Origin of the sequence: Pseudomonas sp. AP19, assembly GCF_001728855.1 — a bacterium.
Classification (GTDB): Bacteria; Pseudomonadota; Gammaproteobacteria; order Pseudomonadales; family Pseudomonadaceae; genus Aquipseudomonas; species Aquipseudomonas fluorescens.
The window spans coordinates 1-54,739 of sequence record NZ_LXJP01000006.1; the positions used below are offsets into that span (position 1 = coordinate 1).

The 54,739-nt window shown below is 54.5% G+C and carries 58 protein-coding genes, 1 tRNA gene and 2 pseudogenes (1 of these 61 cut by a window edge); 30 read left to right on the forward strand and 31 right to left on the reverse strand.

Annotated elements, in window-relative coordinates; translation table 11 throughout:
• Nucleotides 1-994: 994 nt before the first annotated feature.
• From A7D21_RS06860 to A7D21_RS06905, 10 genes are all read right to left on the reverse strand, one after another.
• A complete protein-coding gene (locus A7D21_RS06860; RefSeq protein ID WP_069551316.1) occupies nucleotides 995-1,681 on the reverse strand; it encodes a hypothetical protein in 687 nt (228 codons plus the stop codon).
• A 15-nt stretch (nucleotides 1,682-1,696) separates the two neighbouring features.
• Nucleotides 1,697-2,353, reverse strand: coding sequence for an NUMOD4 domain-containing protein (locus A7D21_RS06865; protein WP_069551317.1), 657 nt, complete (start codon nucleotides 2,351-2,353; stop codon nucleotides 1,697-1,699).
• A gap of 147 nt (nucleotides 2,354-2,500) precedes the next feature.
• The gene (locus A7D21_RS06870; RefSeq protein ID WP_069551318.1) at nucleotides 2,501-2,752 is read right to left on the reverse strand and encodes a hypothetical protein; all 252 of its coding nucleotides are present in this window, start codon (nucleotides 2,750-2,752) and stop codon (nucleotides 2,501-2,503) included.
• A gap of 28 nt (nucleotides 2,753-2,780) precedes the next feature.
• Entirely contained in the window at nucleotides 2,781-3,134 is a 354-nt protein-coding gene (locus tag A7D21_RS06875) for a hypothetical protein (protein WP_069551319.1), read from the reverse strand.
• A gap of 48 nt (nucleotides 3,135-3,182) precedes the next feature.
• Nucleotides 3,183-5,456, reverse strand: a complete 2,274-nt coding sequence (locus A7D21_RS06880) for a hypothetical protein (protein WP_069551320.1) — start codon at nucleotides 5,454-5,456, stop codon at nucleotides 3,183-3,185.
• Between the two features lie 6 nt (nucleotides 5,457-5,462).
• Nucleotides 5,463-5,909 carry a hypothetical protein gene (locus A7D21_RS06885; RefSeq protein ID WP_069551321.1) on the reverse strand — a complete coding sequence of 149 codons (447 nt, stop codon included), beginning with the start codon at nucleotides 5,907-5,909 and terminating at the stop codon, nucleotides 5,463-5,465.
• Nucleotides 5,909-6,118, reverse strand: a complete 210-nt coding sequence (locus A7D21_RS06890) for a hypothetical protein (RefSeq protein ID WP_069551322.1) — start codon at nucleotides 6,116-6,118, stop codon at nucleotides 5,909-5,911. The genes A7D21_RS06885 and A7D21_RS06890 overlap by 1 nt, the downstream gene beginning before the upstream one ends.
• 78 nt (nucleotides 6,119-6,196) lie before the next feature.
• On the reverse strand, nucleotides 6,197-6,703 hold the full coding sequence (locus tag A7D21_RS06895) for a hypothetical protein (RefSeq protein ID WP_069551323.1): 507 nt from the start codon (nucleotides 6,701-6,703) through the stop codon (nucleotides 6,197-6,199).
• Nucleotides 6,704-6,829: 126 nt separating this feature from the next.
• Complete coding sequence (locus A7D21_RS06900) at nucleotides 6,830-7,060, reverse strand: hypothetical protein (protein WP_069551324.1); 231 nt, start codon at nucleotides 7,058-7,060, stop codon at nucleotides 6,830-6,832.
• A 913-nt stretch (nucleotides 7,061-7,973) separates the two neighbouring features.
• A complete protein-coding gene (locus tag A7D21_RS06905; RefSeq protein ID WP_069551325.1) occupies nucleotides 7,974-8,930 on the reverse strand; it encodes a site-specific integrase in 957 nt (318 codons plus the stop codon).
• Nucleotides 8,931-9,358: 428 nt separating this feature from the next.
• On the opposite strand from A7D21_RS06905, the pseudogene A7D21_RS06910 reads away from it, so the two are divergent.
• The 5 genes and pseudogenes from A7D21_RS06910 (at nucleotide 9,359) to pcp (ending at nucleotide 13,797) form a co-directional block, all read left to right on the forward strand.
• A pseudogene (locus A7D21_RS06910) lies at nucleotides 9,359-10,384 on the forward strand (acyltransferase).
• Nucleotides 10,385-10,817: 433 nt separating this feature from the next.
• On the forward strand, nucleotides 10,818-11,243 hold the full coding sequence (locus A7D21_RS06915) for a GNAT family N-acetyltransferase (RefSeq protein WP_069551327.1): 426 nt from the start codon (nucleotides 10,818-10,820) through the stop codon (nucleotides 11,241-11,243).
• Between the two features lie 241 nt (nucleotides 11,244-11,484).
• A complete protein-coding gene (locus A7D21_RS06920; RefSeq protein WP_069551390.1) occupies nucleotides 11,485-12,201 on the forward strand; it encodes a DUF969 domain-containing protein in 717 nt (238 codons plus the stop codon).
• Complete coding sequence (locus A7D21_RS06925) at nucleotides 12,198-13,148, forward strand: DUF979 domain-containing protein (protein ID WP_053257076.1); 951 nt, start codon at nucleotides 12,198-12,200, stop codon at nucleotides 13,146-13,148. The genes A7D21_RS06920 and A7D21_RS06925 overlap by 4 nt, the downstream gene beginning before the upstream one ends.
• Before the next feature lie 7 nt (nucleotides 13,149-13,155).
• Nucleotides 13,156-13,797: a pyroglutamyl-peptidase I gene (gene pcp, locus A7D21_RS06930; RefSeq protein WP_069551328.1), complete on the forward strand. Its 642-nt coding sequence runs from the start codon at nucleotides 13,156-13,158 to the stop codon at nucleotides 13,795-13,797.
• Between the two features lie 6 nt (nucleotides 13,798-13,803).
• Here the strand turns inward: pcp and A7D21_RS06935 are convergent, their stop codons facing one another.
• The 5 genes and pseudogenes from A7D21_RS06935 to A7D21_RS06955 form a co-directional block, all read right to left on the reverse strand.
• Nucleotides 13,804-14,028 carry a hypothetical protein gene (locus A7D21_RS06935; protein ID WP_053257074.1) on the reverse strand — a complete coding sequence of 75 codons (225 nt, stop codon included), beginning with the start codon at nucleotides 14,026-14,028 and terminating at the stop codon, nucleotides 13,804-13,806.
• 213 nt (nucleotides 14,029-14,241) lie between these two features.
• Complete coding sequence (locus tag A7D21_RS06940) at nucleotides 14,242-15,642, reverse strand: heavy metal sensor histidine kinase (RefSeq protein ID WP_053257073.1); 1,401 nt, start codon at nucleotides 15,640-15,642, stop codon at nucleotides 14,242-14,244.
• The gene (locus tag A7D21_RS06945; RefSeq protein ID WP_053257072.1) at nucleotides 15,639-16,310 is read right to left on the reverse strand and encodes a heavy metal response regulator transcription factor; all 672 of its coding nucleotides are present in this window, start codon (nucleotides 16,308-16,310) and stop codon (nucleotides 15,639-15,641) included. Before A7D21_RS06945 ends, A7D21_RS06940 begins: the two co-directional genes overlap by 4 nt.
• A 42-nt stretch (nucleotides 16,311-16,352) precedes the next feature.
• Complete coding sequence (locus A7D21_RS06950) at nucleotides 16,353-16,613, reverse strand: DUF2790 domain-containing protein (RefSeq protein WP_053257071.1); 261 nt, start codon at nucleotides 16,611-16,613, stop codon at nucleotides 16,353-16,355.
• A 112-nt stretch (nucleotides 16,614-16,725) separates the two neighbouring features.
• A pseudogene (locus A7D21_RS06955) lies at nucleotides 16,726-17,496 on the reverse strand (alpha/beta fold hydrolase).
• A 220-nt stretch (nucleotides 17,497-17,716) separates the two neighbouring features.
• On the opposite strand from A7D21_RS06955, the gene A7D21_RS06960 reads away from it, so the two are divergent.
• A complete protein-coding gene (locus tag A7D21_RS06960) occupies nucleotides 17,717-18,394 on the forward strand; it encodes an HAD-IA family hydrolase (RefSeq protein ID WP_069551329.1) in 678 nt (225 codons plus the stop codon).
• A 34-nt stretch (nucleotides 18,395-18,428) separates the two neighbouring features.
• On the opposite strand, the gene A7D21_RS06965 is transcribed toward A7D21_RS06960, so the two are convergent.
• From A7D21_RS06965 to csrA, 3 genes are all read right to left on the reverse strand, one after another.
• Entirely contained in the window at nucleotides 18,429-18,710 is a 282-nt protein-coding gene (locus A7D21_RS06965; RefSeq protein WP_069551330.1) for a hypothetical protein, read from the reverse strand.
• A 94-nt stretch (nucleotides 18,711-18,804) separates the two neighbouring features.
• Nucleotides 18,805-19,068: a hypothetical protein gene (locus tag A7D21_RS06970; protein ID WP_053257068.1), complete on the reverse strand. Its 264-nt coding sequence runs from the start codon at nucleotides 19,066-19,068 to the stop codon at nucleotides 18,805-18,807.
• Nucleotides 19,069-19,278: 210 nt separating this feature from the next.
• A complete protein-coding gene (gene csrA, locus A7D21_RS06975; RefSeq protein WP_003192511.1) occupies nucleotides 19,279-19,473 on the reverse strand; it encodes a carbon storage regulator CsrA in 195 nt (64 codons plus the stop codon).
• A 262-nt stretch (nucleotides 19,474-19,735) separates the two neighbouring features.
• On the opposite strand from csrA, the gene A7D21_RS06980 reads away from it, so the two are divergent.
• Nucleotides 19,736-20,101 carry an SPOR domain-containing protein gene (locus A7D21_RS06980; RefSeq protein WP_069551331.1) on the forward strand — a complete coding sequence of 122 codons (366 nt, stop codon included), beginning with the start codon at nucleotides 19,736-19,738 and terminating at the stop codon, nucleotides 20,099-20,101.
• Between the two features lie 31 nt (nucleotides 20,102-20,132).
• Here A7D21_RS06980 and A7D21_RS06985 read toward each other — a convergent pair whose 3' ends face one another.
• The 3 genes from A7D21_RS06985 to A7D21_RS06995 all read right to left on the reverse strand — a co-directional run bounded on the left by A7D21_RS06985 (nucleotide 20,133) and on the right by A7D21_RS06995 (nucleotide 22,355).
• A complete protein-coding gene (locus tag A7D21_RS06985) occupies nucleotides 20,133-20,822 on the reverse strand; it encodes an endonuclease (protein ID WP_053257066.1) in 690 nt (229 codons plus the stop codon).
• Nucleotides 20,823-20,826: 4 nt separating this feature from the next.
• A complete protein-coding gene (locus A7D21_RS06990) occupies nucleotides 20,827-21,078 on the reverse strand; it encodes a DUF1654 domain-containing protein (RefSeq protein WP_169875153.1) in 252 nt (83 codons plus the stop codon).
• 188 nt (nucleotides 21,079-21,266) lie between these two features.
• Entirely contained in the window at nucleotides 21,267-22,355 is a 1,089-nt protein-coding gene (locus A7D21_RS06995) for an asparaginase (protein ID WP_069551333.1), read from the reverse strand.
• Between the two features lie 555 nt (nucleotides 22,356-22,910).
• Between A7D21_RS06995 and A7D21_RS07000 the strand changes: the two genes are divergently transcribed.
• The 7 genes from A7D21_RS07000 to A7D21_RS07030 are packed head-to-tail and all read left to right on the forward strand — an operon-like array spanning nucleotide 22,911 to nucleotide 29,879.
• Nucleotides 22,911-23,870 (forward strand): sugar ABC transporter substrate-binding protein, encoded by a 960-nt coding sequence (locus tag A7D21_RS07000; RefSeq protein WP_069551334.1) that lies wholly within the window; start codon nucleotides 22,911-22,913, stop codon nucleotides 23,868-23,870.
• A 58-nt stretch (nucleotides 23,871-23,928) separates the two neighbouring features.
• Complete coding sequence (locus tag A7D21_RS07005; protein ID WP_053257062.1) at nucleotides 23,929-25,482, forward strand: sugar ABC transporter ATP-binding protein; 1,554 nt, start codon at nucleotides 23,929-23,931, stop codon at nucleotides 25,480-25,482.
• Entirely contained in the window at nucleotides 25,479-26,456 is a 978-nt protein-coding gene (locus tag A7D21_RS07010) for an ABC transporter permease (RefSeq protein WP_053257061.1), read from the forward strand. The genes A7D21_RS07005 and A7D21_RS07010 overlap by 4 nt, the downstream gene beginning before the upstream one ends.
• A 3-nt stretch (nucleotides 26,457-26,459) precedes the next feature.
• A complete protein-coding gene (locus A7D21_RS07015; RefSeq protein WP_053257060.1) occupies nucleotides 26,460-27,482 on the forward strand; it encodes a LacI family DNA-binding transcriptional regulator in 1,023 nt (340 codons plus the stop codon).
• 23 nt (nucleotides 27,483-27,505) lie between these two features.
• Nucleotides 27,506-28,423: a ribokinase gene (gene rbsK / locus A7D21_RS07020; protein WP_069551335.1), complete on the forward strand. Its 918-nt coding sequence runs from the start codon at nucleotides 27,506-27,508 to the stop codon at nucleotides 28,421-28,423.
• On the forward strand, nucleotides 28,420-28,824 hold the full coding sequence (gene rbsD, locus A7D21_RS07025; RefSeq protein WP_053257058.1) for a D-ribose pyranase: 405 nt from the start codon (nucleotides 28,420-28,422) through the stop codon (nucleotides 28,822-28,824). The genes rbsK and rbsD overlap by 4 nt, the downstream gene beginning before the upstream one ends.
• Nucleotides 28,825-28,850: 26 nt before the next feature.
• A complete protein-coding gene (locus A7D21_RS07030; RefSeq protein WP_053257057.1) occupies nucleotides 28,851-29,879 on the forward strand; it encodes a nucleoside hydrolase in 1,029 nt (342 codons plus the stop codon).
• Nucleotides 29,880-29,912: 33 nt separating this feature from the next.
• Here the strand turns inward: A7D21_RS07030 and A7D21_RS07035 are convergent, their stop codons facing one another.
• Nucleotides 29,913-30,125, reverse strand: a complete 213-nt coding sequence (locus A7D21_RS07035; RefSeq protein ID WP_053257056.1) for a hypothetical protein — start codon at nucleotides 30,123-30,125, stop codon at nucleotides 29,913-29,915.
• Nucleotides 30,126-30,297: 172 nt separating this feature from the next.
• Here A7D21_RS07035 and A7D21_RS07040 point away from each other — a divergent pair, with 172 nt between their 5' ends.
• Both A7D21_RS07040 and A7D21_RS07045 read left to right on the forward strand, forming a co-directional pair.
• Nucleotides 30,298-30,606 (forward strand): hypothetical protein, encoded by a 309-nt coding sequence (locus tag A7D21_RS07040; RefSeq protein ID WP_053258007.1) that lies wholly within the window; start codon nucleotides 30,298-30,300, stop codon nucleotides 30,604-30,606.
• Between the two features lie 143 nt (nucleotides 30,607-30,749).
• Complete coding sequence (locus A7D21_RS07045) at nucleotides 30,750-31,070, forward strand: I78 family peptidase inhibitor (RefSeq protein ID WP_053257055.1); 321 nt, start codon at nucleotides 30,750-30,752, stop codon at nucleotides 31,068-31,070.
• A 73-nt stretch (nucleotides 31,071-31,143) separates the two neighbouring features.
• Here the strand turns inward: A7D21_RS07045 and A7D21_RS07050 are convergent, their stop codons facing one another.
• Both A7D21_RS07050 and A7D21_RS07055 read right to left on the reverse strand, forming a co-directional pair.
• The gene (locus A7D21_RS07050; RefSeq protein ID WP_032631434.1) at nucleotides 31,144-31,356 is read right to left on the reverse strand and encodes a cold-shock protein; all 213 of its coding nucleotides are present in this window, start codon (nucleotides 31,354-31,356) and stop codon (nucleotides 31,144-31,146) included.
• 289 nt (nucleotides 31,357-31,645) lie between these two features.
• On the reverse strand, nucleotides 31,646-31,960 hold the full coding sequence (locus A7D21_RS07055) for a hypothetical protein (protein WP_053257054.1): 315 nt from the start codon (nucleotides 31,958-31,960) through the stop codon (nucleotides 31,646-31,648).
• A 371-nt stretch (nucleotides 31,961-32,331) separates the two neighbouring features.
• On the opposite strand from A7D21_RS07055, the gene thrS reads away from it, so the two are divergent.
• The 9 genes from thrS to A7D21_RS07100 all read left to right on the forward strand — a co-directional run bounded on the left by thrS (nucleotide 32,332) and on the right by A7D21_RS07100 (nucleotide 39,788).
• Nucleotides 32,332-34,254: a threonine--tRNA ligase gene (thrS, locus tag A7D21_RS07060; RefSeq protein ID WP_053257053.1), complete on the forward strand. Its 1,923-nt coding sequence runs from the start codon at nucleotides 32,332-32,334 to the stop codon at nucleotides 34,252-34,254.
• On the forward strand, nucleotides 34,254-34,805 hold the full coding sequence (gene infC, locus A7D21_RS07065; RefSeq protein ID WP_169875357.1) for a translation initiation factor IF-3: 552 nt from the start codon (nucleotides 34,254-34,256) through the stop codon (nucleotides 34,803-34,805). The genes thrS and infC overlap by 1 nt, the downstream gene beginning before the upstream one ends.
• 60 nt (nucleotides 34,806-34,865) lie before the next feature.
• Nucleotides 34,866-35,060, forward strand: a complete 195-nt coding sequence (rpmI, locus tag A7D21_RS07070; protein WP_002553160.1) for a 50S ribosomal protein L35 — start codon at nucleotides 34,866-34,868, stop codon at nucleotides 35,058-35,060.
• Between the two features lie 30 nt (nucleotides 35,061-35,090).
• Entirely contained in the window at nucleotides 35,091-35,447 is a 357-nt protein-coding gene (gene rplT, locus A7D21_RS07075; RefSeq protein WP_053257052.1) for a 50S ribosomal protein L20, read from the forward strand.
• A 109-nt stretch (nucleotides 35,448-35,556) separates the two neighbouring features.
• Complete coding sequence (gene pheS, locus A7D21_RS07080; RefSeq protein WP_034099107.1) at nucleotides 35,557-36,573, forward strand: phenylalanine--tRNA ligase subunit alpha; 1,017 nt, start codon at nucleotides 35,557-35,559, stop codon at nucleotides 36,571-36,573.
• Between the two features lie 26 nt (nucleotides 36,574-36,599).
• The gene (pheT, locus tag A7D21_RS07085; RefSeq protein ID WP_069551336.1) at nucleotides 36,600-38,978 is read left to right on the forward strand and encodes a phenylalanine--tRNA ligase subunit beta; all 2,379 of its coding nucleotides are present in this window, start codon (nucleotides 36,600-36,602) and stop codon (nucleotides 38,976-38,978) included.
• Nucleotides 38,979-38,981: 3 nt separating this feature from the next.
• Nucleotides 38,982-39,284, forward strand: coding sequence for an integration host factor subunit alpha (gene ihfA / locus A7D21_RS07090; protein WP_002553164.1), 303 nt, complete (start codon nucleotides 38,982-38,984; stop codon nucleotides 39,282-39,284).
• Nucleotides 39,265-39,621, forward strand: a complete 357-nt coding sequence (locus A7D21_RS07095; RefSeq protein WP_069551337.1) for a MerR family transcriptional regulator — start codon at nucleotides 39,265-39,267, stop codon at nucleotides 39,619-39,621. The genes ihfA and A7D21_RS07095 overlap by 20 nt, the downstream gene beginning before the upstream one ends.
• 90 nt (nucleotides 39,622-39,711) lie before the next feature.
• Nucleotides 39,712-39,788: transfer RNA gene (locus A7D21_RS07100), tRNA-Pro, on the forward strand.
• A gap of 131 nt (nucleotides 39,789-39,919) precedes the next feature.
• Here the strand turns inward: A7D21_RS07100 and A7D21_RS07105 are convergent.
• Complete coding sequence (locus tag A7D21_RS07105) at nucleotides 39,920-40,471, reverse strand: restriction endonuclease (protein WP_047531118.1); 552 nt, start codon at nucleotides 40,469-40,471, stop codon at nucleotides 39,920-39,922.
• 251 nt (nucleotides 40,472-40,722) lie between these two features.
• On the opposite strand from A7D21_RS07105, the gene A7D21_RS07110 reads away from it, so the two are divergent.
• Nucleotides 40,723-43,035, forward strand: a complete 2,313-nt coding sequence (locus A7D21_RS07110; protein WP_047531116.1) for an AAA family ATPase — start codon at nucleotides 40,723-40,725, stop codon at nucleotides 43,033-43,035.
• Between the two features lie 124 nt (nucleotides 43,036-43,159).
• Nucleotides 43,160-44,074, forward strand: a complete 915-nt coding sequence (locus A7D21_RS07115) for a hypothetical protein (protein WP_047531114.1) — start codon at nucleotides 43,160-43,162, stop codon at nucleotides 44,072-44,074.
• A 345-nt stretch (nucleotides 44,075-44,419) separates the two neighbouring features.
• On the opposite strand, the gene A7D21_RS07120 is transcribed toward A7D21_RS07115, so the two are convergent.
• From A7D21_RS07120 to A7D21_RS07130, 3 genes are all read right to left on the reverse strand, one after another.
• Nucleotides 44,420-45,388 carry a hypothetical protein gene (locus A7D21_RS07120; protein ID WP_047531112.1) on the reverse strand — a complete coding sequence of 323 codons (969 nt, stop codon included), beginning with the start codon at nucleotides 45,386-45,388 and terminating at the stop codon, nucleotides 44,420-44,422.
• Between the two features lie 67 nt (nucleotides 45,389-45,455).
• On the reverse strand, nucleotides 45,456-46,526 hold the full coding sequence (locus tag A7D21_RS07125; protein WP_047531110.1) for a hypothetical protein: 1,071 nt from the start codon (nucleotides 46,524-46,526) through the stop codon (nucleotides 45,456-45,458).
• A gap of 197 nt (nucleotides 46,527-46,723) precedes the next feature.
• Nucleotides 46,724-49,690: a TrlF family AAA-like ATPase gene (locus A7D21_RS07130; protein ID WP_069551338.1), complete on the reverse strand. Its 2,967-nt coding sequence runs from the start codon at nucleotides 49,688-49,690 to the stop codon at nucleotides 46,724-46,726.
• A gap of 331 nt (nucleotides 49,691-50,021) precedes the next feature.
• Between A7D21_RS07130 and A7D21_RS07135 the strand changes: the two genes are divergently transcribed.
• Entirely contained in the window at nucleotides 50,022-50,267 is a 246-nt protein-coding gene (locus A7D21_RS07135) for a hypothetical protein (RefSeq protein WP_069551339.1), read from the forward strand.
• A 111-nt stretch (nucleotides 50,268-50,378) separates the two neighbouring features.
• On the opposite strand, the gene mobH is transcribed toward A7D21_RS07135, so the two are convergent.
• Nucleotides 50,379-52,100, reverse strand: a complete 1,722-nt coding sequence (gene mobH / locus A7D21_RS07140; protein ID WP_069551340.1) for a MobH family relaxase — start codon at nucleotides 52,098-52,100, stop codon at nucleotides 50,379-50,381.
• A 225-nt stretch (nucleotides 52,101-52,325) separates the two neighbouring features.
• Here mobH and A7D21_RS07145 point away from each other — a divergent pair, with 225 nt between their 5' ends.
• On the forward strand, nucleotides 52,326-52,520 hold the full coding sequence (locus A7D21_RS07145) for a hypothetical protein (protein ID WP_020300924.1): 195 nt from the start codon (nucleotides 52,326-52,328) through the stop codon (nucleotides 52,518-52,520).
• Nucleotides 52,521-52,659: 139 nt separating this feature from the next.
• Here A7D21_RS07145 and A7D21_RS07150 read toward each other — a convergent pair whose 3' ends face one another.
• Complete coding sequence (locus tag A7D21_RS07150; RefSeq protein ID WP_069551341.1) at nucleotides 52,660-53,622, reverse strand: ArdC family protein; 963 nt, start codon at nucleotides 53,620-53,622, stop codon at nucleotides 52,660-52,662.
• Between the two features lie 130 nt (nucleotides 53,623-53,752).
• Nucleotides 53,753-54,082, reverse strand: coding sequence for a hypothetical protein (locus tag A7D21_RS07155; protein ID WP_069551342.1), 330 nt, complete (start codon nucleotides 54,080-54,082; stop codon nucleotides 53,753-53,755).
• Nucleotides 54,083-54,538: 456 nt separating this feature from the next.
• Here A7D21_RS07155 and A7D21_RS07160 point away from each other — a divergent pair, with 456 nt between their 5' ends.
• A protein-coding gene (locus tag A7D21_RS07160; RefSeq protein WP_069551343.1) for a DUF3742 family protein crosses the window boundary here: on the forward strand, nucleotides 54,539-54,739 show its 5' portion. Its footprint extends 183 nt past the window's final position; the window shows 201 of its 384 coding nt (coding positions 1-201); its start codon is at nucleotides 54,539-54,541; its stop codon lies off the right edge, out of view.

Sequence of the window (54,739 nt, forward strand, 5' to 3'; positions counted from 1 at the left end):
ATGTGGGCAACTCAAGTTTGACGGTTTTGCACAAAAACGATTATTGGCGTGGGCGGAACGCCCCGGCTTAGCACAAAGGCATTCAGCCCCAACGAACGCTGGGTTTCACTTCACAGATGGCACATAGTCGCAGCGGTAAACCATGGCGGAGGAGGGAGACGTCTTGGGCGGGATCAGGTTGTAATCAGGTTATTAGCGTCCGGGTGGATCACCTTGGATAGCTCCAAATCAACACGGTCGCATAATCTATAAGGGGCCATCCGCGGGATGTTCACGCAGTGAAACGCCCCAGTGAAGCGACAGCGGAACGGTTGTAGATTATCGCCCTTGGCTCTGGCTCCTGCTGGAAAGCGTGAGCTTTCGTCTGGAGTCCGCATTCATGGGCGCCTACCTTGAAAATCAACGCGGTCGCATAATAGATAGAGGATCGAGCGAAGCCCGAAACCCTGCCTATTGTCGCTTGAACGTAAAGCGAAGCTTTGAACGTGGGACGCTGCAATGTCGCACATTGCTATCTGATACCACTGACGTAGGTGAGGGCTCATTGATGAACGAAGTGAAGAGCCCTAGAAAGAAGGTGTTGCTAATCTCAAGCTGGCTTGAGAGAGATAGAATTGAAAGCTACCGCTTTCCGTAGGATTGAAATCGAGGATGGGCATAATCTGATGCTCGGCATCAATGTGCTAAACCTTGAACGGACGTTCAAAGCAGAATACTCGTTTTGGGCTGATGGATGGATTAATAAATCCATCAGCAAACCACCCTAGATAGATCAGCTGAAGGCTTACGCCTTGTTTCGTGCTAACACTGAGACGTTGCCGTCTCTATATAGTCCCGGAATATCTTTTTTGTCCGTGTTACCTTCCAAGGCTGTCGCCTTTATAGTCCCGGAATATCTCTGAGATTCGAATGCAGCGGTATTGTGGGTTCGAATGTCCGTAAGGGCTTTCGACCTTAATAGGGTTCCCTTGCTAACTACAGGGATCTTGCAGGCTCATGCGGCGATGGCCTGCCCCTGCTCGTAGTACGCCGTGATGAAGTCCACTTCGGTCTGTAAGGCGTCGTACAGGGTGGGGTTCCGATCAAGGTGCATCTGCATCCCAGTCAGGGCGAACCTTGCACACTGAGCGATCAGGGACACTTGAGTTTTCCCGAGTGGTTCGCCTTTGGAGTTCCTGAATGTAGCGCGTACAGACTCCGTACTGATCACATCCATCTTGACCGCTGTGAAGATGTGAGCAGGGTTCACGTTGAGCTTGCCCTTGTTGGCACCGGCAACGGTATAGCAAGCTCCCATGACGTAATCTTCAACCCAGTTTTGATGGGGGCTACCATTGCTCGACTCTTCCTGTACGTCTGCCAACATGACGTGCTTGGCGATGTCGTTGATGGTGATCTTCTTAGGGCGGGTGACGCGCTTCACCGGAAGAGCCACTACATCACTTCCTGACAGTTCCTGGGCTTTGATATGAGCGTCGTTGGTGGCAACCTTGAGTCGCAGGGCGTCTTGCGTATGCTCTAGGCTCAATGGCGTTTGTACAGGCTTCTGTGTTGTTGTCAGTTGCTCGTACTTGTCTGCTGAAATTGTGAGCGGAGTAATTGTGTAAGTGCGAGCCACTTCAAGAAGTTCTCCGGTAGTAAGGTCTGCTTCGATTTTGATAGTTTGGTATGTAGCGTTCATGTGCGGGCCGTCCTGTTAGGCTGCGAGTTGGAGCGGAAAAGATTCAATGAGAAAGCTGGGGTGTGTGAACTGAGGGAGTCCGTACTTTGCCTCTGTACTTAGTAGCGCATAATCGAGGGTGTGATCCTCTTTCAAGAGACGGCTAACACGAATGTAAGCGGGGAGGTTTTTTCCGTTGCGGGTGATACGGACGCCATAACGTTGAGCGAAAATCAGAGCCAAGGGCAGTAGTTGTTCTTCGTATTCGTATCTGTCTTGGTTACGTTTGTTGCTCGCGTTGGCTGCGGAGGATATTGCACGCAGGTTGCAAGGTCTGTTGTCTTCACCGTTATGATTTATGTGATCAATAACCCAGCCATCGCCCTTACTTAGCGAGCATCTAGAAAAGGCTTTGGCTACCATTCTGTGAACAAACTGGTTTCCACGTTTGCCATCATCGCCTGTAAGAGTTACGCGATAGTACTGCTGTGTGGGATTGAAGTTTTGTTGGACGATTTCACTGGTGTACATATCTCGGATACGACCAGATGTTGAAGCTTCGTATCTGGTGAAGTCTGGAATGGTTCTCCAGCGTTCATTCCCAGTAATGCACTTTATATGCTCAAGTGTGAAGTAAAGGTCAGAGGGGTGGAGAGAGTTGCTGTCAGTTGCCGGATTGTTAAAGCGTTGCATTATTTGCTTCCTTCTATGCGGTTTAGAAGGCAATACGAGGACGTGCCACGGGCTTTGTGTGATGTGGGAAAGGTCGAGGGGTATTGCCAATAGGATAGTCACGGGGCGTGACTTTAGTTGATGTGCGATTGGTTCCGGGGAGTGCTGCTAGTTGTAATTGTCAAGATAGGCGTGCTTATCCCGCTTCCTATCTTTGCGTTGCTTGTCGCTGCGTCGCTGCTTTCTATTCGCGCTAAAACTAATATGGCTATCATCATAGGGCCCTGTGTCCGCCAAAGCGGATACAGGGGTTTCATAGTCAGTAGTTTCGAGTGGAGTGGTTTCTATCGCTGTCGTGGTTTCGGTGGGGGCAGCTTTCATTTTTAGTTTTAATATTGGCTTGGCCTTACGTTCCGTCATCTGTTGAGTTAATTCCTTTTGTTGTGGGTTATTCGTTATGTAGTTGCAGGTTGTCGTGTTGGAGTTGGTCGAGTTCTTCTTGTTCTTGCTTGCATTCGCTCATGGTCTTCCTGGCTGTGCAAGTTAAGAGGATCAGGTAGCGATTGGAGGTTGCTTGCTGTCGAGCGATGCCTAGGTATTCTTCGCGGAGGTCAAGTGTGCGTTTGTCAACATACACTTTTTGCTCAAGCATCCTCCGGTCCGTGTAGCTTGTGGATTCGTTTAGAGTCTTGGCGTCACCGTTGAATATCAGTGAAGTATTGAAAAGGGTGAATCCGAAGGTTAAGGCGATTAAGAAAAAGATGGTTCCGAGCCAACCCATGCCGATCTTCATGTCAGCCATACGGTTGTCTCCTTTGGGGTAGGAAGGGACTATGATAAGTCCCTATACTTACTTGCGGACTTCAGATTGCATTGTGCGTGCGTTCATAATGATTTCGCTCAAAGCGCGGTTAATCTGCTCTGGGAGCTTTTCATCACGTTTGTCTAAGACTTGTTGTAGTTCTGTCATCGCTTTTGCACGATCTTCTTCTGAAGCTCCGTGAAGTTCGATATTGATATTGTCGCCTTCAATATTTACTACCGGTGCAATGTTGTTTGTAACTGGCTCGTTCCAAGAGCCTGATGCTCCAGCCCCACCCCACGAACCCGTAGCCCCTCGCTCCGCTGCTGCTTGTTGGCGTTCAAGTGATCCAAAGCGTTCCGTAAGTGCATCTACGTTGAATTCAAACTGTGGTAAGAAGCCTGGCATGGTTGATTGGTCCATTCCAAGAGTGTCGTCCCAGATATCCCCAGTGCTACTGGCATTGGCATTTTTCCAGCGGGCACGGTTCTCGTCGGCAGCAAGTTTTGCGTCTTTGCCAACGCCTAGCCAGTTCCAAAGTTTATTAATTGGATCGTTTGCTTGGGCGTCAAGAGTTTGCTGGGTGGTCCGTGGCTGAGCGTTCGTGTTGGGTAGAGTAATGATTCCGTCCGCACCACCAGCCGTACCCAATTGCTGGGCTCGTTCTTCGGGCGTTTTATCTGTGCCATCTGCATTCTTGCCGAGTATCTCGCGGATGCTGCCAGCCATCAATTTAGTCAATGCTGTATCTAGGTCACGCATCCCAGCTTTAACAGGTTGCATTGCTTCTGCAAGTTCTTGGTGAGCTTTGATGTTGCTGTTGACTGAGTCTATAAGTTCTGCTTGGCTGTTAAGGCGGTTCATGGCTAAGTAAGCTTGGCTATCATTCCTAGCCTGATTTGCTTGGATGGACTTTTGCTGTAGTTCAAGTGTTGGTTTGTTGTCTTCAACTAAGAGTTGTTGCCCTCGATCCAGGATGTCCCTTGTAAGTCCGCGCTTGGGTAGTGCCGCCATAAAAGCTGATTCCAGCTTCTTAGGGTTGGTTGCATCTTTGAACTTTGTCGCCTCGGCCCATGCTTTCATCAGATACGGCCGAAGTAAGGGATTTGCCTCGGTCATGGTGTTAAGGTCTTCTGTATCTCCATAACCCTTGCCGCGAATTTGTTGCTGTTGGATGTTACTTCGCTTGATTTCTTCTGGGGTTAGCCCTGCAATACGGTATGCCTGCTGCTGAATTTCAAACTTCTTCAAAATTTCTTCAACGCTTGTGCCGCGTTGCTTCTCAGAGATGGCGAAAGTACGAAACATCTTTGCACTGTCTAAATCAACGAGCGTACCGTTTGCCATCGAGCTTTTTTCATATCCAGATCGAAACTTATCTACAGTTTGCTGATTGCCGCCACCGATTTGTTTGAATAAGTTTGTATATTGCTCTGCTTCGCTAGCGCCTTCTTGTCTAGCCTGGACTCGATCTCCGATCATGCCTACAGCGCGGGTTAGACCAGCGATAGCGGCGCCAATACCACCTAACGCTAGCAGACCACCCATTCCTCCAAAACCACCGGAGCGAGTGGGGGCGTCTCTGTTGGCTTGCCAAACCTGCTGGCGTTGCTGTGCCCACTGATAACGCTGGTCGCGTTGTGCTTCCCCTGTTGTTTTCCGAGCTTCTGCTCTCTTGAGTGATTCCATTTGAGCGGTGTGCTTGATTACTTGTCGATTTGCCGCGTCTGCCGCTCGGCTAATTTGCTCTTGGATACGCTGCGTCTTATTCATCGTCATCAGATGATTGTCATCGGCCTTACGGGCGACAGCACGAGCCTTAGCTACGATTGCTTCAAGCCGTGCTTGCTTGGTCAAGGATGCTGTTAAAGCGTCCTGAGATGCGAGCTGTTGCCTTGTAACTCCAGCAGCCTTCATCTGTGCTGCATGAGCTTTAGCAGCAACTACGGCGCCTTCCTGTTGGCCCTTAACAAGGCTAGATACAAGACTCTGCTGTTCCTTGGTTCCAGAGTAAGTAAGCTTTTGTTGGGAAAGCTCGTGCGTGAAGCTTAATCTCTTCTGGTTTGCCAGTGCCACTTCGCCACGCAGTTCTCGATTTCTTACGGCATCTAGTCTTGCCTTGGCTTTGTCAATAGCCGATGTATCAATGTTCATCTTGAGTGGCTTGCTGATAGAGGCGGCTAGCCTGCTATATTCCACTCCCAGTTTTGACATTTGTTGCGTAGTGCGATTCATCAAGGCTTGGAAGCGTTGTAGCGGGGCGGTGTTAACATCGAATACTAGCTTGCCTGTTAGACGTGCGATTTCTTCTTGAATACTCATTTAGGGCTACCTTGCTGCAAGCATACGTGCTGCTGCCTGATCTGCTGAAGGGCTTATAACGCTTCCGCCTAGTGTTCGAATACCTTTCTGCGATTGATATTGGAGTAAGAACGCTCCAAGCGTAGTAGTTAGTTTGGTTTTATTGCCGCCCAGGTACATTTGATGTGCGCCTTCGACGTAACGAAGTTTTACCGCTTCTTTGAAGAAGTCGTCAATTATGCGACGTACTGCCATGTTGGAACTAATGGCAACGCACAGACCTGCTGTAGTTGCGAACCAAAAGAGATGGTACTTAGGGCGCATCTCCATTCGTTGTTTCAGGAAGCGCGGCAGGAATCGAGTGAACTTCAACACGTTGACTCTTGGGCCGACGATATAGATACTGTACTGAGTCCCAGTTTCAAAGAGTGCTGCCAAATGACGTGGTGCTTGTCTTCGGTGGATGGTTGACATTAATGAACTCCTTGTGTGTAAGAATTGGTTTTGTTTTTTAGGACTGAATAGAACTCAGTGGCAAGATTCAGCGTGCTATCCTCTAGTTCTCGCATAAGTTCAAAGGCTCCTAGTTCTGCAATTAACCGCTCGTCTGGGTTGTCAGAGCAAAGTGCGAAAATATAAGACAGCAGTTCGGCTTGTTGTTGCTTTAGATAAATCTCTTGCACGGGAATGGCTCCTGTAAAAATAGGTGTAGTGTGGTGAGGTGCGGTAAGTTATTGGGGGGCTTAGCGCCCCGAGGGTTGTTACTTAGTGACTCGCTTTGTCGCTGGTTTGGCTGGAGTCCTTTCAAGGATTCGAGCCATTCGCTCGGCTGCTGCTGCTTCAATACGGACCTGGCGCTCTTTTTCGATCTCAGCGTCAACAGTTGCAGTAACTTCAGCAAGGGTGCGGGCTTCCTCCGCTTCAATTGCTGCTTTGTCAGCGGCTTCACAATTGGCTTTGTATTCGGACTCTAGTTTCTCCATAATAACTCTCAGTTCAGCAGCTTGTTGCTCATCTGGTTTCGTCATATGAAAGATGAACCCTACGCCGTTCGGATACATGGTGGGTTCGTGGTTAACGTTTTTTCGCCAGCCTGAAAGTACCATTCCCTGGAAGCGATCTAGGGCAGATCCAACAGCGCCCGCTACGAAACTGATAGTTGCAACGTTATCTTCTCCTAATGTGGATTCCATTACAGCGCCTACCTTGTAAGCGTATTCAGCATTACTCTTCAGATTGTTCAGATGGTCTTGCTTGAAACTTGTCATATGTTATCTCCTATTGGTTTGTAGTGTGGTGTGGTTTGAAAACTGCGATCAGGGCGGTAAATCCGTACCCGATAAATCCTGATGCGATGCACAGGACAAGGGTTGCACAGGCTGGAATCATCAACATTAATAGCCACCGCCTAGAATGGTGTTAGCAACGTCATCACCAAAGCGACTACGTGCCCAGTCAGCGAGGCGCTGCCTGTAAATCACTCGGCTGATGATATTGGCTTTCATATCATCTTCGACTTGAATTCGTTTCCTGTACTCATCTGACTGTTGTTCGCTGGTCTTACCTAAGATGGATATAGGGGCTTCAATGTTGATATTTAGAACTAGATTTTTGATGTGGATCATGAGAGGTTCCTTGCTGGTAGTGTTGTGATGGTTGATTAGCGGGGTTGTCTTGTTGTCGTTGTCGAAGTCGTGCTGCTGCTTTTCGACAGCCTTCAGAACAATATTTCGAACGGCACGTATAACCTGTATAGCTTCTTAGGCAGTAGTTACAGATTTCAGTCTTCATTGGCATGGCTTGCTTTCTCCTTGTTTTTTCTTCGATTGGCTTTGACTCGGCAACTGCCGCAGCAGTATCGAGCGGTGCAAAGCGTAGTAATGAACGGAGTTCCACACTCTACACAAGGTCTGGTAATTTTCATGTGAGGTCTGGCCTCCTTTGTGAAGTTGGTTAGATTGTTGTTACGCGGGCATGGCAAAGATCAAGAAAAGGGCCACCGCTGGCCCGTAGTCTTGTTGTCATTCTCATGACGGTTTCACCACACAAATAGTTGCCTATTGCGATAATCAAGTCAGAAGCATAACTGGCTCGATTAAGCGCCTGTAGGCGGCAGTCTTAGAATAAGTTTGTTGGTAGTGCCGTTCACCAACGAGAACTTTGAAACTCCCAATCTAAAGAGAGTTGGCAATTGCGTCGGTAGACGCTGAGGAATCCATCTTGGAATGGAATTCTTATAAGAAGTGCCCATGAAGGAATTACATGGGCGGCTTAACCACTGGACGTAGTTAAGACAGAAATAGACAGAAAACTTTCATGTCCTCTATATGATTAGTATATAGGAAGATTTGAGTTTGTCAAGCATTATTCGTGCCAAGTGTTGACTTTGTCCTCTTTTGCCGGTTTCAGATTGTCCAGGCAGGTTTGGATATGGTGCCCCTGCCGGGTGGGATGTAGGCACCGTTAGGCATTCTTATAGAGGAAGGAGAGTGGAGGTCGGTGGTACCGCTTCACCGCCTCCAGCTGGTCATTGGTGCATCAGTCGATGAGGTGCAGTACGTCTCGGACGTTGAGGTGTGAGTAACGTGCGACGGATCGAGTATCCCTGTGCCCTGAAACGATCATGATCTGAGCATTGTTGAATCCTTTCTTCGCTACGTTGGTGATGCGCGTGTGCCTGAGTTGGTGCAGCCTGACGCTGCTATCAAGTCCGGCCTTTACACGTGCCAGACGCACAGCCTGTGATACTGCGTGTGGAGTGACATTGAAGAGTATGCCGTGTGAGTAGCGTTCAACCGTGGCACACAGCTGGGCTAGTTCCAGAATCTCAACGGCTCGGTGGGTGAGGGGAACTGATCGTGTACCGTTCTTCCCGTCGATCACATCGGCAATGCGATCCTTGAGGTGCAGGCAGTCTTTGGTCAGTCTCAGGATTTCGGATCGCCGCATCGCAGTTTCGTATGCCAGTTCCACAATGAGCTTCATGGTTGGAGAGAGCTTCGCCAGCAGCCGCTCAAGCTCACTTGCACGGATTACCTTGTCAGAGGACCGGTCAGGCTTTGGAAGTGCGATATCACTGACAGGGTTATGAATGTCGATCAACAACCCACGTTTGGCGAATCGGTAAAAGCGTGACATGAATGCAAGCTGCGTTCTGCACGTGGACGGCTTGACCTTCTTCAATCGCATGATCTTGAAGTCATTGATCATCTGCGGCGTGATTTCATGAATAGGCTGGGTGAAATGCCTGCCCAGATGCTCCACGATCTTCAGTGCGTGGTCGTAGCTGCCTTTCCCCTTGAGCATCGTTTCGCAATACGTCATGCCCAACGTATAAATGGTGTGGTGCTTGCGATCCAATGTCACGGCTTCGATTTGTTTCGCCCATGACTCTGCGTCGGCCTTGGTGCTGAAGGTTTTCGACTGGGGAGATTTGCCTTTAACCCGTACCTGAGCATTCCAGTTGCCGGACGGAAGTAAGCGGAAATTTGCCATTGTTGACGCCTCATAGATGTGAATGGGCGTTCTGTGAAGTCCAAGAGCAGCAGGGGTAGGAGCCTGCTCCTAGCAGACCTTGACATGGTGGGGGTCGTTGGTTCGAGTCCAATCGCGCCTACCAAACAAAATCCGCTCTGCTGGGCGGTCTAGAAGGGCTCACCGAAAGGTGGGCCCTTTTTTGTTGCCTGCGATTTGAGTCGGCCTCCCGTTTGGGCTCTGGCGTGCAGTGTTGAACAGCATTGCTTCAAGCTGGCGTGAGGGCAATCAACGCAGAGTTGAAAGGGGTCGACACACTATAGCCTATACCCGTACGGGCGCTTTTCACGCTACTGTTATAACGAATGTTTTGGTGATGTCAGCCTTAAGGATAAGGCTGCGAGATAAAATAAAATCAAATGTCGCGTGATAGGCGCTCGAAGGGAGCAATGAGAAAAGACCTAAGTGTTGGATTGGATTTCACGCGAATCGTCGCGTGCTTAATGGTCTTTGTTCTTCATGTGTCCGCCACGGGCGTTGCCGAATTCAGTCATGACTGGGTTTATTTTAATGCGTACGACTCACTGGTTCGGGCGTGTGTCCCACTTTTTTTGATGTTGTCAGGTGCACTGTTGCTGGGCAGCTAAGAAGGCGTAAGGCAGTTTTACACCAAACGATTTTTACGCATCTTCCCTCCGTTGATATTTTGGTCGGTGTTCTACGTGCTGTGGAAGGCCAGGTTGAGTGGCGATTACAGTGGGTTAAGTGCCTCACTGTTTTCCGTGGTCAAGGGGCCGGCCTATTTTCACCTGTGGTACCTGTATGCCTTGGTAGGGATTTATCTGTTTATTCCATTTATGTCGAAGATTTATCGACATTCTACAGAGGCGGAAAAGATTACCTATCTCGCTCTCTGGTTCGTTGTAGCCTGCATTATTCCATTAGTGTCTTATTTTTATCCGGCTGGGGGTGACCTTGCCACGGTGTACGGGCTTTCATCGTTTGTCGGTTTAAGTGGGTTTGTGTTTCTTGGGGCTTACGTGTTTGACCGGATCAAAACGCAGGCGAAGCCATCGCTTGTGGCGGATGCTGCAGGTTTTATCACGAGCGCGGCGTGCACCGCGCTGGCGACCTATTGGTTATCGCTGCGAGACGGCACGCCCAATCAGCTGTTTTTTTCTTATCTTTCGCCATTTGTTGTGGCCGGCGCGGTTTTCGGGTTTCGGCTGTTTATTAGTCTGGGGTCGCGGCTGTCCAGATACGCTAAAATATTAAATGTGCTGGCAGGCTGTACCCTGGGTGTGTACTGCTTGCATATTTTTATAATGAACAGGCTGAGTATTATTTACGGCCCCTTCATTGAAGGCCATTCCATGCTCTGGGTTATTCCTGCGCTGGTGTTCGCTGTCTTCAGCATTACGCTGGCGCCTATAGTTATTGCCCGCCAGTTCAAGCCCTTCAGGCATGTTATTTAAGTGTCGAGCGCTAAGGGGCGGGCCGCATGGGGGGCAGCGACAGATGTTGAAGGCCGGTGTGACTGATTGATCAGCAGAACAGCGTAGCAACCGATAACAGGCAGATGATTTGAACCACCAACTGGCAGCGTATTTCACCATTCGTTGTTGGCATACCCATTTGTCCTGCGTACATAGTGGCTACCCTCTTTGGTGGCAACAGTATCGTGTGCGGTGCGCAATACGCTCCACCGCATTATTGAGTATAGGCCTGTAACAGGATTTCGCTGTGGGGCTGATCTGGGTGGATCAATACCGCGCTTTCAAATGGGCGGGCGCAGGGCTGGGCGTGTTGGTTTGGGGCCTCAGACATCTGCCCCGGTTATGAGGCGCTGCGTAAGCCGCAGTGACCCGGCATACTGGCGGATGATTGATTCAGCCCTGGGAGCAAACGATGAAATTGGCAATGGAAGTGTCGTTCGATGTAACAGCGCAGGAGCGTGAGGCCATCCTCAAACCGCTGAGGGCCTATAACCTCAGCCATACCGGCGAAATGGCATTTGAAACCGTCGGCATATTGCTACGTGATCCCACTTCTCAGGAGGTGGTGGGCGGCCTATATGGGAAGATTTCCTACGGATGGTTGTTCGTTGAACTCTTGAGTGTTCCGCACTCGATGCGTACTCAGGGAACCGGCACGCGTTTGATGGGCGCCGCTGAAGAGTTGGCGCGTGAACGCGGCTGCGCCGGGATCTGGCTGGACACCTTCAGCTTCCAGGCGCCGGATTTTTATCGCAAGCTGGGCTTCAGTGAGTTTGGCCATATCGCTGATTATCCGCCGGGCCATCAACGGCACTTTTTTCAAAAACGCCTGGGCTGAATCCTTGCACGGCGCCGGATCATCTGGCGCCAATCACCCACAAAATTTATTGGTTTGCAGCAACAATTTTTCTTGTTGGACACCCCCCGCCCCCAAGCAGCACAGTTGCCGCCACTGACGCTCGACCTTCCAGGTCAACAATAAAAACCGCGCCGGGCTGCACGCTACTTTCATGCTGTGAACCCTTTGTTCACATCCTGCTGTAATGGCGCCGCAGCGCGCATTCAAGGACCTCATCGTCATGCAAACTGTTGTGAACCTATGGCCGTTGATCGGCGTACTTGTCATCGTGGTTGGCTTCGTCTTGCGTTTCAATCCGCTGTTGGTGGTCACCGCCGCCTCCATCGCGACCGGGCTTGCCGCCCACTTTCCGTTGGAAAGAATTCTCGCCAGCATGGGCGAAGGATTCCTTCAAACCCGCGCCCTGCAACTGATCTTGTTATTGCCCCTGGCCGTTATTGGTCTATTGGAGCGCCATGGTTTACGCCTGCACGCGCAGAACTGGATCGCTCGTTTTGAGCGCGCCACCGTCGGGCGCTTGTTGATCATCTATCTGTTTGTGCGCGAGTCAACGGCAGCGATGGGGCTTACCAGCTTGGGTGGGCATCCGCAAATGGTGCGACCGCTGCTGGCGCCGATGGCCGAGGGCGCCGCCGAAAAACGTTATGGCAAGCTGCCGGACAAGCTGCGCCACAAGGTGCTGGCCATGTGTGCGGCAACCGATAACGTCGGGCTGTTTTTCGGTGAAGACATCTTTGTCGCCTTTGGTGCGATTGCGCTGATGCATACCTTTCTGCTCGGTTCGGGCATCGATGTGGAGCCGCTGCACATTGCCGTGTGGGGCATCCCGACAGCGATTTGTGCCTTTATCATTCATGCGATTCGCCTGCACCGGTTTGACCGCAGACTCACCCGCGAGATGACGCCCGTCGCCACACCTGTGGAGGCTGCGCAATGATCATCTCGATTGAATACCTGTACTGGCTTGCCGGCATTTTGTTGCTGATTACCGCAGGCATGATCCTGTTGGATCGAAGCCATCCCAAGCGCTGGTCCAGCGCCGTATTCTGGTTGCTGTTCGCCATGCCGTTCCTGGTCGGGGAGCGCTTGCCGCCGGTGCTCATTGGCGTTGGCGTGGTAGTGATGGCGTTGATCGCAGGTTTCGGTGGCGTCGGTCGAGGCACACATACCGAGTTGCATGACAAGTCTGCCCGTGCCAGTGCCGGTCGACTGGGCCACAAGCTGTTTATCCCGGCGTTGGCCATTCCCCTGACGACCGTGATTGGTTCGGTATTGCTCAAGCACACCGAAATCGGTGGCGTGCCACTGCTGGACCCGAAAAACACCACCTTTGTATCCCTCGGTGTCGGTTGCCTGATCGCCCTCGGTCTGGCCTGTTGGTTGACTCGCGATACGCCGGTGCAAGCCTTGCGTGAATCCCGGCGCCTGACCGAAGCCTTGGGCTGGGCCATGGTGCTCCCGCAGATGCTGGCGATGCTTGGGCTCTTATTCAATGAAGCCGGGGTCGGCACGGCGGTTGCGCATGTGACTACCACCTACATCAACCTGGATTTCAAGCTGGTGGCGGTGATGGTGTATGTACTGGGCATGGCCCTGTTCACCGTTATCATGGGCAATGGCTTTGCGGCTTTCCCGGTCATGACCGGCGGTGTTGGCGTGCCGGTACTGGTGGGTATTTATGGCGGTAACCCGGCGGTGATGGCGGCGATCGGTATGTTCTCCGGCTATTGCGGTACGCTGATGACCCCCATGGCGGCCAACTTCAATATTGTGCCGGCAGCGTTGCTGGAGTTGCCGGACAAGAACGCGGTGATCAAGGCGCAACTGCCGACCGCGTTAATGATGCTGGTCGTCAATATTGTCCTGCTCTACCTGTTGATGTGAGGCCAAGATGCAAACTGTACTGCTGATGGGCTTCGAGCCCTTTGATCAAGACCCGGTCAACCCGTCCTGGGAGGCCGTGCGACAGTTGGATGGCGTGCAATTGGCCGAGGGTGTGCAGATTGCTGCGCGCCGCCTGCCCTGTGCGTTTTCCACGGTAGGGAAGTGCCTGACGGGGCTGATCGCCGAGCTGCGCCCGGCGATGGTGATTGCCACGGGTCTTGGGCCTGGGCGTAGTGATATCTCCATCGAGCGGGTGGCGATCAACGTCAACGATGCACGCATCCCCGATAATCTGGGCGAGCAACCTATCGATACGGCGGTGGTGGTTGGCGGGCCGGCCGCCTACTTCAGCACGCTGCCGATCAAGGCTATGGTCAAGGCATTGCGCGACGCTGGGGTTGCGGCGTCGGTTTCGCAGACCGCTGGCACGTTTGTGTGTAATCAGGTGTTTTACCTGTTGCAGCACGCGCTGGTCGGTACGGACGTTCGCAGCGGATTTATCCATGTGCCCAACCTGCCGGAGCAGGTCGCTGATACTGGGCAGGCGTCAATGCCGCTGGTGACAACAGTCGAGGGGCTGCGCGAAGCGGTGCGTGTGGCGTGGAGCACTGAGGTTGATACGGTACAAAGCGGTGGGCAGATCAGTTGATCTGTCTTAGCCGTTCAACAGTCGGGTCAGGCCGAAGGTAATGGCGCACGCGAGCCCGGTCATTGCGAACGCGGTGGCGACGTACCATTTGATGAGATTCAGCTCCGTGGTCGCCAGGTCCGCCTTGGTGGCGAAGTGCTTTTCCATGGAGTCTGCCCTGCTCGAAACGGCGAATAGCTTCTCTTTCATTTCAGCCAGCCCTTTTTCCAGTAAACCCAAGCGTTTTTCCATACCCGAACCTCCGTCATTACCCCCACCGGCTCGACCTTGAACCGGGATGTTCAGCGTGTTCGCCCAACCAAGCCGATACTGTTTTTTCTCCAACGTGTGACCCCTTTTTTAGTTGAAATGAGAGAGCGCCTGGGAACGAAGATTAGTGCGAGTTTGGGCCGGCCGTGAGCGACAAATTTTTGCAAAATACCACCAGGGTTCTGGCCTGGGGTATCAGGCTTCCCGCTTTGGAAAGAACAGCTCAAAACACGTCAGCCCTGCATCACTGGTAACGCTGTAGCGACCGTTATGCAGGAGCATGATCGTCGCCACAATCGATAGCCCCAACCCATTGGACTGGGCCGAGCGCTCCCGCGACTCATCCACTCGGTAAAACCGTTCGAACAGGCGCGGCAAATGCTCGGCAGGGATGGTTTCACCCCGGTTGCTGACCCGCAGGTTGATGCCATCGGTATTCGGAACCGCCTGAATCAGCAGGTCCGAACGCGGGGCGCCGTACTTGATAGCGTTTGCACACAGATTGGCCAGTGCACGACGCAGTAGCATCGGTTCAGCCCAGATCACACCGTCACCCTCGGCGAGAATGCTGATACCCACGTCGCTCGCCAACCCTTCGAAGTAGTCAGCCATACGCTCCACTTCATCCGCTGCACTCAGCGCCTGGCGCTGGCGCAGGGCGCTGGCCGGGTCGGTGCGGGCGAGGAACAGCATGTTGTCGAGCATCCGCGCCAGGCGTTCGAGTTCTTCGACATTGGAGGCCAGCAGTTGCTGGTAGCTTTCGATGCTGCGGCTCTGTTGCAGCGCGACTTGCGTTTCGCCCAGCAGGTTGTTGATCGGCGTACGCAGTTCGTGGGCCATGTCGGTGGACACCTGGCCCAGTTGCACGAAGCCTTTGGCCAGTCGCTCCAGCATGGTGTTGAAGGCGTCGATCATCGGCAGCAGCTCTTTCGGTGCGCCGTGGCTGTCGAGTCGCTCGGCCAGGTTGCCCACGCCGATGCCTTGGGTGTGCGTGGCCAGACGCCGCAACGGCAAAAGCCCGCGGTACACCAGCAGGTAACCCACCAAGGCGAGGATGATCGCTGCAATGGTTGCCAGGACAAACACACTCAGGCGATAGCTGGCGAGCATGGCGGTGCGTTCAGTCATCAGGCGCCCGGTGGTGACTTGCAGGCTGCCGAGGTCTCCGGAGTCGATGGATGCAGCTACGGTGGCGAAAGGCACGCCATTCACACCGGGCAAATGGTGCACGTCGGAAAAGCCCAGCTCGTGGTCTTTGGGGACGGGAACTACGGACGGCATTTCAATGTTGCCCGGGTTAACCAACAGCAACGGCTTTTGCCCCGGCGCCGCGATGCTCAGCACCGACTCGCTGTTGCCCAGCATGTTCTTGAACAGCTCTGGCTTGGTCTTGATCAGGTCCAGGGTATTGCTGTCGTTGAGCAGGTTGCGTAACTGGTCGGCGCGATAGATCAGGGCGGCATCGTCGCGCTTGACCAGTTCACGCTCAAGTTCGCGATACAGCGCAACGCCCAGGGTGGCCAGCAGGGCGAAGGCGAGCAAAGCGAAGATCAGCGCCAGGCGCAGAGTCAGCGAGTAGTGGCGGCGGTGGTTCATGGCTGTATGTCGAAGCGGTAGCCAATGCCCCGCACGCTGTGAATTAACTTGAGCTGGAACGGGTCATCGATTTTCAGGCGCAAGCGTCGTACGGCGACATCGACCACATTGGTGTCGCTGTCGAAGTTCATGTCCCAGACCCGCGAGGCGATCATCGAACGTGACAGCACCTGATCCTGGTGGGTGGCGAACAGGTGCAGCAGGGCGAACTCCTTATTGGTCAGGGTAATGCGTGTACCGGCACGCGTGACCCGGCGTTTCAGTACATCGATTTGCAGGTCGGCAATGTGCAGGTGCTCTTCTTCGCGACTGGGGCCGCGGCGGGTCAGGGTGCGTAACCGGGCGACCAGCTCGGCGAAGGAAAAGGGCTTGATCAGGTAATCATCAGCACCCAGTTCCAGGCCTTTGATACGGTCGGCAATGTCATCGCGGGCGGTCAGGAACAGGACCGGAGTGTCAGCCTCCTTGCGCAGGCGGCGCAGCACTTCCCAGCCGTCCATTTTTGGCATCATCACATCCAGCACGATTACGTCGAACGGCGTTTCCAGCGCCTGGTGCAAGCCGTCCACGCCGTCCCGGGCGAGGCTTACCGAGTAACCCAGTTCCTGCAGGCCGTTGAGCAGGTAATTGCCGGCCTTGGGTTCGTCTTCGACTACGAGGATGTTCATGGGAAGTGCCCTGGTTCTAAGCGTTGCGCAAGTGTAGCCCGATCAATTATCACTGGCGCAGCCAATGCCTTGAACCTGATAGTCCAGCACGTGTTCGCGACCCTGATGGTCCAGGTAATCGAGGCGGGCGGGGACGATACCGCACTGGCCGTAGGTGTCGGTGCTCGACAGCACTTTGTCGACATCCAGGTGCACGAAGAAGCCGGTCTTGTCGTGGATCACGTTGGTGGCGGGGGTTGTGTCGGCCGCGAACACTGAGCCGGTGGCAAGTAGGGCGCTGAAGCCGAGGATAAACAGTTTCATGGTGGTCTCTCTCTTTAAAGGGTTGGCTGCCCGCTGCTGGCAGTGAGTTCACAGTAACCAGGCAGCTCAAACAGCCAACCAACAGGATCATGACAAGTTCGTAATGAACGGTTTAAGGCTGGCGGCCGGACGCTTCGAGGATCAGGTCAGTGATTTCCTTGGCGTGGGACACCAGCGACAAGTGGCTCGACGGCAGCTCGATGGTGGTGGCGTTCATGCGCTTGGCGAGGAATCGCTCCAGGTCCGGGTTGATGGTCTGGTCATTGCTCGACACGGCGTACTAGGACGGCTTGGTGTGCCAGGCCGCATTGACGGTGCGGCCGCTGAACAGGCTCTTGGCAATCGGTTGTTGTACGGCGTACAGCTCAAGCGCTTTGGCGCGTGGCACATCGGCGGCGAAGTATTTCAGGAAGGCATCCTGGTTCAGGGTCAGGTAGCCGTCGTGCTCAACCACACCGGCGCGGACGGGCATGCTCGGGTAGTTGGCGGAAAGGGCGACGAAGTCTTCGTTGGCGTCCGGTGCACGGGCTGCCACATACACCAGGGCGCTGACGTGCGGGTTCGCACCGGCGTCGCTGATCACACTACCGGCGTAAGAATGGCCGACCAGCACGGTAGGGCCGTTCTGTTGGTCGAGTACGCGATTGGTCGCGGCGACGTCATCGGCAACCGATGTCAGCGGGTTCTGTACGGCGGTCACGTGCAGGCCGGCGGCCTGGAGGCGGGTAATGACGTCTGACCAGCTCGAGCCGTCAGCCCAGGAACCGTGCACCAGCACCACGTTGTCGGCTTTGACCGGTGCGACGGTGCCGGCCATGGCGGTGCCGGTACCCAGTATCAACAGGCTGGCGGCAATCAGGCAGAGTTTGCGTGCAGGTTTCATTGTGCGGCCCTTCATCTTCAGTGGGAAGTTGTGCCACCCGATGTGGGTGACTGACGACGCCACTGTATGAAGTGAGGGTGCTGACAAGACTTACGGGTTGATGACAAACCTGTCATGCAATCGCTTGGTTAGCGGCGCGGCGCTGGCGTTTACAAGCGAGGAGGTGACCCGTAGATTGCATCGGGTCGATTATTTGTTAAATCCAAGAGGAATCCGCGTCGTGTCCATCCGAGGTTCTGCCGTATTTGCCCAACGTTACCGCGCGTTCCTGTTCGATATGGACGGCACGCTGCTCAACTCTATCGCGGCCGCCGAGCGTGTATGGAGCACTTGGGCTGAGCGCCACGGGCTGGATGTGGCGGCCTTCCTGACCACCATCCATGGCGCACGTGCCATCGACACCATCACCCGTCAAGCATTGCCAGGTGTGGACCCCAAAGTTGAAGCGCAGTGGATCACTGAGGCGGAAATCAACGATGTCGAGGGGGTCGTGGCGATTGGCGGCGCGGTCGATTTTTTGAACGGCCTGCCTGGCGATCAATGGGCGCTGGTCACCTCTGCACCCAGGGAACTGGCGTTACGCCGCTTGGCTGCTGCGGGTATTGAACCGCCGGCAGTCTTGGTAACGGCTGAGGACGTTGCCAGCGGTAAGCCTGACCCCGCCTGTTATGTACTGGGGGCGCAGCGTTTGGGCGTACCGGTGCGCGAGTGCCTGGTGTTCGAGGATGCAACCGTGGGTATTCGAGCCGGGGTGGCGGCCGGCGCGGATGTCATGGTGGTTACCGCGACGCACCTGAAGCCCATGGCCACTGCGCATGCCACCATCCAGGACTATGAGCAGTTGCGGGTCCAGCGCGACACTGACGGCCTGCTGAGCTTGCAGGGCCTGGCGGACTGAAATGAAAAAAGCCGAGCCGTTTCCGGTCTCGGCCTTATTTGCGAGAGGTTTGATCAGGGGGGGCCTGTAGTCGGCTGTTTCTCATTCCCTGGCGTGAGATCACCATCTCTCTGAGGATCTCATTGGCGAGCTGAGCAATCGCTTCGGCACCGCGATAATTCGCGCGCACGATTCCGGTAATTGCGAAATGGTCGGTTTCCGGGCCACTGAGGATGGCAGACAGGGTGCCGTCAGTGTGCAAGGTACAGGTAATCTTGTAGCTGGGCAGGCGCGCCGCCAGTGCCGACTCGATTTGGTATTTGTTGAGGCTGTCCATCTGCTTTAACGCCTTTGACTGACCGTGCAAGACCAAGCATAGATCCTGCTGCAAGGCTGTAAATACCAGCGATCAGATAGCGGACAAGCGAGCCTCAGCGGGCGGTTTTCTGCGTGGGACGTTGCGCGGCTCGTTGGCACAATTTGCGCAGAACAGCTTTTTGGATGGGCTGGAGGCAGAACGCAAACAGGTAGCCAGACAAGAAGAGCGCCAGGTCCAGCCACGAACGCTTGCTGGGGTCGCTGATCGCTTCAATTTCAAACCTCACGCCATATCCCAGCGCCACGAAGACCAACCCTATCAGCAGGGCTATTCCCCAGGACTTGGAAACCAGTGGCTGCTTTGCGTTTGGCCTCATCGACGTGCTCCTGAACGCACTCGGATGGCAGGATAATAATCAGGAGATTCGGCTGCGAATTACGCAACAAGTTCCAGGCGCCAAGACAGTTTCATCTTGCAGCGAAGCTGAACGCGTCTAGCGCGCGGATCGCGCAAGAAAGCGCGAACAGGCTGGAGGGATTTCGCCAGCCGTTACAGTGAACGAAAAGGCTGGCTACTGAGCAGGGCGTCAAGGAGTCTGGTTTTTGTCCGGAGCCGTGAGGCCGGCCTGGATGCGCTGGTAAATCTCCTCGCGATGCACGGCAACGTCCTTGGGGGCGTTGATGCCGATTCGTACTTGCTGGCCGCTGACGCCCAGAATGGTGATCGTAATGTCATCACCGATGTTTATGCTTTCACCAACTTTGCGGGTGAGTATCAGCATGGACTTCTCCTTGATTACTTTTAAGGGCACATGTTTCAGACAGGGCACGTGTCGGATGTGTGTAGCTTACTGCTAAGCGCTTCCCTGTGACTGCCTCTTTTAGGACGCATAGAGGCGACATTAATTCCCATGGCGGCATCATACAGGTCTGCGGTACATCATTCGCATTGTTTAAGCCAACGTTTATGACGGCCAGAATAGACAGTGAATGATAAAGTTGCCTCTTTATCCTTAAAGGAGCAGGGCAGTGCGTAAAGTAGCGATGGCAATTGCGGTGTTGGCATTGGCCGGTTGCGGTGAAGGTAAACCGGTCGATGCCCCCAAGGCCAAGCCTGCCGTGACCGAGAACCAGCCTCAAACCGGGGTGATTGCCGCTCAGGAGTGGGACGTGTGGGTGGGCCCGCCAGACCACAAACTGCAGGCGATCACCGACTTGACCGCCTGGCTGCTGGAACATGGTTTCAATTTTTATATCGTGAAGACCGACGGCAAGGACGAGGTGTTGCTGGGCCCGTTCGCGAGCAAGGCCGAAGCTGAAGCCAAGCAGGCCCTGTTGACCGAAAAACTGGCACGCGCCAAGAAAAATGATACCGAGTCGCAGGTTATCGAGCACAAGACTGCGCAGTAACTGGCAGGTTGGGCGGCAGTCCCGCCCATTTTCAGCCGCAGGCTTTCAGGTTCACCGGGCCGACAAACTCGTTACCGCGGCCCATCACACACGCCACGGTCTGGTTGCGCTGACGCTCCCAAGGTTGCACGGGGTAGGTCTTGTTCCAGGCTTCATACAGTTGGCGGTCCTGTTTGGAGAGGCGCAAGCCGTATTGTTTGCTCATATAGAAATAGGTCCGGGCGATCATCCCGCGAATGGATGGGCGGGGCATGACCTTCTTGGCCTTGAAGTCCACCTGGGTCAGGCATGACCCGTACTGCCCACGTTGCACCGGCAGCCATCCAAAACTGAAGTTGTTACGGTCGCCATTGACCTCACCGATGCTCGGCACCAGGTTGTGCAGGTCCGCCTCGGCGCGCTTGAACACGTCGTCGTAGCGCGTACAGTTTTTGCGCCCACCGGCTTGCCAGCACTGGCGCTGATGCCCGATCTGCCAGGCCGGGACGATGTGTTCCCATTCGATGCGTGCAGCGCGGTTGGCATTTTTGCGTGGGACGTAACCGCAGGCTTTCAAATCCACACGGTTGCCATTGTATTTGCAGCCGCAGTAGAACTCCGTGGACTGTGGTGCGTAGAGCTTCCAGGCGACTTTCTTGGCTTCACTGAAGGTTCGGGGCGCCTGAGCATGAGCGGTAACGGTAAAAAACAAGCAAAAAACAGCAATAAAACGGGCACTCATTGAATCAATCTTCCTTCGGCACAACCCAGAATATCTGCACGCCGCCATCATCCCGATAGGCGAGGGTGACGTTGTCGTTCTCGGCTATTTCTTCCAGCAAGCGCCCCCATTCCTCCTCTGGCTCGTCCGGCAAACGGAAGATCAGGGCGGCCTTGGCTTTCTGGGCGTTGGTCGAATTGATGATTTTTTGCACACGAACGGCGAGTCGCGTATAGGCGTCAGGCGAGGTTTGCGCTGCGGAAGAAGACGTTGCCACGGAATATTCCTTACTTTGCTGTACGTACATACAGTATTTAACTGTTGCGAATTTCGCAACTTATTAAAATCAAGCCAGTTGGTTTTGACGGTCCATTCAGACAGCGGGTGTCGCGCGGGGAATGTGTAGCGAGGGGCGAGCGGGGAAGTAGAGGCAGGCAAGCCCGCCTCTACCGGTGTCACCAACAATCAATATTCCCAGAACATCCGTTGCAATTCTTTGCTGTCCTGGGTCTTGGTCAGGGCAACCATTGCCAGAATGCGGGCTTTCTGTGGGTTAAGGTCGTGTGCGACAACCCAGTCGTATTTGTCGTCAGGCTGTTCAGCATTACGCAGAACGAAACCGCCGGCATTCACGTGGGAAGAGCGAATGATTTGCACGCCTTGCTTGCGCAGTTCCTGCAGGGCAGGGACGACTTTGGAAGACACCGAACCATTGCCGGTGCCGGCATGGATGATGGCTTTGGCACCGGCCCGGGCCAGGGCCTTGACGGCGGTGTCGCTCACGTTGCCGTAGCCGTAGGCGATTTCCACGTCTGGCAGGCTTTTGATGGTCTTGATGTCGAACTCGGAATCCATGGTGTGACGCTTGGCAGGCAAGCGGAACCAATAGGATTTGCCTTCAACGACCATGCCCAATGGGCCCCACGGGCTTTTGAATGCTTCGGTCTTGATGTTAATCATTTTGCTGACGTCGCGACCCGATTGGATCTCATCGTTCATGGTGACCAGTACACCCTTGCCGCGAGCGTCTTTGCTGCCGGCGACAGCCACGGCGTTGTACAGGTTGAGCATGCCGTCAGCCGACATGGCGGTACCAGGACGCATTGAACCGACGACGATGATTGGCTTGTCGGTCTTTTCCACCAGGTTCAGGAAGTAAGCGGTTTCTTCGAGGGTGTCGGTACCGTGGGTGATAACGATGCCGTCCACGTCCTTGCTGTCAGCCAGTTCGGCTACTCGGCGACCCAACTGCAGAAGGTTTTCGTTGTTGATGCTTTCGGACGCAATTTGCATCACTTGCTCGCCGCGGACATTGGCGATCTGGCTAAGCTCAGGAACACCGGCGATCAATTGCTCGATACCGACCTTGGCCGCCTGGTAGGTGGCGCTGTTGGCGGCGCTGGCGCCGGCACCGGCAATGGTCCCGCCGGTGGCGAGAATCACCACGTTGGCCAGCTTGGTCTTGGTTTCGACTTCCTTTGCCTGGGCAGCAACGGGGAACAGCAGCAGTAGGGCTAGGGCGCCCGGAACGAAGGTTTTCAGTGCAGATTTCATTATTTTTCTCTCTGGTTTTTGATGAGTGCGGTAGCAGGTTCATCTAGAACACCCGGGCGATTCTGAATGCCGCGAGGTGCTGAGAAAGAGCAGGATTTGTACCAGGCTGATGGTGGCCGAACATATAAATTAACGTGTTGATTTAAAACAACTTATATTGGTTTTGCAGGTGGGGCTGATGGGCGTTTGTCCGGCTTTCCGAACAGTGAGGGGCTATTGCGTTCGGTTGTCCGAAAACCATGATGGAATATTCATGCAGGCGTGTATGACGGTGGGGCACCTGCCTGTCGTTTCAGCGAGCGGTCGGGCGAAGGCCATGTTTAGTCACATCAGCTGTGCGGTGAAAGGCCTGGGTCAGATGAAAGGCAGATTTCCGTCGTTGACAAATCTCGACAAGGTTCTCATAGTTTGACTAACGCAAACGTTTGCGAGATGTTTCACGCAGCGCTCCCTGAGTATCGTGAAAACTCGTATCAGCCACCCGGGTGGGAGGGCTGCCGGAGCATTCTTCGGTGCAAGCGTTGCTTACAATAATCATAAGATCGGAGTGAACCCATGAAGCTGCCATTTGCTGGACGTCTTCTTGCTGTCGCTGTGCTTGCTGCCGCATCCGCTGCTCTACCTCTCTCCTCTGCATTCGCTGAAGACGCCGCCGCCAAACCCAAGGTCGGCCTGGTGATGAAGTCCCTTGCCAACGAATTTTTCGTGACCATGCAGGACGGCGCCAAGGACTATCAGAAAACCCACGCCGCTGATTTCGACATGATCACCAACGGTATCAAGAACGAAACCGATACCAGTGCGCAGATCGATATCGTCAACCAGATGATCCTCGCCAAAGTTAACGCCATCGTGATCGCCCCGGCCGACTCCAAGGCATTGGTCACCGTGCTGAAGAAAGCCTCGGATGCCGGCATCAAGGTCGTCAACATCGACAACCGCCTTGATCCGGACGTACTGAAAAGCAAAAACCTCAACATCCCGTTTGTGGGCCCGGACAACCGCAAAGGCTCCAAGCTGGTCGGTGACTACCTGGCCAAGCACCTGACCTCGGGTGACAAGGTCGGCATCATCGAAGGCGTGCCGACCACCACCAACGCCCAGCAGCGCACCGCAGGCTACAAGGATGCGATGGACGCTGCCGGCATGAAGATCGTTTCTACCCAATCGGGTAACTGGGAAATTGACCAGGGCCAGAAAGTCGCTTCCGCCATGCTGAGCGAATACCCGGACCTCAAGGCGTTGCTGGCGGGTAACGACAACATGGCACTGGGCGCAGTCTCCGCAGTACGTGCCGCAGGCAAGGCCGGCAAAGTGCTGGTGGTGGGCTACGACAATATCGAAGCCATCAAACCGATGCTGCAGGACGGCCGCGTCCTGGCGACTGCCGACCAAGCCGCTGCTCAGCAAGCTGTGTTCGGTATCCAGAATGCGCTCAAGCTGGTCAAGGGTGAACAAGTCGATGCCAAGGATGGCGTGATCGAAACCCCGGTCGAACTCGTCCTCAAGAAGTAATCCTGGCAGCACCCAACAGCGCCCGCTCGTCCTGAGCGGGCGCCTGGAGATTTTTCTTATGTCATCTTCCGCCCCGAACGCTGTCCTCTCGGTCAGCGGTATCGGCAAGACCTATGCCCAACCGGTTCTGTCCGACATCACCCTGACGCTCAATCGCGGGGAAGTGCTGGCGCTGACCGGTGAGAACGGCGCTGGTAAAAGCACGTTGTCGAAAATCATCGGCGGGCTGGTCACGCCGACCACCGGGCACATGCAGTTCAATGGCCAGGATTACCGCCCCGGTAGCCGCACCCAGGCTGAAGAGCTGGGCGTGCGCATGGTTATGCAGGAACTCAACCTGTTGCCAACGCTGACCGTGGCCGAAAACCTGTTCCTGGACAACCTGCCCAGAAACTGTGGCTGGATCAACCGCACCCAACTGCGCAAGGCCGCGATCGAGGCGATGGCCCACGTCGGGCTGGACGCGATCGACCCGGACACCCTGGTCGGGAGCCTGGGCATCGGCCATCAACAAATGGTCGAAATCGCCCGTAACCTGATCGGCGACTGCCATGTACTGATCCTCGACGAACCCACGGCCATGCTCACTGCCCGTGAAGTCGAGATGCTGTTCGAGCAAATCACCCGCCTGCAGGCCCGGGGCGTGGCGATCATTTATATTTCACACCGGCTCGAAGAACTGGCCCGTGTCGCGCAGCGTATTGCGGTGTTGCGCGACGGCAAGCTGGTCTGCGTCGAGCCGATGGCCAATTACAACAGTGAGCAGCTGGTCACCTTGATGGTCGGTCGCGAACTGGGTGAGCAGATCGACCTGGGGCCACGCACCATTGGTGGCCCCGCCCTGACAGTGAAAGGGCTGACCCGCTCGGACAAGGTCCGCGATGTGTCGTTTGAAGTGCGTGCCGGGGAAATCTATGGCATCTCCGGCCTGATCGGTGCGGGCCGGACCGAATTGCTACGCCTGATTTTCGGTGCTGACCTGGCCGACAGTGGCACGGTGGCCTTGGGGTCGCCAGCGCAGGTGGTGAGTATCCGTTCGCCGGTGGACGCGGTGGCTCATGGCATTGCTCTGATTACCGAAGACCGCAAGGGTGAAGGCCTGCTGCTGAGCCAATCCATCAGCGCCAATATCGCGCTGGGCAACATGCCGGAAATTTCCGGCGGCGGCGTGGTTAACCGCCGCGACGAAACGGCCCTGGCCAAGCGCCAGATTGATGCCATGCGCATCCGCAGCTCTAGCCCTGCACAGCTGGTGTCCGAGCTGTCGGGCGGCAACCAGCAGAAGGTCGTGATCGGCCGTTGGCTGGAGCGCGATTGCGCGGTGATGCTCTTTGACGAGCCAACCCGCGGTATCGATGTCGGCGCCAAGTTCGACATTTATGCGTTACTCGGCGAATTGACGCGCCAGGGCAAAGCGCTGGTCGTGGTGTCCAGCGACCTGCGGGAGCTGATGCTGATCTGCGATCGCATCGGCGTGCTGTCCGCCGGACGCCTGATCGAGACCTTCGAACGCGACAGTTGGACCCAGGACGAATTGCTCGCCGCCGCCTTTGCCGGCTATCAAAAACGTGACGCGCTGCTGAACGACGCAGTGCTTAGGGATACCCCATGAAAACAACAAACTCCCCGGGTAAAACCGGCGGCAACTTCTACGGCCTGGGTACTTATCTGGGGCTGGCCGGTGCCTTGCTCGCCATGATTGCGCTGTTCTCGGTACTCAGCGATCACTTCCTGTCCTATGACACCTTCAGCACCCTGGCCAACCAGATTCCGGACCTGATGGTGCTGGCGGTGGGCATGACGTTCATCCTGATCATCGGCGGTATCGACCTGTCGGTGGGCTCGGTGCTGGCCTTGGCGGCATCGGCGGTCAGCGTGGCAATTCTCAGCTGGGGTTGGGGCGTATTGCCAGCGGCTGTGCTGGGCATGGGCTGCGCGGCGTTGGCGGGTACCATCACCGGTTCGATTACTGTGGCCTGGCGCATTCCGTCATTTATCGTGTCCCTCGGCGTTCTGGAAATGGCGCGTGGCGTGGCTTACCAGATGACCGGTTCGCGCACCGCTTATATTGGTGATTCGTTTGCCTGGTTGTCCAACCCGGTTGCGTTCGGAATTTCGCCATCGTTTATCATTGCTTTGCTGGTCATCGTCGCCGCTCAGTTGGTGTTGACCCGTACTGTGTTCGGCCGTTACCTGATCGGTATCGGCACCAACGAAGAGGCGGTGCGTCTGGCCGGGATCAATCCCAAGCCCTACAAGATCCTGGTATTCAGCCTGATGGGGCTGTTGGCCGGTGTGGCGGCACTGTTCCAGATTTCACGCCTGGAAGCGGCGGACCCGAATGCCGGCTCCGGCCTTGAGTTGCAAGTGATCGCGGCAGTGGTGATCGGCGGCACCAGCCTGATGGGCGGGCGCGGCTCGGTTATCAGTACGTTCTTCGGTGTGTTGATTATTTCGGTGCTGGCGGCCGGCCTTGCGCAGATCGGTGCCACGGAGCCCACCAAACGCATCATCACCGGTGCCGTGATCGTGATTGCCGTGGTCCTCGACACCTACCGCAGCCAGCGCGCCAGTCGGCGGGGCTGAACCATGGCAACGATCAAGGATGTGGCAGCGCTCGCAGGTATTTCCTACACCACCGTTTCCCATGTGGTGAACAAGACGCGGCCGGTCAGCGAGCCTGTGCGGATCAAGGTTGAAGCGGCGATCAAGCAGTTGGACTATGTGCCGAGTGCCGTCGCCCGCTCACTCAAAGCCAAGACCACCGCCACCATCGGCCTGCTGGTGCCCAATAGCCTTAACCCGTATTTTGCCGAACTGGCGCGGGGCATCGAGGATTACTGTGAGCGTAATGGGTATTGCGTGATCCTCTGCAACTCCGACGATAACGCCGAGAAGCAGCGCAGCTACCTGCGCGTATTGCTGGAGAAGCGCATTGACGGCTTGATCGTGACCTCGGTAGGTGGCGATGACAGCGGCCTTGCTGCGGGATTGAGCGCGGTGCGCACGCCCATGGTGATTGTCGACCGGGCATTGGACGGCATTGATGTCGACCTGGTGCGTATCGACCACGAGGAAGGCGCTTACCTGGCGACCCGGCACTTGCTTGAACTGGGGCACCGGGACATCGCCTGCATTGGTGGCCCCGGCCACACCCGTGTGGCGCAAATGCGGCTTGCGGGCTACCACCGTGCGTTGCATGAGGCGGGCGTGGAAGTAATGGCCAGTCGCACCCTGGAAAGCGACTTCACCAGCACCGGAGGGTATGCCGCTGCGGTACAGTTGCTGTCGGAAAACCCGCCGAGTGCGATTTTCGCCAGTAACGACATGATCGGTTTCGGTGTATTACGTGCGGCAGCCGAGCGCAATATTCGTGTGCCTGGCGAGCTGTCGGTGATCGGTTTTGACGATATTCAAATGGGCCGCTACGTGTACCCGGCGCTGACCACGGTCGGACAGTCAATCCTGCAATTGGGCGAGACGGCCGCCGAACTCTTATTGCGACGAATTGCGACACCCCAACTGCCGATCGATCAGCGCATCGTGACGCCAAGCATTGTGTTGCGTGAGTCAACGGCGCCGTTTGCCGGTGTGTTCGCCCAATACCGCTGAACCGAATTGATGAGTACTGATGTATGCCAGCAAAAGTAGTGGTAATAGGCAGCTTGAACATGGATTTGGTCACCCGCGCCAGTCGCTTGCCGCGCGCCGGTGAAACCCTGATTGGCCAAACGTTTTCCACCGTGCCGGGCGGCAAGGGCGCCAATCAGGCAGTGGCTTCGGCGCGCCTGGGCGCTGATGTGGCGATGATTGGCTGCGTCGGCACGGACGCCTACGGCACTCAATTGCGCGACGCGTTGCTGGTGGAGGGCATTGATTGCCAGGCCGTCAGCTCGGTAGACGGCTCGAGCGGCGTGGCATTGATTGTGGTGGATGACAGCAGCCAGAACGCGATTGTGATCGTTGCGGGAAGCAACGGTGAGCTGACGCCGGCTTCGTTGCAGTTGGCCGATGCGGTGTTGCAGGCGGCCGATGTGATCGTCTGCCAATTGGAAGTCCCTATGGACACCGTGGGCCATGCGCTTAAGCGCGGTCGTGAACTGGGCAAGACGGTGATCCTCAATCCGGCACCGGCCAGCGGCCCGTTGCCGAAGGAATGGTACGCCTCGATCGACTATCTGATTCCGAACGAAAGCGAAGCCGGTGAATTAACTGGCGTGACCGTCGACTCCCTCGACAGCGCCAAGGTCGCCGCGACGCAGTTGATCAAAGCGGGCGCCGGAAAAGTGATCATCACTCTGGGTGCACAGGGCGTGCTGTTTGCCGATGGCAACGGCTTTGAGCACCTGGTGGCGCCCAAAGTAAAGGCGGTGGACACCACTGCGGCCGGTGACACCTTCGTGGGTGGTTTTGCCGCCGCGCTTGCCAACGGTAAAAGCGAAGCCGAGGCCATTCGCTTTGGTCAAGTCGCCGCTGCGCTGTCGGTCACCCGCGCCGGTGCACAACCCTCTATCCCTGCATTGCAGGACGTTCAAGGTTTTATACCCTCATGAAAAAGACACCTCTGCTCAATATCGCCCTGTCGCGCGTGATCGCGTCTCTCGGTCATGGTGACATCCTGGTGATTGGCGACGCCGGCCTGCCAGTGCCACCGGGCGTCGAGTTGATCGACCTGGCGCTGACTCAGGGCATTCCTGATTTCATCAGCACCCTGCGCATTGTGTTGAGTGAGATGCAGGTCGAAAGCCATGTATTGGCGGAAGAAATCCTGCTCAAGCAGCCTCCTGCGCTCACCTCGCTCAACTCCCTGACAGAACAGGCTGCCCTCGGCGAGCGTCGCCTGGTCAGCCACGAAGAATTCAAGCAGCTCAGCCGCAAGGCCCGCGCCGTGGTGCGCACTGGCGAGTGCCAGCCTTATTGCAATATCGCGCTGGTGTCCGGCGTAACCTTCTAGAGTTTTCTTACGACAAGGAGTGTGTCATGCAACGTGGTCTTCCAACCCTGAAAAACCTGTTTCGGAGTGTCCTGCTTTTGTCCGCGCTCACAGCCGCCAGCGCCCAAGCGGCGGAAAAAATCGACCTGATCATCGATACCGACCCAGGTGCCGATGACGTAGTGGCCTTGCTGTTTGCCATGGCCTCTCCGGAGGAACTGAGCATTCGTGCGCTGACCACCGTCGCCGGTAACGTGCGCCTGGACAAGACTTCCCGCAACGCTCGCCTGGCTCGTGAGTGGGCAGGGCGTGAGGAAATTCCTGTGTACGCAGGCGCGCCAAAACCGATGCTGCGCACGCCGATTTACGCTGAGAATATTCACGGCAAGGAAGGTATCTCCGGTGTCACCGTGCATGAGCCCAAAAAAGGCCTGGCTGACGGCAACGCGGTCGACTACCTGATCAAAACGCTCAGCACTGCCAAGCCGCACAGCATCACCATCGCCATGCTCGGCCCACAGACCAACCTGGCGCTGGCGTTGACCCAGGCTCCGGAAATCACCCAAGGCATCAAGGAAGTGGTGGTGATGGGCGGTGCGCACTTCAATGGTGGCAATATCACTCCGGTGGCTGAGTTCAACTTGTTCGCGGACCCTATCGCCGCTGAAATCGTGCTCAAAAGTGGCGTCAAGCTGACCTATCTGCCGTTGGACGTGACCCACAAGGTGCTGACCAGCGAAGCGCGCCTGAAGAAAATCGCAGCGATTAACAACAATGCGAGCAAAGTGGTTGGCGACATTCTCAATGAATACGTCAAAGGCGACATGGAGCACTACGGCATCCCGGGCGGCCCGGTACACGACGCTACCGTCATTGCTTATCTGCTCAAGCCGGCACTGTTCAGTGGGCGTGAGGTTAACGTGGTGGTGGACAGTCGCGAGGGTCCGACCTTCGGCCAGACCATCGTCGATTGGTATGACGGCTTGAAACAGCCGAAGAACGCGTTCTGGGTTGAAAACGGCGACGCCCAAGGCTTCTTCGATCTGCTGACCGAGCGCTTGGCGCGCCTGAAGTAATCTGTGTAGCGGTCGGCGCTCGCCGGCCGGTTCTTATTCGCGCTCGGGCTTGTGTGCGCCCATGTGATCGGCCGGGTACTTCTCGAATACCTGGCCGATGAAGGCCTGCGCGGCCTGAGTGCCGAGTTCCTTGACCAACAGGTCGATTCCGATGATTGCCAACTCCTCCGGGCTTCCGGGGCTGTAGGAGCTCTGTCCTTGAGGCCACTTGGCTTTGATGTCGGCTTGGAGGGTTACAGTGGTCATGGGGGGCTCGCGGGGTTGGAAGTGCTGGGTAGTGCGCTGGTACGCGGTTTTAATCGCGGCAGTTAACCATTTTTGCGTGGTCTTTGGCACTGCTACTTAGGCATGAGGTACTTCGGGTTGAGGCCGGCGCTGTGCGACACTGTTGTTCAATTCAATTGCCGGGGAACCCCAGGTGCAGATCGATTTGAACAACCCCGATAACCTCACGTTGGAGGCGGTTCGTCAACTGCTCGCCAGTGCCAGTGACGACGAGCATACCCAGTTACGAGTGACCAAGGCCGGTATCGCGTATATCTCCTCCGGGAAGGCCGTAGGCGGTGTCGAGATTGACGGCCTGCTGTTTCGCCTGGAAACCTGGGCGAAGGGTTCGGGTTATGTCGGTAAAGTCGCGGCCAGCGATGAGGTCTGGGTCATGCAGATTTTCAATGCGCTCGCGCAGAATTGGCCAACCCCACCGTTTGACTACATCGACATCTACTGAGTGCGTTCATATCTGGTGACGATTGACCGGGCGAATGCTCGCCCTGAGTCAGGCAGACTTGCCGTCAGCCGATTTACGTCTTGAAACCAAACGGCCAGATCGCGGTCGCACGATCTCTGTCCATTTTTATCATAGGAGGCTTCATGCCTTGGAAGCTCGCATCATTCGGCACTTTGTTGGCAGCACTCGCGTTGGCGGGTTGCAGCACCCCGGGTGCCCCAGAGCCAGGCAAAGGCGTCGCCGCTGCTGACGCAGGCCATAGCCGTTGTGAGTCGAAAGCTGCCGAATTCGCCATTGGCCAGAAAGCCTCGCCTCAGTTGCTGGATCAGGCGCGTACCCGTGCCGGCGCGCAGAACGCGCGGATCCTCAAGCCTAACGACATGATCACTCTGGAATACCGCTCCGACCGCTTGAACCTGAACACCGACGACAACCTGGTGATCACACGGGTCAACTGCGGCTGATAGCGCCCCGGCTTTTGCAGCGCCCATAAAAAACCCCGTCACATGGACGGGGTTTTTTTAGCTCAGCACAGAATTACTCTGGGCGAACCTGTGCAGCTTGCATACCCTTTTGGCCTTTCTCAGCCACGAAGGAAACGGTTTGGCCTTCTTTCAGGCTTTTGAAACCGTCGCTTTCGATAGCTTTGAAGTGTACGAACAGGTCGTCACCGCCACCTTGAGGAGTGATGAAGCCGAAGCCTTTTTCATCGTTGAACCATTTAACGGTGCCGGATTGGCGATTAGACATGGTGTATCTCCAAGAAACATATATTTTCAGTAGTGCTGTGCTGCTCAGGCCAACTGGGCACACTTGGCTATCATAGTCGAAATGTTCGGCTTGGGAGCCCCCCCAAGGCATTGTTTGCTAATCAATGACGTAGCGTTTAGTGCCTTGATCGGCTAAAAGCCCCGATCTACGGGGCTTTGCTGCGAAATATCAGCTGTTAAAAAAAGCCGTAAAAGCTGCGTAATTTGTGAGAAATGGCAGTTTTAAGGCTTTTTTTTCAGCGAAATGGCTGCCTGATCAGTGGTCGTTCTTACTTTTTCTTCACGACTTTGCAAGACGAAATAGCCGTGACCGCTTTGTTTTTAAGCTCCTGCTTGGCGTTCTGGTTGGTCATGAGCTCCTTGATTTCAGCGGTGCTCAATTCCGCATTGATCTTGTCGGCGCCACATTCGCAATGGTCTTTGGCGGTTTTGGCGTCAACGCTCTGCTGAGCGGCCGACGTGCAGTCTTTGACGAAGTTTTCCCGTTCAGCGGCCGAAGGCCAGTTCGATGGGGCTGCAGCCTGTGCACCGAAGGAGAGGAAGGCCAGCGATGCAGCAAGCGCGAAGGTCGAGGAAAAACGCATAGTTAAAGGCTCCTGAAGTCTTGAGGACGAACGGCGATTCTCGGTGTGTTTGAGGCCTGTCGTACAGCTCAAGTTCACTTTTGCAGCTATAAACGCTGGAATTTGTATTTCGTAAGGCCGTGTCGGCGCGATGACCGTTCATCTGTGCTAGGATCCTGCGCTTGGCTATTTACAGGCGTGCCAATTGCCGCCTTGCCATGTTCTTTTTTGAGTTCACTCCAGTCACTCTGGTTCGATTATCGGTTGGCCGAAAGGCTCCTGCCGCTGTAAGGCAGGCGTTCATCACTGAACGGCCTGGTGTTGGATCTTGTACTGGCTCATCCCAACCCACGTGACCTTTGGTAGGGGTCACCACTAGGAGAGGAGGCGCCATGCCAACTATTACTCTTCCCGATGGCAGTCAACGTTCATTCGATCATTCGGTTTCCGTAGCCGAGGTCGCCGCATCCATTGGTGCTGGCCTGGCCAAGGCCACCGTGGCCGGCAAGGTCGACGGCAAGCTGGTTGACGCCAGTGACCTGATCACCGCCGATGCCAGCCTGCAAATCATTACGCCGAAGGATCAAGAGGGGCTGGAGATCATTCGCCACTCTTGTGCCCACCTGATTGGCCATGCGGTCAAGCAGCTGTACCCGACCGCGAAGATGGTCATCGGCCCGGTCATTGACGAAGGCTTCTATTACGATATCGCCTACGAGCGTCCTTTCACTCCGGACGACCTGGCGGCGATCGAGGCGCGCATGCACGCGCTGATCGAAAAAGATTACGACGTCATCAAGAAAGTCACGCCGCGCGCCGAAGTGATCGACGTGTTCACCGCGCGTGGTGAGGACTACAAGCTGCGTCTGGTGGAAGACATGCCGGACGAACAGGCCATGGGCCTGTATTACCACGAAGAATACGTCGACATGTGCCGTGGCCCGCACGTGCCGAACACACGCTTCCTCAAGTCGTTCAAGTTGACCAAGTTGTCCGGCGCCTACTGGCGCGGGGATGCGAAGAACGAGCAATTGCAGCGGATCTACGGCACTGCCTGGGCTGACAAGAAGCAACTGGCTGCCTACATCCAGCGCATCGAAGAAGCCGAAAAACGCGACCACCGCAAGATCGGCAAGCGCCTGAACCTGTTCCACCTTCAGGAAGAGGCGCCGGGCATGGTGTTCTGGCACCCGAACGGCTGGACCCTGTACCAGGTGCTCGAGCAGTACATGCGCAAGGTTCAGCGCGATAACGGCTACCTGGAGATCAAGACTCCGCAAGTCGTTGATCGCGGCCTGTGGGAGAAATCCGGGCACTGGGCCAACTACGCCGACAACATGTTCACCACCCAGTCGGAAAACCGCGACTACGCCATCAAGCCGATGAACTGCCCGTGCCACGTGCAGGTGTTCAACCAAGGCCTGAAGAGCTACCGCGAGTTGCCGATGCGTCTGGCCGAATTCGGTGCCTGCCACCGTAACGAGCCGTCGGGTGCGCTGCACGGCATCATGCGTGTGCGTGGCTTCACTCAGGATGACGCCCACATCTTCTGCACCGAAGAGCAGATGCAGTCCGAATCCGCTGCGTTCATCAAGCTGACCATGGACGTTTATCGCGATTTCGGCTTCACCGAAGTCGAAATGAAGCTGTCCACTCGTCCGGAAAAACGCGTCGGCTCCGACGAGCTGTGGGATCGCGCCGAAGCTGCATTGGCCGCAGCGCTAGACAATGCGGGCCTTGCGTACGATCTGCAGCCGGGTGAGGGCGCCTTCTACGGTCCGAAAATTGAGTTCTCGCTGAAAGATTGTCTTGGTCGTGTCTGGCAATGTGGTACTTTGCAGCTCGATTTTAACCTGCCGATCCGTTTGGGAGCCGAATACGTCTCCGAAGACAACAGCCGTAAGCACCCGGTTATGCTGCACCGGGCGATCCTCGGCTCGTTCGAACGTTTCGTCGGTATCCTGATCGAGCACTACGAGGGTGCATTCCCTGCGTGGCTGGCTCCGACCCAGGCAGTGATCATGAATATCACTGATAAACAGGCCGATTTTGCCGCTGAAGTTGAAAAAACTCTCAACGAAAGCGGATTTCGTGCCAAGTCCGACTTGAGAAATGAAAAGATCGGCTTTAAAATCCGCGAGCATACTTTGCTCAAGGTTCCCTATCTTTTGGTTATCGGAGATCGGGAAGTCGAGATGCAGACTGTCGCTGTGCGTACTCGTGAAGGTGCTGACCTGGGCTCGATGCCCGTCGCCCAGTTCGCTGAGTTCCTCGCGCAAGCGGTTTCCCGGCGTGGTCGCCCAGATTCGGAGTAATTATTATTAAGCGTGAAATGAGACAAGATAAACGAGCTGCACCGAAAGCCCCGATCAACGAGAATATCTCGGCACGCGAGGTTCGGTTAATTGGCGCTGACGGCGAGCAGATTGGCATCGTCTCGATTGATGAAGCGCTTCGTATTGCTGAAGAGTCCAAATTGGACCTGGTGGAAATTTCCGCCGATGCAATCCCACCCGTTTGCCGGGTGATGGACTACGGCAAGTCGATCTTCGAGAAGAAGAAGCAGATTGCTGCAGCGAAGAAGAACCAGAAGCAGATTCAAGTAAAAGAAATCAAGTTTCGTCCAGGGACGGAGGAAGGGGATTACCAGGTAAAACTGCGCAACCTGGTACGTTTCCTGAGTGATGGGGACAGGGCCAAGGTATCCTTGCGATTCCGCGGCCGTGAGATGGCCCACCAGGAGCTGGGGATGGAGCTCCTCAAGCGGGTTGAAGCTGACCTGTTGGAGTACGGTTCTGTCGAGCAGCATCCTAAGATGGAAGGACGCCAGCTGATTATGGTCATCGCCCCGAAAAAGAAGAAGTAATCAACAGGGCACGGCAGGCCTTCTGATTATGTTTATCAACTGAATGCGGAGTATCCGAACATGCCAAAGATGAAGACTAAAAGTGGTGCTGCTAAGCGGTTTCTGAAAACTGCTAACGGTATCAAGCACAAGCACGCTTTCAAGAGCCACATCCTGACCAAAATGTCGACCAAGCGTAAGCGTCAACTGCGCGGTAGCAGCTTGCTGCATCCGTCTGACGTGGCAAAAGTCGAGCGCATGCTGCGCCTTCGTTAATTTTTGGATCAAGAATAGAGGAAGTAACTCATGGCTCGTGTAAAGCGTGGCGTCATTGCCCGTAAGCGTCACAAAAAAATTCTGAAACTTGCTAAAGGCTACTACGGCGCGCGTTCACGCGTATTCCGTGTTGCCAAGCAAGCGGTAATCAAGGCAGGCCAATACGCCTACCGTGACCGTCGTCAGAAAAAACGTCAGTTCCGCGCTCTGTGGATCGCTCGTATCAACGCTGGTGCACGTGTTAACGGTCTGTCCTACAGCCGTTTCATCGCTGGCCTGAAAAAAGCGTCCATCGAAATCGACCGTAAGGTTCTGGCTGAACTGGCCGTGAACGATAAAGCGGTGTTTGCTGCGATTGTCGAGAAAGCTAAAGCCACTTTGGCTTAAGTACCCCCGACAGTCACCCTGGGTTGCTCCTGCAGCCCAAGGTGGTAAACGTCATAAATAGGGGAAGAGCCTTCAAGCTCTTCCCCTATTTTGTATCTGGAGTCTGTACATGGAAAACCTGGACGCGCTCGTTGCTCAAGCTCTTGAGGCTGTGCAAAGCGCTGAAGATATCAATGCCCTGGAGCAAATCCGGGTTCACTACCTTGGCAAAAAGGGTGAATTGACTCAGGTGATGAAGACCCTGGGGAATTTGCCGGCTGAAGAGCGTCCGCAAGTCGGTGCGCTGATCAACGTCGCCAAGGAGCGTGTCACAGAGGTTCTCAATGCGCGCAAGGCGTCGCTCGAGGAGGCCGATCTTGCGGCCAAGCTCGCCGCCGAGTCCATTGACGTCACCTTGCCTGGCCGTGGCCAGGCCTCGGGCGGTCTGCATCCGATCACCCGGACTCTGGAACGTATCGAGCAGTTCTTCACCCATATTGGCTACGGCATTGCCGAAGGCCCTGAGGTCGAAGACGACTATCACAACTTCGAGGCGCTCAACATCCCAGGCCATCACCCGGCCCGGTCGATGCACGACACCTTCTATTTCAACGCGAACATGCTGTTGCGCACCCATACCTCGCCGGTACAGGTCCGCACCATGGAAGCGAACAAGCCGCCGATCCGCATCGTCTGCCCAGGCCGTGTGTACCGTAGCGACTCGGATATCACCCATTCGCCGATGTTCCACCAGGTCGAAGGCCTGCTGGTTGATCGCGACATCAATTTCGCCGACCTCAAAGGCACCATCGAAGAATTCCTGCGGGTGTTCTTCGAGAAGGAGCTGGCGGTACGTTTCCGTCCTTCGTTCTTCCCGTTCACCGAGCCATCCGCCGAAGTCGATATGGAGTGCGTGATGTGCAGCGGTAAAGGCTGCCGCGTCTGCAAACAGACCGGCTGGCTGGAAGTGATGGGCTGCGGCATGGTTCACCCCAACGTGCTGCGCATGTCCGGGATCGACCCGGAAGAGTTCTCGGGCTTTGCCTTCGGCATGGGCGTTGAGCGTCTGGCCATGCTGCGTTACGGCGTGAACGACTTACGTCTGTTCTTCGACAACGACTTGCGGTTCCTCGCGCAATTTCGCTAGTCGTAACGAATCTTTAGGAGAGCAGGATGAAATTCAGTGAACAATGGCTGCGTGGCTGGGTAAGCCCGCAGGTAGATCGCGACGAGCTGGTTGCTCGTCTGTCGATGGCCGGCCTTGAGGTCGATAGCGTAACGCCGGCCGCCGGTGTTTTCAGCGGCGTGGTCGTGGGCGAGGTGCTCAGCACCGAGCAGCACCCTGATGCTGATAAATTGCGGGTGTGCCAGGTCAGCAATGGCACCGAAACCTTCCAGGTCGTATGCGGAGCGCCAAACGTGCGCCCGGGCCTGAAGATTCCGTTCGCCATGATCGGCGCCGAACTGCCCGGCGACTTCAAGATCAAGAAAGCCAAGCTGCGTGGCGTTGAGTCCAACGGCATGCTCTGCTCCCAGGCAGAACTGCAAGTGGGCGAGGGCAACGACGGCCTGATGGAGCTGCCGGCTGACGCACCCGTAGGCCAGGACGTTCGTGTCTACCTGGCGCTGGAAGACGCCAGCATCGAGGTCGACCTGACCCCGAACCGTGGCGATTGCCTGTCCCTCGCTGGCCTGGCCCGTGAAGTCGGCGCGTTGTACAACGTTCCGGTCACCCGCCCCGTGGTTGCCGCAGTCGCTGCCGTGCACGAGGAAGTGCGCCCGATTGAAGTGCTGGCGCCCAACGCTTGCCCACGCTACCTGGGCCGTGTGATCCGTAACGTCGACCTCTCCAAGCCAACCCCGCTGTGGATGGTTGAGCGCCTGCGTCGCGCCGATGTGCGCAGCATCGACGCTGCCGTCGACATCACCAACTACGTGATGCTGGAGCTGGGCCAACCGTTGCACGCGTTCGATCTCGCCGAAATCAATGGCGGTATCCGCGTGCGCATGGCCGAAGAAGGCGAGAAGCTGGTCTTGCTCGACGGCCAGGAAGTCAGCCTGCGCGCTGATACCCTGGTCATCGCCGACCATTCCCGCGCCCTGGCGATTGCCGGCGTGATGGGTGGCGAGCACAGCGGCGTGTCCGCGACCACTCGCGATATTTTCCTCGAAAGCGCGTTCTTCGATCAGATCGCCATCGCCGGCAAGGCGCGTTCTTACGGCCTGCACACCGATGCTTCGCATCGTTACGAGCGTGGCGTGGACTGGAAGCTGGCCCGTGAAGCCATGGAGCGCGCCACTGGCCTGCTGCTGGAGATCACCGGTGGCGACGCCGGCCCGATCACCGAAACCGTCAACGAACAGTACCTGCCGTCCGTTGCCCCTATTACGCTGCGCGCCAAAAGCGTCGAGCAAATGCTCGGCCTGGTGATCGAGCCTGCGCAGATCGAGCAATTGTTGTCGGCACTTGGCCTTGGCATTTCCGCTGGCGCCGAAGGGCAGTGGCACGTTGAAGTGCCAAGCCATCGTTTCGATATCAGCCTTGAAGTTGATCTGATCGAAGAGCTGGCCCGTCTGTATGGCTATAACCGTCTGCCGGTGCGCTACCCGCAAGCGCGCCTGGCACCGCAACCCAAGGCCGAAGCGCGTGCGCACCTGCCTGAGTTGCGTCGCCTGCTGGTTGCCCGTGGCTACCAGGAAGCCGTGACCTATAGCTTCATCGATCCGAAGCAGTTCGAACTGTTCAACCCAGGTGTCGAGCCGTTGCTGTTGGCTAACCCGATCTCCAACGACATGGCCGCCATGCGCTCGTCGCTGTGGCCAGGCTTGGTCAAGGCACTTTCGCATAACCTGAACCGTCAGCAGGATCGCGTACGCATGTTCGAAAGCGGCCTGCGTTTCGTCGGCCAACTCGACGGCCTGAAGCAAGAGCCGATGCTCGCCGGTGTGGTGTGCGGTAGCCGGCTGCCGGAAGGCTGGGCACAGGGCCGTGACGCCGTGGACTTCTTCGACGTTAAAGCTGATGTAGAAGCGGTATTGGGCTTTGCCGGTGCACTGAACGACTTCACGTTCGTGCCAGGCAATCATCCAGCGTTGCACCCGGGCCAGACTGCGCGTATCGAGCGCGAAGGGCGCTTGGTGGGCTTCGTCGGTGCGATCCACCCCGAGCTGTCGAAAACCCTCGGTCTCGACCGTCCTGTGTTCGTTTTTGAGCTGGTGCTGGCGGAAGTGGCGTCGGGCAAAATGCCTAAATTCAGCGAGTTGTCGCGCTTCCCTGAAGTGCGTCGTGACCTGGCGCTGATTGCCGACCGTGACGTGGCCGCCACTGCTGTTCTGGATGTAATCCGTGAAAATGCAGGGGAATGGCTGACAGACCTCAGGCTATTTGACGTCTATCAGGGTAAAGGCATTGATCCGCATAGAAAAAGCCTTGCAGTTGGCTTGACCTGGCAGCATCCATCGCGCACTCTTAATGACGATGAGGTGAATACCACGACACAAAATATCCTCACCTCGCTCGAACAAAGGTTGAACGCCACGTTAAGGAAGTGACGTATGGGGGCTTTGACGAAAGCTGAGATGGCGGAACGTCTGTACGAAGAGTTGGGTCTGAACAAGCGCGAGGCCAAGGAATTGGTCGAGCTGTTTTTTGAAGAAATCAGGCACGCTCTGGAAGACAACGAACAGGTCAAATTGTCCGGTTTCGGCAATTTTGACCTGCGGGACAAACGCCAGCGGCCTGGCCGCAATCCAAAAACGGGAGAAGAAATCCCGATCACGGCTCGCCGTGTGGTCACCTTTCGTCCAGGGCAGAAGTTGAAGGCCCGAGTTGAGGCTTATGCTGGAACCAAGTCATAACGACGAGCTACCCGTCATCCCAGGCAAACGCTACTTCACCATCGGTGAAGTCAGCGAGCTCTGTGCGGTCAAACCGCACGTGCTGCGCTATTGGGAGCAGGAGTTTCCTCAACTCAACCCCGTCAAACGCACCGGGAACCGTCGGTATTATCAGCGCCAGGATGTGCTGATGATCCGACAGATCCGCGCGTTGCTTTACGATCATGGGTTCACCATCAGCGGCGCGCGCCAGCGTATGTCCGGTGATGAAGCCAAAGACGACACCACCCAATACAAGCAATTGATCCGCCAGATGATCTCCGAACTCGAAGATGTGCTGGTGGTTTTGAAGAAATAACCCAGGCTTTTAAAATACTTCCACATTTCAAAAGCTTGCGGTATATTCCTGATCGCTTCGTTGCGAAGCGAACCCAGTAACACGCCTAGTCGGGGCGTAGCGCAGTCCGGTAGCGCACTAGCATGGGGTGCTAGGGGTCGAGTGTTCGAATCACTCCGTCCCGACCATATTTTTCAATGAGTTAGCCCAATCTTTCCAGATTGGGCTTTTTCATGCCTACGAAATTACTCCCACATTTACTCCCACGGAGAATCTGTACCCTCGCAATAAAGAGCACTCGCTAATCCGCCTCATCTCTTCAGCTGAACATCTCGTTGATTTCCGTATCAGCACGGCCCAAGGATTTCATCGAGATGTTGCCTGCTTCGTTTTCACCAACGTGCCAGAGCGAAAATTTCGGAAGGTTGAGCCAGGCCGGACGCTGTGCCGCGACTGGATACGCCGAGCGGGTTTCATAGGTAGCTGCACCGTCGATAATCGAAACCAGCGCAATACCGTGAGCTTTGGCATATTTGATCGCTCCTGATTGAAATCCTGATGTGGTGAACAGCATTCCTTTATGAGCGCCCACAGATCTGACCTTGTCGTGCAGCACTTGAACCAACTCTCGTTCGACTGCGCTACGGTATTTTTTGCACTCAATCAGAACCTTGAATTCGGCGCCTCCAAAGGCTTGGAATTTCGCTAGTACGTCGATCTGGTAGGTTGAGTCGTAGCTCTCCACCTTCGCGTCATGAGTCACCTCTAGCGAGGTCAGCTCACCACCTTGCTTGAGGATCCAGTCCCTGACCAACCGCTCAAATTCAGTGGCTGTGATTTCGAGATAGGAGTTCGCCATTGGTGGAAACATTTGTCGTCCTTAAACTGAGAGATTGCCCGTCCAGCTTGCGGCTATTGGGTAAATTTAGTGCGACGGCGCGCAACTTGAGGTGTTGGGTTGGCATGACAGGAGAGCCATGCCCTCCATAAAAGAAATATAGCCCTATGCCATTCAAACTCACTAGGATGAGTTAAATTCGCCTAGCAAGGTCAGTGGTGCCCCGCGAGCTCTTAGCGCTTGGGGTTCGCTGAAGCGTACGGACAGCTTAGCGGAGTGAGCTCATGCTCGAGAAAATCATAAGCATCGACAACGTCGGGGTTCTGAAAAAAGCAGCTCAGCGACCTGTCGAGCTTCAGAAAGTCAGTCTAATTTATGCCGATAACGCTAGGGGGAAGTCGACGTTGTCGTCTGTGCTACTAGCCTGCTCTACTTTCGATGCCAAGGATGTCTCAGATAGGAAGACTGTCGGGGCGACACTCCCTCAAAAAGTCGCTTTACGGTTCAACCAAGGGGCACCGGGCGGGGCCTTCAACGTCCAGTTTGACGGCAATGCCTGGGCGGGGCAGAAACCCAATTTGCATGTGTTTAACCAAGCTTTCGTTGATCGGAATGTGTATGCCAGCTCAGGTGTGCTTCCGGAGCAGAGGGAGGCGCTGCTAGATCTTGCACTAGGTGACGCAGCAGTAGCACAGCGCACTAAATTTGATGCTGAGACCATTGCCGTGAAGGAGAGCACAGTAACGGTCAACTCTGCGGAGGCAGCTCTTCAAGGCTATCGAGGACAGCTTCCGCTCGCTCAGTACATCAAGCTTGCTTCTATTCCAGATGCGGATGACCTGATTGTTCAAACCGATAAGCTAATAGCCGAAGCTCGAGCCTCTGATCAAATTCGTCGGCGTCCTGAATTCCGGCCAGCGCCGTATCCAGCTTTCAATTTTGACGATATTCCTAGCCTGTTGGAGAGCTCGTTCGAGAGTATCTCCATCACTGCAGAGGAAACAGCGAAAGCTCACTTCGCGAAGCATAATGGAACAGCGACAGAGCGCTGGGCTGCTGAAGGGTTGCAGCACCAACCAGATAATGAATGTCCATTCTGTGGCCAGCCAACTCGGGATCTCGGCCTGCTCAAGGCATTCAAACTCTACTTTGACGGTTCCTATTCGGAGTACCAAAAACGTATCAATCAGCTTCGCCATTTGGTCAAGGAGCGTGTCGGAGAACAGCAACTTGCAAGCTGGCGCGCATGCAATGAGTACAACCAAGGGCTACGCAGCGTCTGGTCTGAGACCTCGCTAATTGATGAAATTCCCGAGCTGGATTTCGAGAAAGCCGCCTCGCTGCTTCAATGTGTTGAGGTGGCGTTGCTCGAAATCGTAGCCGCCAAGGAGGGTAATCCTCTCGATGCTTTGGATTCAAAGCCATTTATGGCTGCCGTCGCTATGCTTAGTGAGCTGAGCGATCAAGCTCGCATCTTCAATGAGCAGATTGGTGAACTCAATGGTCGCATCTTGGCATATAAACAGAGGCTCGCAGCACCTGATATAGCAGCTCTGAGTGAACAAAGGGAAATGCTTACAATCACCAAAAACAGATTCAGTGCTGAGGTGCTGAAATTGATTGATGGGCTGGATGCTGCAAAGACTCAGTTGCGGACTGCAGAGCGTGCGAGGGAAGCTGCACGCACTGAGTTAGACCATTTGATGGCCGCAACATTGCTAACTTTCCAAGATGCGATTAACGGTTGGTTACGAAGCTTTTCAGCGCCTTTTGAAATCGATTCCCTAGGCTCCACTCATCTAGGAGGCGGCCTCCGTTCGGAATACGTGCTCAAGATCAGAGGTGCTCGTGTGGTGATCGGGCCTAAAACTACCGGCGACTTGTCGTTCCATGCAGCATTGAGTGAGGGTGACAAGCGAACGCTCGCTTTCGCTTTCTTCCTTGCACGCCTATTTGCGGATCCGAAGCGAACTGAAACGACAGTCGTCTTGGATGACGTGTTCACCAGTTTGGATAGACACCGACGACACAACACAGTGGAAGCGGTACTAAAAATGGTAGCTGAATGCTCGCAGGTAATCGCCCTTGGGCATGATGCGCACTTCCTCAGGGAGGTGAAACGTCGTGTAGAGCGAAAAAAAATTGCGATTGCCGGCGAATACTCTCTCCATCGCGATGCTGAAGAGTACAGCTACTTGGACAGCTTTGATCTGGATGCATACTGTTCATCGGATTACTACAAGCACTATCAGCTTGTTGAGCGCTTCATCGCAGGGGATCAAACTTGCAGCATGCTTGAAGTGGCGAAGGCTCTGCGCCTGCTGGTAGAAGGGCATCTGCATCGATGCTTTCCGAAGAAGTTCAAGGAAGGCCAGACGGTGGGAGATATGTTGGGCCAGGTCAAAGCTGCTGCGCCCCCGAACCCCCTGGCTTTGCTCCTGCCTTTGCATGCGGATCTAGTGAGTTTTAATGAGTTCGCTGCTGCCTTCCATCACGATACGTCAGGGGGCTACACCAGGGTTGAGATCAATCAGGCAGAGCTACTTCCGTTTGCCAAAGGTGCTCTGGGCTTCATCCAGATGAGGACGTTTCGGTAAGCCTGTTTACGTGAGCGGTGAGCGGTGAGCGGTGAGCGGTGGCGCCTCATATTGAGGGTCACCGCAGGGGGGCTTAGTGATGTTATTGTCAGCTAGCTTTTAACATTCATGGAGGAGGGGTACAGTGAAGAAGCATTACTTATTCATCGATGAGTCTGGTGGGAAAGGATATGCAGATAATCGGGAGCGTTTTCCTGGTGAGCTAGGCGTGATCGCAGGGTATCTCATTCCTGATGTATATATAAAGATTTATAGGGATGAAATTGAAGGTTGCCTATCTAATATTGAAAGTTCAGGGAAGATTCATATAGCTGAGATGGAAGATAAGCGTGAAGTTAGGGGCAAGGTATTTGAGACCTTCGGAAGGCTGGCAATACCGTGGATGTATGAGGCGATCTTCGTGGAGGGGTTCTATCAGTCAGAATTCTGCGAAGGTAGAGGTGGCTGTCGGTCGCACACTGAACTATTGCATGCAAAGATCTTCATCGGCTTGATGCTTAAGGTTTTTGCATCTTTACATAAGTTCAAGGAGCTGGGTGTAGAGCTTGTGGTTGTTTCTGATAATCTAGATAAGGGTGTCATAAAAAAACTTTTCAAAGAGCTCGAGGATCACCTAGCTCTGCTCAAGGAGGGTGAGTTAAAACGTCAGTTTAAAGTTTATGATAAGGCTACTGGCGAATTACTTCACTGTACGTCTCGGGCTACAATGGATAATGTTCCTCACTATCCTGGTCTTGATATAAGCATCACGTGCGAAAATTCGTCAATGACATTCGTGTCTGACGTATTAGCTAATAGTGTAAATTATTATCTCATGGAGAAATTCAAGGTTGATCCTCAATTGTTACCAAACTCAAGGCAGGCGATAGCCGATCACCCAATGGTTCGGTCACTTTTGTGGGCGTACGATGCCAATGAGCAAGAAATTTCAAATCTGAGTGACATCCTGTATAGGAGGGAGCAGAAGCATCTATCGCTCTCGAATGCTGATTTATTACCAAGTAATAATCCCTCAACGCTAATTGGCTTTCAAAACTGAGTTTTCTCATGCTTGACGACATAGAAAATCAAGAGCGGAACGAGCCAAACCGAAATCATCCGGGCGTCGATATCGACGCCTTCCGCTAAGCTGCTTTGGTTGAACGTCACAGCGCCGGCATCGGTATTGTAAGGCTAGCGTTCCGCAGCACTGATGAAAACGTGGTTGCTCGAGCCCATCCAGCAAACCTAGCGGGTACTCATGAAAAGTGACTGCCGTTCCGAAATGCCACGTCGTGGACGACGAAATTTGGGCGGTAGCTGGTAGCACAGGTAAGCTCATAATGGAGCTGCCGGCCATGCAATTGACGGGCTGAAGAATGTGACAGGTCATTCTGGGTAGTAATTAACTCTTGGTATCAATGAATTTTTCAAATCTCCAAGCCGCAGATATCCCTTGATGATCTAGTATCGAATAAATGCTTGCGAAAATGGTTTCACCCTCACTAATGTCAAGGGTGCTGATTTGAGCAATATTTTCTTCGGTCAGATCTACGATGACGTACTGGTATGAAGGAATATGACGTAGGGTGGTTTCTTTTGGCGAACTTTCAAGGTCGATTTCTTCGACACGAAAGAAACCCGCTTGCGAGACTTTATCGCCTGGATCGGAAATGGCTATGTCTAGCTTGAGTTCATCTGCCATAAAGTACCGAAGCTTCATGGTGAACTCTTCCTGATTTAACGTATCCCCGAACGAAGTTTTGTAAGTCTGTTGGTGAGCAAAATCCTCAATGATTCGAGTAATAATTTCGCCTGTTTTGTATGATGTGTTCGAGGCAGCGAAAAGTTCTTTGTAGATGGCTTTTAGGCTGTTAATGCAGTTCAGAGCTTCGGTGGCGAGACTATTGTGGTCTCGGATTTTAAAGTCGTCATTGAAGTGTAGGCATTCGTTCCTAATTATTCGTATGGCATCAAAGGCCTTGTGCGTCGTTTCGGATAGCTCGCCTCTATCTTTTAACTTTTGAAGTCGTACATGTTGCGTCAAGCCGGCTAGGTCAGGGTGGTTAATTTTGATAGCATAATATTTGCAGAGGTCTTCACTGGCAATGCCTGTCAATGCGATAGTGCTATAAAACGCTCCAAGTGAGTATGTTAGCTCCGCCTCTTTGATGAGACGAATAAAGTCTCCCGTTTCCTCGACGATGCCGATATTGTTAATCTGCCATTTTCGGTCGGTTATTTTGTCAATCTCACTGTTTACCCATGTTTTAAATGAGTATTTGTAAGCTGATTTATCTCGTTCGATTAAATTCGCAAGCTCATCAGTGTCAGCATCTTTGTAGTCAAACTTAGTGCAGTCAAAATAGCGCATGTAAATTCCTTTTGATGAATCGTGGTGTGGTCGTTGCGGCTACTGATGTAGTCATGCGATTTTTTCATTATTCTTGGTAGCGAGAGCTGTAACCGTCGCAATGATCACACCCGCTGTAGTAGGTGTCCTCCTCAATATGAGTCGACTCATCATTGCAATATTCACAGGTGCCGTAATTGTCAGCAATATCAAAGCATTCAGCACAAAGATATTCATTTTCACTAACTTCTACTACTGACTCATAGCCTTGGCATGCGCCGCAGTTGACAGGGAAAGGATAATGGCCGCCATCTTTCACTGCGAGATAAGCTTCGCCTTCGTCGATAAAACCTGAGATTAAGTCATCTTGATCGAAGGCGTGTTGGCATTGGCTGCATGTGCTGGAAGAATCACCCTGAAATATCACAGGATGACTGCATTCACTACACTCAATTTGTACGCATGTCTGAGTAAATTGGCATACTAGGCATTCGGACTGATAAACTTCTTTAATTCCACCTTGGTGCTCGCTGGCATCAAAGGCGCATGATATGCAGGGCGTATAGATCCATCCTTCTGCCTTGCCCTTGTTTATACGGGGCTTACTGTCATCGTAGATGGCCTCCAGATAAAAAAGGTGGTTTCGTAGTTTTTTATCTAACGCTCCAATTTTTGTTCGCCAAGGTTGGTAGGTTTCTTTCCATTGTTGAAGCATCAAAATGTGTAGGTAATACCAGGAAGTAAGCTGTAGCTTAACTATCTCTTGAATTTTACTGGCCTGTTCTTTTTCATCACCAGTTGAGTGGAAGAAATGAACCATTCGATTGCGATGCTTTGTGATGGCCTTGAAGGCTTCGATCTGCTGCTTGTTTAATCCTGGTGGAATAATTTTGTTTATTCTGTTTATCGAGTCATCGAGAGATACCGATACAAAGCTTCCTGAAAGAAACTCACTGAGGTCAGGGTCTTTTCTCGGGGATACTACTAGGCTCCAATGCTCTTCCAATAATCTCGATTTTAGGATTAGTTCAATTGCAGCGTGAAAATGAATTACTGAATATTTAGGTTTTTTTCTTAGATCGCGTATGGACTGGTTAAGAAAGTCTATAGCGTTATCCATAAGCTGATGTAGTACGATATTCTGGTTTTTGTTTGTCATAGGATAGCCAAGGTTGCCTTTAGTTATTAGTTGTCTCTAGTGATGCTCTCGGGCATCTCAAAATTCTCCAGATTCTTAGTGGGGTATTGGCGGGAGCACTCAACGCACTGGCTCAACGAACGCTGATTTACGATGAGTGATGTTACAAGTTGCCGCCCGATGATATGGAGCATTCCATTGAGCGGCTACTTGACCATTTATCTCGAAAGCCGAACCCTTAGTCGACGAGCGCGCTCCTTGAAGGCAGTTTCTCCCCCCTCAAGAATTTCGCATACGCGCTCTCGGATCAACCTGTCCTCCAGTCCGCCCGATAAGTAGGTAATCGGAGGCAGTTGCCCGTTACCATGTGGGCCACACTCAGCGATGATGATCTGGTCGGCATCCGTATTCACCACCAGGTTGGCGTTATGGGTCACCATAATGACTTGCCGAGTCGACTTGGCGGCCATGAACAAAGGGACGAGATCGTTGTAGATTGACTTGGGGTCAAGGTTCTCTTCTGGCTGGTCAATGATCAGTGGCCGACTGTCATTCGCATCGAGCGAAAGGTAAAGCAGCAACAGTACAATTCCTCTGGTGCCAGGAGAGAGCTTCTGGATTTCAACGCCGTCGTAATTTATGGCGTAACGAACAGAAATGTGGTCGGTACCGTAGAGCCATTGAGCCAGGCGCTTAGTCCACCGTCGATACTCTGCCAGATCCGATGTGGCTACCGGCGCATGCTCAACGAGCTGTTCATGATAGTTCTTAATAAACTCTCTCAGCGCAGCAAGCACGGACTCGTCATCTCCGTAGAGCCAAGGAGCATTCAATGACTCGAGCACTTTCTCGCGCAAGGTACCCCGGCCTCTGAATGGGCCCTTTTTGGAGAGGTTGAGCAACGACTCACCCTCGGCAGACCAGGCCTCAATGTCAACAGTTCGGGCTACCGAAAACGACAGTTTGTTGAGCGTCCCTTGGGCACTATCCAGCCGCTGTTTGATGGGTGAGTAGAGCTCCTGAAGAACTTGCTCCTCAGCCACCAGGGCAGAGAAAACCCGTTTGTATGACTCGCACCTTTCGCTCACCAAAACTTCGAGACGTTGGGAGGCTCCGACATGGTCGGCTAGCTTCTCCCTGCTGGCTCGTAATAGCTCAGTTTCTGTGGTTATTTTTGTTGAAAGCTCCTTGAATCGATTTGCGGTATCTTGGTCAATGCTGACTAGTTGTTGTAGCCGATTAATTTCCGCCTGCAGCAGCGAGAGATTGCATTCTTCAAGCTTGGCACCTTCAGAAATATACTCGCGATGAGGGTCTTCGTTCTGAGTCGGTGGCACTCCTATCCATGCGTCTCTGTTCTTTTGAGCCTTGAGCAACATCTTTGACAGGATGGCTCCGACGTCGCCTTCGTAGTCCCTGAAAAAAGCACTCCACTCATCATTTCCTAGACCACTTTTGGTATGGCGTGCCTGGATGTCTCTAAGATCATTGGGCGCCACGACTTGACGAACATTGTTGACCTCGTCCTGCATGAGAAGAATCTGCTGCTCTTGGGCTTTGTAATACCTCACATAGCCGGCAACCTTTTCTGAGGCGGCAGTTAGTAATTGCAGCCTGGACAATCTGACCTCTGAGCCTTTAGCGACAAGCTTGCTTCTGTCTTCGGTTAACCTTTTGACCAGCGAATCTTTTTCCTGCACCTGAGTAGTCAATTGTGGCACGAGACTGCGTTTTTCGAGTTCGGTGTTAATTCTCTCTGACAGACCGCTGAGGGATTCTTCCTCCCGACGCCTAGCCTCTCGATAACGCTCTGAACGAATGTCTCTCAGGTCATTGAAGCTGATGGCACCCTCACGCTCGGTGGGCGAGTGCGCTTCGTAAATTACCCGTTCTACCTCTGCCAGGAGGCCGTCCGTCATACCATCGGCTGAGCAAAGCTCCTCCACGAACTGCTGCGACAGATACCGGGCTCTTGGATATACGATTTCATCGTCAGTCATCTGGTTAAGCGGGCTGGCCTGCGTGTCCCCGTTGCACCAAGTGATATTCACTTCAGCATTTTGTAGGTGGTCTTGGGCTCTCACCAAGAATGAGTGCCCTGTAATTGCGTTGCCCCGCGCATCACAACCTGCCGCCAATATGTCAGCCAGCGCGGTCTTTCCTGAACCTCTTGCGCCTACCACGGCAATTAGGCCCGGGTTCAGAGCTAAGGATGGTGTCTTGAGCCACGGTGCGTTAGTGATGTCGACCCGGGAAATCACCTCGGAGGCGTTTCCGTAGGGCGGTGGTTCCTCTCCAATAAAAGCCCTGCCTGCCGGGTCGATACAAGCTTGCCGAAGTGTGTCGAAAGTAGGGCTGCCTTTAAGCCAGCTATATCTATTTCCGTCCGGAACTCCGGCTTTGGCAGTTTGATGAGCATCGCTGCCGTGCAAACAGGGTTTCAGGCCGTTGTATCGCTCTATTAAGCTCTCCGCTGATAAAGCTTTCCTTCCTAGCCAAAACTCGCGTTGATTCGGGTTAGAAGCGAAAATCACATGGGCAAAACGCTCTAATTCTTGGCGCAGCACCTCGTCTGCACCATCCTGCAATGCAGCGGTACCATCATTCTGCTTAGCCGCGACCGCAATGATGAGGTTATCTTGTGCCCACTGGCTGTGTTTGTACTTGTCCCTCAACTCTTGAAACGAAACCTTGAAACGTTCAGCTCCATGTCTCAACGCCGATTGGTCATCTTTGATTTCCGCATTTGCTCTTCTCCCAAGCCTCTTCAAATCACTTGGCGTGCATCTGAACTCATCATCAAAGGCTTTGAACGTAAGCGACGCGAGAAAACGCTCAAGCTCCTCAAGGTGATTATCCTCATCGGGGCACACCAAAAGGTGAGCGTTGATCCAGGATTTAGCAGTTCCAATGTCGAAGCGAATTTCGACGTTGGGGAAGAGAAGCTCGCATTTCTCGAGCCGCCCTGACTGCTTGTGTTCAACCAGTTGCCTGTAAGTGTCAAGCAGGTAGTAATCCGTTACCGCGATCACACTTATGGGGGGAAACGAATCTTCAAGAGCCTTGAGATATCCGTCCCAGTCACCTTTGAACTGATCGTTGAACAACGTGCCTGGTGCGTGTACGTGAGGATCCCATCGAAGCCAGCGAGACCCTGAGGAGAGTGGCTTGGGTACAGTCTGCATTTTTACGTCCGAGTAGGCAGATAGATGATGCATGCCCCGACACACTATGAGTCATGGCTGTGCGCGAGGATGGATGTCGCCGTGCCACTATTTTGTATTCGTCCGTATGTGTCAATCTCAAGTAGATAAAGCGCGTGCTCTTATCTGCGAGCGAGTTCGGTTTGACCAACCGCGTGGCCGGGCTGCATCAATCAGTAGGGCTCCCTCCAATCTCCTATTGTGCAGACGGCTTGGAGAATTCGGATATTCGCAAATCGGTTTGTGACATTTTGGAAGGCGGAGAGTCGGCGTTCCGAGAGCACGCAAGACGTCTTCGTGTTCGTTTGGAGAGATGAGGCTTGAATGGCTTTGCAGCGGGCGCGCCAACCTCCAATGTTCGGCTGGCGTGATGCTCCTTTTTATTGTGGGACTCAAGCGCTTGATCCTGCTTCATCCTGCGCTACCGGACCTGAGCACCGGACAACAGGATCGCAAGCTCGACGACGTTTCAAAGATAGAGGGCTGCGCGCCGGTCGAACTTGGACATCTCGATGCCGAGCGTTGGATGTCGTCGCACCAGAAAAGCATCCGTGCGTGATGCGGGAGCACAAGTCATCATCACGGGTGCTTCCTTCCAACGCCTAAGGCGTTCATAGGAACAAACTTCACTCACCAAGCCTTACGTCGGATGACACCCTCATACCATGTATTAAAGTTCTGCGATTTTAAGAAAAGGATTGTCGGGTGGTATCAATTCAAAAAAATGCTTCGGATCCTCAATCAAGTACCCCTTCAAGGTGGTTCTCTTCCTAGGGCCCTGCACTTGGCATGCCCAGATGTTTAGGCCATTGTCTCGCTTTCTGTGTACCTTCAGTTTCTCGAACTGCTTCTGTACCCAACGCCATTCTTCAATCTCTTGATCGACACTCTTGGCGATGCCAGGAAACTCCTGGACATAACGTTGGAAGAGACCAGGCGTGACCAGAAATACAGTACCACTCACCGTGTGAATTTTGGCCTTGCTGTCATTGATGATCAGCTTATGGCTGAGGATCCCTTCCTTGACCCAATTCAAGAATACGTAGCCAGGGTTGTCCGAAAGGAGGGTTGAAGTTTCAAGAGCGTTCTCTGACGGTGCATCACTGGCCTCAGGCTTTTCCAACTCGAACATGTCTAGCAACGCTCCGAGGTAATCGGCATCCTCCATCGCCAGGGGATCGGGTTGCGATGTGCTTTGAGTTGATCTTGTACTGACTGCATTCGGCGGTGGTGATACCGGAGCATCAGTCGGGTGGTCATCGACTGCAATGCTCACCGTTCCACTGAAAGTTTCGGGGCGGTCTTCGTTCCCCCAGATCAACGCCGGCTGAAGGCGCAGGAAGGTAAAGCTCTGCTTCCAGTTTCCCTGTGTCACGAGAGCAGTCCAGATAGCTTTGCCTTCTGGAGTTGACTCGACCAGACCATGCGACTGCAGTTCGTCGAACACGGCAATGTTGGAGGAGGGGATGCCCTCAATCGATTGTGACAGCAGATAGGCTCGCAGCTTGTCCGTGACCGTCTTGCTCACGAGCCAGAGTGCGTCTTGAGTCAACCAAGCAGCCGCACCCGGCTGGTTGAGTTTCAGCTCGTGCTGAACCAGATGACGCAGTCCGCTGATCAAGTGATGTTGCAGCGAATGAATCGGCGCTTGCAGCGCCTTGCTCGGGTTACCACCGATGTTCTGTGCGGTGGAAACTCGGTCGGCCTGCATCACCAACTCACCGAGCACGCCGGCACGTTCGTACTGGCCCGCCAGGACATACAGCAGGCTGGCCCACAGTGGCGGAAATCCACTGAGCCAGTCCAGGATCGGACGGTCGAGAATCTGGGTGTAGAGCAAACCTGCAGCGGCGCTGTGCAAGTGATAGTCACGACCCTTGATGTAACGAAAACGGTAGGGCTGATCCAGGGAGCCCTGCCAAGGATGCCAAACACGGCCATCCTGGCGTTCGACCAGCACGTCCACGGCGATCTTGCCGATGTCATGCAGCAGGGCGCCATAGGCGATGCCAGCCGACCAGGCATCGGTCTGGGCGGCTTGGTCTTCGGGCGCGGCGCCGGTGGGAAGCAGATACGACTGACGCAGTTTCAAACTGCAAGCGACCAGCTCCAGGCCATGGTCGAGCATGCCGCCGAGATACGCATGGTGGTGTGTCTCGCTGGCCGGGAGTTGCTGGACCTGTTCGGCGTAGCGATGGATCGGATTTAAGTATAGCTGGGTGAATTGGGCGTGGGAGAGGGCGGTGTATTGCCAGATGCGATCGAGCAACTGACGGCGGTGTTCCGCTGCTAACAAGCTGCGGGCCGACTCGATGGGCAGGTAGCCTTCGGCGACGCTCACGGTCGGTGGCGGAGGGAGCTTCTGCCTTTTGTGGCGAAACAGACTGAGCATCAGGACCTCCGGGAAATGGTTGGGTCAGTGGCCTTTTAGCCTTTTCGGATAGGGCTCTTACCCTTGACTCCCCATTCCCCTTCCAACCCTTACCTATCCTTTTGGTGCGTGTCCTTTTGTACGGCAATCGGAATATGGATACTGCTGGACATCGTTTTGTTGGAGGGCTGGTACGGAAAAGACAAGAGTCGGTACACTGCGGTGCGAATTTTCTCGGGGCTTGCCATGAATCTGACAGACGCCACGCTGGTGCTGCTGCTTGCGGCACGTATCCATGGGACCGACGAAGCCGTCAGGGCTTCGGCGAAGAGCGTGGTCAAGAAGTTGCCGCGCAGTAAACGCGATCTGATCTACAAGGTGATCGACAGCCGGAGTCCGCTCGAGCTGGTGGATTTTCTGGCGCAGAACCTGGATACATAACGGCATGCTGCGGGTGTGCGCCCCTCTCTTGTTCTTTGCGTGAGGGCCCGCCGTATGATTCCGTCTGTTTTCTGGAAACAGAAAAAAGGGCTCAACTCGCGTTGGGCCCTGTGAAGCGTTTGCAGCGGTGAGGTAACGATCAAGCTCCATCGTTCATGCATAGTGAGTCATCCAAGACCGCTTGCTTCAGTTGCTGCTCCAGGTTGAGTACATACTCCGAGGCGCTTCGGGCCTGGCCACTGGCGCGGAAGATCGCGCGTTTGTCAGCCTTGAGCAGACTGAGCCAGGAGTCGATGTAGCCCTCGTGCCGCAGCTCTCCCTGTATACCGGTGTAGGCACATAAAAACGCAGCGCCCATTTCGGCGATCAACTCTTCAAACGCGTAGCCTGGCGAGCCGAACGGACAGGATGACGTCACGCCTTCGCGCTGCAACCGAGCGTGATGTCCGGTCCAGTGTGTCAGCTCGTGCAGTGCGGTGGCGTAGTACCCACCTTCATCGTGAAATTGTGCTTTTGTCGGCAGTTGGATGAGATCCCTGATCGGGTGGTAAAAGGCTTCGTCGGCAGATCGATGAACGATCTGTGCACCCGAACTTAACAGCAGATTTTCCGCAGCACTGTTGGGCTGGAAGGGATCACTCTGTTCCGTCTCGAGCAGGGTGTCATTGAGCATTTCGAGCCCCTCCGTTTGCTCGATGTTGAACAGAAAATGTGTCCTGAGAATGCCAAAGTGAGCGACCTTGGGTTGACCGTTCTCATCGAGGACCGGTTGGCCTGACTCGGTCTGTTCCTCGCGCTCCATCGGCTTGTAGAGCACCGCCAGAGTGCTGTGTTCCCCCTTACGGATGTGCCCACCCGCCTTTCGGGCTTGATTGAAGGTCAGCCAACGATCTTGAGTGAACCCCTGCAACCTGGCCTCGGCCCAGAGCAGCGGTAAATTGATGCCCGAGTAGGGACGACGCGTGATGGCGTTGATGGGGTAGGGTTGATGATGACCTGCATAAGCTGGCCCACTGGAGGACCAGGGTTTGATCCAGGGGGCAACGCCTTTGTCTAAAGCAGTAACGATCTTGTCTGTCACGTCTTGGTAGATATCGCGCATGGCAATTTCCTCGAGAGAAAACGGAGGAACGCCATGCCCGTCCGGGAGGGTTCCCCGGTTGGGTGAGGTGCTGGATTGATGCAGGTCTTGCATGCCGTCCGAATGTGGAGGTGGGCGCCGCCAATTGCGCTTAGCGCTGGTGTTCTCCTGCAAGCGCTATCAGCAAGGCGCCAGGCTGACCCGGTTCTTGGAGTAGGCTCAGACTCAATTGCAGCAACGGGTCGTGGTCTAAGTGATCGGTTGGTTCAATGTGGATTACCTCGAACAGCACATAGGGCTTTTGCGGATAGGCCAGGTGGGCTTCGAAGGCTGCGCGCAATACGTGGCTCAACCGATCGACCTGCAGCTTCTCAGCGTGATCGGATTGCTTGAGCAGGACTACGCGTTGCCACGCGCCAGGGGTGAACACGATGGGCAGCCGAAGGCTGTTCAGTGTTTCCGGTGTAAGTGAGTCGGGCATGGTATGTCTCCGTTGAAAGCGCGAAGAAACCTGTCCCGTGCGGGAAAAGATTTCTCCGCAGTGGGTTGAAGAAAGTCAAGAGGATTTTCCTGACGAGCAGAGCTCGAAAGGCGCTCAGGAGAGCAGTAGGCGTTCATCACCGTAGAAACGGTCACCGTGCGAGCTACCGAACGCTAATCGCACTTGGGGAGAGCCATCATCGAAGTGACGTAGCCTTTAAGGTTCTGGCTACCTGGGCGGGGTGCTGTCGATAACAGCGATCCGTACCTTGTATTTAGCCGGACGATTTGTTTGGGTCAACGACTGTAGAGACGCTGTTTCACGGGGCTTGTCTTCTGTCTTCCAGTGAAGATTTTTCGGCTGGGCAAACTGATGAACGGTCAGGCACGGACCGTTTTCAGTAGTAGGCTGTTACTCCTGTCTCAACCATGAAAACGCTCAGCAGAGGGCGAGACCATGCCGACTCAGAACCCTGTTCAGAATTCACGTGCCCACCGCTGGGCGTACACCTGTGGCATGTCGGTAAAGCGCGGTTACCGTAGGTTGAAAGCGTTTGAGTCCCACGTGGCTGAGCGTGCGGTGACGGCAGGTATGCCCGCAGCTAAATTACTTGTTCGTGGGAGTTTTCTAGTTATCAAGTTGGCAGTTGCTGCCGGA

What these genes read in the sequence shown, in the direction of transcription:
- A7D21_RS06860 (WP_069551316.1), bottom strand. Translation starts at nt 1,681, where the DNA reads ATGAACGCTACATACCAAACTATCAAAATCGAAGCAGACCTTACTACC.
- A7D21_RS06865 (WP_069551317.1), bottom strand. Translation starts at nt 2,353, where the DNA reads ATGCAACGCTTTAACAATCCGGCAACTGACAGCAACTCTCTCCACCCC.
- A7D21_RS06870 (WP_069551318.1), bottom strand. Translation starts at nt 2,752, where the DNA reads ATGACGGAACGTAAGGCCAAGCCAATATTAAAACTAAAAATGAAAGCT.
- A7D21_RS06875 (WP_069551319.1), bottom strand. Translation starts at nt 3,134, where the DNA reads ATGGCTGACATGAAGATCGGCATGGGTTGGCTCGGAACCATCTTTTTC.
- A7D21_RS06880 (WP_069551320.1), bottom strand. Translation starts at nt 5,456, where the DNA reads ATGAGTATTCAAGAAGAAATCGCACGTCTAACAGGCAAGCTAGTATTC.
- A7D21_RS06885 (WP_069551321.1), bottom strand. Translation starts at nt 5,909, where the DNA reads ATGTCAACCATCCACCGAAGACAAGCACCACGTCATTTGGCAGCACTC.
- A7D21_RS06895 (WP_069551323.1), bottom strand. Translation starts at nt 6,703, where the DNA reads ATGACAAGTTTCAAGCAAGACCATCTGAACAATCTGAAGAGTAATGCT.
- A7D21_RS06900 (WP_069551324.1), bottom strand. Translation starts at nt 7,060, where the DNA reads ATGATCCACATCAAAAATCTAGTTCTAAATATCAACATTGAAGCCCCT.
- A7D21_RS06905 (WP_069551325.1), bottom strand. Translation starts at nt 8,930, where the DNA reads ATGGCAAATTTCCGCTTACTTCCGTCCGGCAACTGGAATGCTCAGGTA.
- A7D21_RS06915 (WP_069551327.1), top strand. Translation starts at nt 10,818, where the DNA reads ATGAAATTGGCAATGGAAGTGTCGTTCGATGTAACAGCGCAGGAGCGT.
- A7D21_RS06920 (WP_069551390.1), top strand. Translation starts at nt 11,485, where the DNA reads ATGCAAACTGTTGTGAACCTATGGCCGTTGATCGGCGTACTTGTCATC.
- A7D21_RS06925 (WP_053257076.1), top strand. Translation starts at nt 12,198, where the DNA reads ATGATCATCTCGATTGAATACCTGTACTGGCTTGCCGGCATTTTGTTG.
- pcp (WP_069551328.1), top strand. Translation starts at nt 13,156, where the DNA reads ATGCAAACTGTACTGCTGATGGGCTTCGAGCCCTTTGATCAAGACCCG.
- A7D21_RS06935 (WP_053257074.1), bottom strand. Translation starts at nt 14,028, where the DNA reads ATGGAAAAACGCTTGGGTTTACTGGAAAAAGGGCTGGCTGAAATGAAA.
- A7D21_RS06940 (WP_053257073.1), bottom strand. Translation starts at nt 15,642, where the DNA reads ATGAACCACCGCCGCCACTACTCGCTGACTCTGCGCCTGGCGCTGATC.
- A7D21_RS06945 (WP_053257072.1), bottom strand. Translation starts at nt 16,310, where the DNA reads ATGAACATCCTCGTAGTCGAAGACGAACCCAAGGCCGGCAATTACCTG.
- A7D21_RS06950 (WP_053257071.1), bottom strand. Translation starts at nt 16,613, where the DNA reads ATGAAACTGTTTATCCTCGGCTTCAGCGCCCTACTTGCCACCGGCTCA.
- A7D21_RS06965 (WP_069551330.1), bottom strand. Translation starts at nt 18,710, where the DNA reads ATGGACAGCCTCAACAAATACCAAATCGAGTCGGCACTGGCGGCGCGC.
- A7D21_RS06970 (WP_053257068.1), bottom strand. Translation starts at nt 19,068, where the DNA reads ATGAGGCCAAACGCAAAGCAGCCACTGGTTTCCAAGTCCTGGGGAATA.
- csrA (WP_003192511.1), bottom strand. Translation starts at nt 19,473, where the DNA reads ATGCTGATACTCACCCGCAAAGTTGGTGAAAGCATAAACATCGGTGAT.
- A7D21_RS06980 (WP_069551331.1), top strand. Translation starts at nt 19,736, where the DNA reads ATGGCAATTGCGGTGTTGGCATTGGCCGGTTGCGGTGAAGGTAAACCG.
- A7D21_RS06985 (WP_053257066.1), bottom strand. Translation starts at nt 20,822, where the DNA reads ATGAGTGCCCGTTTTATTGCTGTTTTTTGCTTGTTTTTTACCGTTACC.
- A7D21_RS06995 (WP_069551333.1), bottom strand. Translation starts at nt 22,355, where the DNA reads ATGAAATCTGCACTGAAAACCTTCGTTCCGGGCGCCCTAGCCCTACTG.
- A7D21_RS07000 (WP_069551334.1), top strand. Translation starts at nt 22,911, where the DNA reads ATGAAGCTGCCATTTGCTGGACGTCTTCTTGCTGTCGCTGTGCTTGCT.
- A7D21_RS07005 (WP_053257062.1), top strand. Translation starts at nt 23,929, where the DNA reads ATGTCATCTTCCGCCCCGAACGCTGTCCTCTCGGTCAGCGGTATCGGC.
- A7D21_RS07010 (WP_053257061.1), top strand. Translation starts at nt 25,479, where the DNA reads ATGAAAACAACAAACTCCCCGGGTAAAACCGGCGGCAACTTCTACGGC.
- A7D21_RS07015 (WP_053257060.1), top strand. Translation starts at nt 26,460, where the DNA reads ATGGCAACGATCAAGGATGTGGCAGCGCTCGCAGGTATTTCCTACACC.
- rbsK (WP_069551335.1), top strand. Translation starts at nt 27,506, where the DNA reads ATGCCAGCAAAAGTAGTGGTAATAGGCAGCTTGAACATGGATTTGGTC.
- rbsD (WP_053257058.1), top strand. Translation starts at nt 28,420, where the DNA reads ATGAAAAAGACACCTCTGCTCAATATCGCCCTGTCGCGCGTGATCGCG.
- A7D21_RS07030 (WP_053257057.1), top strand. Translation starts at nt 28,851, where the DNA reads ATGCAACGTGGTCTTCCAACCCTGAAAAACCTGTTTCGGAGTGTCCTG.
- A7D21_RS07035 (WP_053257056.1), bottom strand. Translation starts at nt 30,125, where the DNA reads ATGACCACTGTAACCCTCCAAGCCGACATCAAAGCCAAGTGGCCTCAA.
- A7D21_RS07045 (WP_053257055.1), top strand. Translation starts at nt 30,750, where the DNA reads ATGCCTTGGAAGCTCGCATCATTCGGCACTTTGTTGGCAGCACTCGCG.
- A7D21_RS07050 (WP_032631434.1), bottom strand. Translation starts at nt 31,356, where the DNA reads ATGTCTAATCGCCAATCCGGCACCGTTAAATGGTTCAACGATGAAAAA.
- A7D21_RS07055 (WP_053257054.1), bottom strand. Translation starts at nt 31,960, where the DNA reads ATGCGTTTTTCCTCGACCTTCGCGCTTGCTGCATCGCTGGCCTTCCTC.
- thrS (WP_053257053.1), top strand. Translation starts at nt 32,332, where the DNA reads ATGCCAACTATTACTCTTCCCGATGGCAGTCAACGTTCATTCGATCAT.
- rpmI (WP_002553160.1), top strand. Translation starts at nt 34,866, where the DNA reads ATGCCAAAGATGAAGACTAAAAGTGGTGCTGCTAAGCGGTTTCTGAAA.
- rplT (WP_053257052.1), top strand. Translation starts at nt 35,091, where the DNA reads ATGGCTCGTGTAAAGCGTGGCGTCATTGCCCGTAAGCGTCACAAAAAA.
- pheS (WP_034099107.1), top strand. Translation starts at nt 35,557, where the DNA reads ATGGAAAACCTGGACGCGCTCGTTGCTCAAGCTCTTGAGGCTGTGCAA.
- pheT (WP_069551336.1), top strand. Translation starts at nt 36,600, where the DNA reads ATGAAATTCAGTGAACAATGGCTGCGTGGCTGGGTAAGCCCGCAGGTA.
- ihfA (WP_002553164.1), top strand. Translation starts at nt 38,982, where the DNA reads ATGGGGGCTTTGACGAAAGCTGAGATGGCGGAACGTCTGTACGAAGAG.
- A7D21_RS07095 (WP_069551337.1), top strand. Translation starts at nt 39,265, where the DNA reads ATGCTGGAACCAAGTCATAACGACGAGCTACCCGTCATCCCAGGCAAA.
- A7D21_RS07105 (WP_047531118.1), bottom strand. Translation starts at nt 40,471, where the DNA reads ATGTTTCCACCAATGGCGAACTCCTATCTCGAAATCACAGCCACTGAA.
- A7D21_RS07110 (WP_047531116.1), top strand. Translation starts at nt 40,723, where the DNA reads ATGCTCGAGAAAATCATAAGCATCGACAACGTCGGGGTTCTGAAAAAA.
- A7D21_RS07120 (WP_047531112.1), bottom strand. Translation starts at nt 45,388, where the DNA reads ATGCGCTATTTTGACTGCACTAAGTTTGACTACAAAGATGCTGACACT.
- A7D21_RS07125 (WP_047531110.1), bottom strand. Translation starts at nt 46,526, where the DNA reads ATGACAAACAAAAACCAGAATATCGTACTACATCAGCTTATGGATAAC.
- A7D21_RS07130 (WP_069551338.1), bottom strand. Translation starts at nt 49,690, where the DNA reads ATGCAGACTGTACCCAAGCCACTCTCCTCAGGGTCTCGCTGGCTTCGA.
- A7D21_RS07135 (WP_069551339.1), top strand. Translation starts at nt 50,022, where the DNA reads ATGAGGCTTGAATGGCTTTGCAGCGGGCGCGCCAACCTCCAATGTTCG.
- mobH (WP_069551340.1), bottom strand. Translation starts at nt 52,100, where the DNA reads ATGCTCAGTCTGTTTCGCCACAAAAGGCAGAAGCTCCCTCCGCCACCG.
- A7D21_RS07145 (WP_020300924.1), top strand. Translation starts at nt 52,326, where the DNA reads ATGAATCTGACAGACGCCACGCTGGTGCTGCTGCTTGCGGCACGTATC.
- A7D21_RS07150 (WP_069551341.1), bottom strand. Translation starts at nt 53,622, where the DNA reads ATGCGCGATATCTACCAAGACGTGACAGACAAGATCGTTACTGCTTTA.
- A7D21_RS07155 (WP_069551342.1), bottom strand. Translation starts at nt 54,082, where the DNA reads ATGCCCGACTCACTTACACCGGAAACACTGAACAGCCTTCGGCTGCCC.